Source organism: Peristeroidobacter soli, from assembly GCF_004138485.1.
Classification (GTDB): domain Bacteria; phylum Pseudomonadota; class Gammaproteobacteria; order Steroidobacterales; family Steroidobacteraceae; genus Steroidobacter; species Steroidobacter soli.
Genome location: NZ_RYEV01000008.1, coordinates 1 through 57,671, shown reverse-complemented (window position 1 = coordinate 57,671; position 57,671 = coordinate 1). Strand labels below are relative to the sequence as shown.

Here is a 57,671-nt window from a genome sequence, read left to right as displayed (position 1 = left end):
GGCTCTGATGGAACATCTCGATGAATGGCTGGCCCCGTGGCTCGACGACATGAGCCGTCGCGATCATCTGGCGCGTCTGGATTTGCATGACATATTGATGTCATTGCTCGACTGGAACGCGCAGCAGCGCCTGGAAACGTTCGCGCCCACGCATCTGCAGGTGCCGAGCGGCTCGCGCATTCCCATCGATTACACCGAAGAGTCACCGACTGTCGCCGTTCGGCTGCAGGAAGTCTTCGGCATGCACGAAACACCGACCGTCGCGGAAGGCCGCGTGCCGCTGACGCTCCACCTGCTCTCGCCCGCCCACCGCCCCGTTCAGGTGACGCGCGATCTGGTGAGCTTCTGGGCGCGCGGCTACCTGGATGTCAAAAAGGAGCTCAAAGGCCGCTATCCCAAGCATTATTGGCCGGACGATCCGCTCACCGCCCAGGCCACGGCCCGCGCCAAACCCCGGCCGCGCTGAGTCGGCCCCGAGCGGGTAGAATCGAGCCACCTCAGGAGGGATTTCCATGCTCGTCCGCACCCTGCCATTGCTGTTGCTGACCGTTGCCGCCGCGCACGCCGGGACCAAGCTGGAGACCGTGAGCCGCGACCTGTCGGGCGGCAAGGCCACCGCCATCAGCACCTGGGCGCAGGGCGGGATGATGCGGGTCGAGACCCAAAGCAAAGAACCGACCAGTGGGTCGACCATGATCTTCCGGGACGACACGATTTACGCGATCAGCCACAAGGACAAGAGCTACGTCGCCATGGACCGTGCCTCGATGAAGCGCATGGCCGAGCAGCTCAACCCGGCCTTGCAGATGCTCCAGGAGCGCATGAAAACCATGACGCCCGAGCAGCGCGCGCAGATGGAAAAGATGCTCGGCACCCGGATCCCCAACGGCGAGGCCCAGCCGGCGCCGGAAATCAAGCGCACCTCACGCAATGACAAGATCAACGGCTACGGCTGTACTTATGTCGAAGTGCGCGAAGCCGGTGTGCTCACCGATGAGCTGTGCGTGGTGCCGGCCAACGCCTTGAAGGGCTCGGCCGAGCTGATGGCGTCCGCCAGGAAAATGTCGCTCCTGGTGAACGACATGATGGCCAGCATGGATGCGCCGTGGCTGAAACAGATGGCGCAGAAACAGATCCAGAACTTCGAGGCGATCGGCGGCATCCCGGTGATCAGCCGGCATTTCGTGGACGGCAAGGCGCAGAACGAAACCAGCCTCAGCGACATCAGCACCGAGACGGTCGCGGCCTCGATGTTCGACATCCCGGCCGGATATACCAAAAAAGACATGATGGCGCCGCGCTAAGCTGCGCACGCGACGCTCAACGGAGAGACTCAGTGAATCAAGACATTCAACAGCACATCCTCACCCTGCACACCAGGCTGGAACAGCTCGACCGGGACGCGCTCGACTCGCGCACGCGCGATTCGCTCATGCTGCTGCTCAACGACCTGACGCGTCTGCTGGGCGCGGCTTCGCTCGACAACGAAGATCACCCGCTCACCGAACGGCTCGAGCAGCTGGCGGTGGGTTTCGAAGCCGAGCATCCGGCGGTCGGCACCGCCGTGCGCCAGCTCATCGACGCACTCGCCAAAGCCGGCATCTAGGAGGCGCGATGTACGACCAGAACAATGTGTTTGCGAAAATCCTGCGCGGCGAGATTCCGTCGTTCAAGGTTTACGAGGACGCGACGGCGCTGTCCTTCATGGACGCCATGCCGCAGTCGGACGGCCACACGCTGGTGATTCCGAAAGTCGAATCGCGCAATTTTTTCGACATCGCACCGGCCGCGCTCGCCGATCTGATCAAGGCCACTCAACACGTCGCGAAAGGCGTGCAGCAGGCGTTCCAGCCCGACGGCATGCGCATTATTCAATTCAACGAGCCGGCCGCCGGCCAGACCGTGTTCCATATTCATTTCCATATCCTGCCGTGTTACGACGGCAAGGAAATCCGCGGTCACAACCGGGACTGGGCCGACCAGGGCGTGCTGGCCCAGCACGCCGAAAAAATCCGTGCCGCATTAGCCAATCTGCCACCACGCCACTGAGTCGGCGGTTTCCATGAGCCAGAAAATATATAAAGTTCCCGAGGACTTCGCCGCGCTCGCGCATCTGCGGCTGGCCGACTATCAGCGCTTGTATCAGGAGTCGGTACGCGATCCGAACAGCTTCTGGGCGCGCATCGGTCGCCGCCTCGACTGGATCCAGCCGTACGCGAAGGTGAAGGACACCAGCTTCGACGAGCACGATTTCCGGATCCGCTGGTACTACGACGGCAAGCTCAACGTCTCGGCCAACTGCCTCGACCGGCATCTCACCAAGCGCGGCGACAAGACCGCCATCATTTGGGAAGGCGACGATCCGAAGCTGTCCGAGCGCATCACCTATCGTCAGTTGTACGAGCGCGTCTGTCAGTGCGCCAATGCGCTGAAGTCGCTCGGCGTGAAGAAGGGCGATCGGGTCACGATCTACATGCCGATGATTCCCGAAGCGGCGGTCGCGATGCTCGCCTGCACGCGCATCGGTGCGATTCATTCGGTGGTGTTCGGCGGCTTCTCCGCCGACTCGCTCGCGGGCCGCATCGCCGACTGCGGTTCGAGCGTCGTGATCACCGCGGACGAAGGCCTGCGCGGCGGCAAGCGCGTGCCGATGAAGACCAACGTCGATCTGGCGCTGACGATGCCGAACACCGAGTGCGTCAAGCATGTGTTGGTGGTGAGGCGCACGGGCATTCGCGTGCCGATGTATCAGGCGCGCGATCGTTGGTTCGACGATGTCGTCAATTCGCAGCCGAAGGAATGCGCACCGGAAGTGATGGATGCGGAAGATCCGCTATTCATTCTTTATACGTCCGGCTCGACCGGCAAGCCCAAGGGCGTGTTGCACACGACCGGCGGCTATCTGGTGTATGTGTCGATGACGCACGAACTGATCTTCGATCTGCGCGAAGACGACGTCTTCTGGTGTACCGCCGATGTGGGCTGGGTCACCGGTCACAGCTACGTCGTGTACGGCCCGCTCGCGAACGGCGCGACCACGGTGATGTTCGAAGGCGTGCCGAACTATCCGGACAGCGGACGCTTCTGGCAGTCCGTCGACAAGCACAAAGTCACCTTGTTCTATACCGCTCCGACTGCGATTCGCGCGCTCATGCGTGAAGGCGATGAACCGGTGAAGGAATGGTCGCGCAGCTCGATCCGCCTGCTCGGTACGGTGGGCGAGCCGATCAATCCGGAGGCGTGGGAGTGGTATCACCGCGTGGTCGGCGACGGCCGCTGCCCCATCGTCGATACGTGGTGGCAAACGGAAACCGGCGGCTCGTTGATTGCACCGTTGCCCGGCGCGATCGATCAGAAGCCGGGCTCGGCGACGCTGCCGTTCTTCGGTGTGAAGCCGGCCATCGTCGACAACGAAGGCAACACCATCGAAGGTGCGTGCGAGGGCAATCTGGTGCTCACCGACAGCTGGCCGGGCCAGATGCGCACGGTGTTCGGCGATCATCAGCGCTTCATCGACACCTATTTCAAAACGTTCCCGGGCCGTTATTTCACCGGCGACGGCGCACGGCGCGACGAAGACGGTTATTACTGGATCACGGGCCGCGTCGACGACGTGTTGAACATCGCCGGCCATCGCCTGGGCACGGCGGAAATCGAGAGCGCGCTGGTCGCGCATCACAAGGTCGCGGAAGCCGCGGCGGTGGGATATCCGCACGACATCAAAGGCCAGGGCATTTATGTCTATGTGACTTTGATCGCCGATGCTCAGCCGAGCGAGGCGCTGCGCACCGAGTTGCGCGACTGGGTGCGTAAAGAGATCTCTCCGATCGCGACGCCGGATTTGATTCAGTGGGCACCGGGATTGCCCAAGACCCGCTCGGGCAAGATCATGCGCCGGATCCTGCGCAAGATCGCGGCGAACGAGCACGATCAATTGGGCGATATCTCGACGCTGGCGGATCCGAGTGTGGTGGAGAGTTTGGTTCGTGAGCGCATGAATCGCCCCGCTGCCGAACTCGCCGCCGCTCAGCAGTCAGCGGCTGCGCCGGCTGCTGCCGAGGCAAAGGCGCCAGCTAAGAAGAAAAAGAAGAAGGCGGAATAACTCACCGCTCCGAAACAAGAGCGCCGCGCCGTCCAGGCGCGGTCGCTCTCGCCAACCAACTCTCGGATACAGCCGCGCGGCTGAGCCCGCCTCGCGGGCGGTGCCGGCAAAGCTCTCTCCGTGGCTGCGTTATGAGCCAGCCCGGCGCCGGATAGGCACGGCAGCCGTCGCCGACAAACTATTTATTGGCTGCGGTCTCAGAACAGCCGCCCCGCGCCGGCCAGGCGCGGGCGGTAGAAATCGTCGTCGAGCATTCGTAGCTCGACCGGTCGCCCCGTCTGGGGGGCGTGCACGAAGCGGCCTTCACCTGTGTAGATCGCCACGTGCGAGATGCGGCCTTTGATCCGGAAGAACAGCAGATCTCCCGGCTCGAGCTCATTCAGCGGGACCGGCGTCGCGGCGGAGTACTGTTCGGCCGCGGTTCGCGGCGCGAATATTCCCAGCTGGTCGTGGATGAATCGCACCAGCCCGCTGCAATCGAACGTAGTCGGTCCATTGCCACCCCACTCATACGGCGCCCCCAGCAGCGAGATCGCACGAATTGCCACTTCATTACCCACCGTGGTCGCGGGCGCGACCGGCGGGCGGACCGTCGAGTTGGTAGGCGTTGGCGACACGTAGGGCTGCGGCACGGCGCACCCTTGCAGTGTGAGGCTCGCTGCAGCCAGCGATAAACAGAGCGCCGGGAATGCAAGTCGAGCCGCAACGACCCGAGCACCCTCGGCGGCGATCACATGCGGGCGTGGCGCCCGAAGGATGGTCGATTTGAAGACTTGCATGCGGTTCATAACGATACCGCCTGAAGAATGCCTAAGCTCGACGCTAAGTGCCAGGCACTGAATAACGGATGAACCCGGGAGCGCCAGCGAAATCCTTGCGTCGGTGATACTGTTGCGCCCGTCGTCCCTTCTCACGAGACATCATGCGCGGATTGCCTGGAACGCTGCTGTTTTTCATCGCCGCCGGCTCGCTGCATGCGGCCGAGCGCGGCCCGTGGAGCGAGGTCCAGCCCGACGCCATTCGCAGTCACGTTGAATTTCTTGCCGCCGATTTGCTGGAGGGTCGCGCCACCGCTTCGCGCGGTTACGACATCGCCGCCGCGTATGTGACGTCGCAGTTCCGCCAGGCCGGCCTGCAGCCCGCTGGCGACGACAAGAGCTATCTGCAAAAGGTGCCGCTGCTGGAAGCGACGCCAGTGCTGCCGGGCTCCTCCGCCGAGCTGGTTCGCGGCAACGATACGTACACGTTCGAGTACGGCACCCATTATCTGCCGAGCGCCGACTTCTCCTCGGCCAGCTCCACCCTCAGTGCACCGATGATGTTCGCGGGCTTCGGCATCTCGGCGCCCGAGCTCGAGTACGACGACTTCGAGAACATCGACGTGAAAGGTCGCATCGCCGTGATCTTCAGCGGCGCACCGGCCAAATTCCCCAACGAGAAGCGCGCGTACTACTCATGGGAAGAACGCAAGCTTTCAACACTGGTGGACCGCGGCGCCGTCGGCGTGATCACCATCGACTCGAGCGCGGACACCAAGCGCACGCCTTGGGAACGTCGCGTCGCCATGAGCTGGATTCCTCAAATGCGCTGGCTCGATGAGACCGGCCAGCCGCAAAACGCCTTCCCGTCGCTGAAACTGCGCTTTCGTTTCAATCACGACGCGGCCGCGCAGCTGTTCGAGACAGCGCAGAGCAGTTTCCCCACCGCGCTGGCAGCGTCCGAAGAAGGCACGCCGCAAGGCTTCGAGTTGCCCGGCATGATGACGCTGTCGGCGACCACCGGCCTGCGCAAGACCGAGAGCGCGAACGTCGTCGGCATGCTGCCTGGCTCCGACCCGCAGCTGAAAAATGAATACGTCGTCATCACCGCGCATCTCGATCATCTCGGTCGCGGGACGGCGGTGAATGGCGACGCCGTCTACAACGGCGCGCATGACAACGCCGTTGGCATCGGCGTCATGCTGGAGATCGCACGCGCGCTGTACGCGTCGAACGCGAAGCCGCGGCGCTCAGTGATCTTCGCGGCCGTGACCGCCGAAGAGAAAGGCCTGCTCGGCTCCGACTTCTTCGCGCGCCAGGCACAGACCCAGGAAAAGAGACTGGTCGCGAACATCAACGTCGACATGCCGCTGACGTTTACGCCGGTGTTCGATTTCGTGGCGTTGGGCGCACAGCATTCGTCCATGGGAACGGCGGCGCGACAGGCCGTGGCCGCGCAGGGCTATCGACTGAGCGCCGACGCCGCCCCCGAGCAGGTCAAATTCATCCGCAGCGATCAGTTCTCGTTCATTCGTCGCGGCATTCCGGCACTGGTGCTGAGCGCCGGTTATCAACCGAAGAACCCGAGTGTCGATTTGGATGAACTGCGCCGGCAGTATCTGTCCACGCACTATCACCAGCCCAGCGACGATCTGATGTTACCGATTGATTACCCGACCGCCGCCGACCTGGCCCGCGTCGATTTGCGGATCGCCTTGAGCGTGGCGAACGCGGCTGGCGCGCCTCGCTGGGCGAATGGCGATTTCTTTGCGGAGAAATTTTACACGGTGAAGTAAGATCGCGCGCGCTCGACAACCCACACGCAGTTAAGGATGAACGCGCCATGGCCGATCTGGATCGGATCAAAGACGTCGACGTGGATGCCGAGGACCTCGGCCCGCTGAAACAAAGCTTCGACGCCTGCGACACCAATAGCGACGGCTGGATCGTGAATCAGGAATTCAGCGTACTGTTACGCGCGCTGGATCAGGATCTGTCCGAAGATGAATGCCTGCTGGCATTCGAGCTCACCGACACCGACGGCGACGGCTCGATCAGCTTCGAGGAATTCATGGGCTGGTGGACCGATTCGCGATAATTAGCGCGACAACGAATATTGTCAAAACCGCCCGGCCCGCGATCTGTGACCTCGCTCACATGCGCGGCCTGCCCGCCACGTGACGTAATGCTCAATCCCCGCACGAATTGGGGACTTACTGCTTTCCCCTAGTCGAACATCAACATCGATGCCCCTACCCTACTGCACTGCTCGTGCCGATAGCGGTGAGTAAGGAGACATCATGAGCAGTGAGATGAGCGAGACGATGCGCAACAGCTTGCGTATCGGCGATCCGGTCCGACTCAAGGACAGCGACGTGGATTTGCGAGGCGACGTGTGGCAGTTGCGCACGGGGCGCTACGTCGTCGTGCGTTGGCAGGACGAATGTCGCAGCACTCATTCAGAGACGGCGGTCGAGTACGACTCCTCGCGCAGCCGCGCCGAGTGGAGCCGCAATATCAGCCACGAAGATCGCGACCGCTGAAGAAAAGAAGGCCGCGCTTTTTGGGGCGCGGCCTTTGAAGTGCGCAGCCGTCAGCATGGTGTCCGATGGGTTCTCAGCGGGTGCCCCCATCGTCCTGGGGAGGTCCATGTAACGAGTTGCGCAGGGTTCGATTCAGTTCAGTTGAGTCACAACGCACGAGCGCTCGCGCAGGATCCTGAGTATGTTCCGTGATTCAGCTGCGTAAATTTTCGGCGATTACGGATTTGCTCAGGCAGCGTCGATCTGCAACAGCACCTCTCTGACTTTGTGAAACTCCGAAGCCTTGTCGAAGAAATGATCGGCGCCGCACTCGCGGCTCGCAATCCGGTAATCATCGGATGGATGATTCGTAACTACGATGACAGCCTCGGGTCGACTAGCGCTGGCGCGTAGTTGCTTCAACACCTGGAAGCCGCTGCCGCCGCGCAACTGGATATCGAGTATCAGCACGCGCGGCTGCGACAACCGCATGCCTTCGAGCGCGGCAGCGACTGCATCGGCGCTGCCCACCACCTTGGCATTCGGAATGTCACCGACGGCTTCCACCAGCCGCTCCATGACCGCCGGCGAATCCTCGACGATATAGATCGTCAGCTCGGCCCCGGCAGTCATGATCCAACTGTCTCATTCCACCAGTTGGTTGCGGACGGCGTACGCCGCGATCTCGGCGTTACTGCGCATTCCCATCTTCTCCAGAATGCGCGCCCGATACGTGCTCACGGTCTTCACGCTCAGGCCCAGCTCGTTGGCCATGACCGCCGGCGAAACACCGCGCGCGATGCGCGTGAACACCTGCAGCTCGCGCTCCGACAGCCGGTTGTGCATCGGGCCCTCTTCATCGGCCGCGCACTCGGAGGCCAACAGCTCGGCCACCAGCGGCGTGATGTAGCGGCGCCCGGTGCCGACCGCTCGCACGGCCTTCACCAGCTCCTCAGGCACGATCATCTTCGGCACATAGCCATTCGCGCCGGCCCGCATCAAGCGGACCGCGAAGCTGCGTTCCGGGTGCATGCTCAGCACCAGGATCGCCAGCTCCGGCTGATCGCGTTTCAATTGCTTCAACAGATCGATGCCGCTCTGGCCCGGCAGCGTGATGTCGAGGACCACGACATCGACCTGCAAGCCATTGCGCAACTGTTGAAGCGCATCCTCGGCGGAGCCGGCTTCCGCAACGACCTGGAGATCCTGCTCCTCCGCCAGCATCTCGCGCACACCGGCGCGGAGGATGGCGTGATCGTCCACGATCAAGACGCGGATTGGCGTGTGCATCGCTTGCAACACGTCCCTGGCCTCGTTCTCCCGAGAGCCTAATTCGGTTGGATTCAACATCGCTGTGGTACCTCGGTCATTGCTTCACGGAGGTCGCCCCCCTGCAGGGTGGTGATGGCCACGTCCTGAGCGTCATTCAGGCCCTGATCCATGGCCAGGCCTTGCGCGCGGTATGCGTTGAGGCGGTTGTACAAAGTCTTCAGACTCACCCCCAGCAACGCCGCTGCGCGGGTCTTGTTTCCCCCGCATTTCTGCAGCGTCGCGAATATCATCCAGCGCTCCACGTCGGCCAGATTGGTGCCGACCGGGATGCGTAATGCCACAGGCGCCGGCGCTAGGTTGCGCTCGCTACCCACCCCTGATTCCTCGCCCGAATCCTGGTCATCGCCCGCGTAGTTGGCACGATGCTCGTTATGGGTCGCTCGTTCGACGTGATTCTCCATGCGCTCGCTCCTGACGGTCAGCTTTACACTCATTGGCCCGATGGATCACAACTGCCTCAGGGGAAGGAAAAGTTCCCAACAAAGTGAAGTTCGTACCGTCAGACGTTTCTTACGTATTGACATCCACCCGGAATGGCACCCCTTTGGGGCAAAAGCGCGCCTTCACGCCGACAGCGCCGTCGCATTGGTGGCTGGAATGAAGGCTTCGACGATGGTCCCGGTGCCTTCATCCGGCTTCCGGATCTGGAAGCGCCCTCCCATCAGACGCATTCGTTCCCGCATGCCCACGATGCCGTGCGACTTGGGCTTGCTCAGCGACTCCTCCGCGACCCCGACGCCGTCGTCGATGATTCGCAAACGGATGCCGCCGTCCTCGCGCGCCAGGATCACGCGCACCTTGCTTGCCTGCGCGTGCTTGGCAATGTTGGTCAGGGACTCCTGCGCGATCCGATAGAACGCGATCGACCAGGCCGGATCCAGGTCGTCGAAGTCCTCCTGCACGTCCAACTCGCACGGAATGCCGGTGCGACGGGTGAACTCGCGACAATGCGAGCGCATGGCGAAGGCGAGCCCCAGATTGTCCAGATGGCTCGGCCGCAGACCCTCGATGACCTCGTGCTTGAGCTCGACGGTCTCGCTCAACATCTTCAGCGCCCGTTGCAGACGTTCCTTCACCTCGCGCGCGGCTTCGGGCAAGCGGCGTTGCACCCAGTTCAAGTCCATATTGATCGCGGTGAGATTGCTGCCGAGCGTGTCATGCAGCTCGCGCGCGAGCTTGGCCTTCTCCTCTTCGGAGACGCGGATCAAGTGCTGGGACAGCTCGGTCAGCTCCGAGGTGCGCTGCTCGACCTGCTCGTTCAGGACCTGATTCGCCTCGAGCATGGCGTTCTCGGCGGTCTCGCGATCGCGCACATACTTACGAAGCAGCTTGTTCAGGCCAATCAGCACGGCGACCGTCACGACCGTCGTCAGTAACGCCAGCCCGCCCGCGACCAGCAAGTCGCGCAACACTTCACGACGCAACGCTTCGATGCGCGCGTCTTCCTCGGCCATCATGCGATCGACGATGCCTCGCACCCGATCCATCGTGGTAGTCGCGCGCTCGGTACCTGCAACGTCCGCCGTTCCGTTCGGGCCAGGTTGCGGACTGCTGCTGATTGTCGCCTTCAGGCGACTGACCGCCGCGGCGGTGAGATTCTCCAGGTCGGCAATATCTTTTTGCCGGGCGGCGTTATCGCCGGTCAGGGTGCGCAGCTTCTCCAGCTCGCTGCGCCAGCTGCGCATCGCTACGTAATATGGCTCGAGATATCCGGTCTGACCGGTCAGCAAATAGCCGCGCTGGCCCGATTCCGCCGCCGTGATCACCGATTGAAACGTGCTGAGCGAGCGCTTGATCTCGTACGAGCGCGCGTATTGAGCATGCGAATCGATGGTTGCGCCGACATTGATGACCAGCAAGGTGGCGTTGACCACCAGCAGCGCGATCGAGATCACGATCACGATGCGCACGTGCAGCGGCACGCCCCCGGTCGCGGCCGGCGGTGTGCTCAACGATGCATTCGGCGAATGAGTGACGTCGCCCATGAACTCCTGTGCGCTCAAAGCTGTGACCAGCAACGACTGTGAACATTTCTGGGTTCCTTCGTCAGCCGTGGCCGACGCACCCAGCCCTGCCCATGCTCACAATTGCAAACCGCCGCGGCCCGGCGGTGTGCGAGGAACCTTGCATTGCATCGGCACGTTATCGACGCGAATTCCACAACGAACCGGTCCTTCCGCAGGAGGATTCAGCCGGCCCGTGAGTGGTTACTTAGTCAACAGACCATGAGGTCACAGACGAGGATAGTGAGATGACCAAAACCAATATCTATTTCATGATCGCCGCAGCCGGCCTGGCGCTGGCGGGCTGCAACAAAGCAGAGTCGCCCGCTGAAGTTCAGCACGACGTTGCCGATGCGCGGGCAGAAGCGCAACGGGACGTGACCGACGCGCAGGCCGATGCGCAGGAGAAGATGGCGGATGCGCAGAAGGACGTGGCCGATGCACAGGCGGATCACGACCCGAACGATGTCGCCGATCAGGCCCGTGATGCCAGCGAGACTGCTGCGCAGGGCGATTTCAAAGTCGCTGTAGCGCGCGCCGAAGCCACGCACAAGATCGCTGTCGAGAAGTGCGAGGCCCTGCAAGGCAATGCCCAGAAGGACTGTAAGGACCGCGCCGATGCGGATCTGGACAACGCCAAGCGCGCGGCTGAAGCCCGTCGCGATGGCGCCGGTTAACAGCTAGAGTCACAACGAAACCAGAACTGAAGTCAGTTCAGGAGCGAGGGAATATGGCACGGCAATCCACGGCGGCACTGGTGTTGGCCGCAATCATGGCCTCGACCGTCGTCGCCTGCTCGTCGACCCCGACGCAGCAATCGACCGGCCAGGCAATCGACGACGGTGTCGTCACGGCGAAGGTCAAGGCCAAGCTCATCGAGGATCCGGTGACCAAGGCGCATCAGATCAACGTCGAGACGTTCAAGGGCACGGTGCAGCTGAGCGGCTTCGTCGAGAACGACCAGGCCCGGACGCGAGCGCTGCAACTGGCCCGGGACACCGACGGCGTGAAGAGCGTCAAGGACGCGCTGGAGATCCGCAAGGGCGGTTGACTCCACCGATCCGCGTAGCGGAAAACAGGGGCGGGTGCGCAATCACCCGCCCCTTTTTATTGCCGGTTCATGACAGCCGCGCCGGTGAATCCGATTGCCGGCCCACTGCGTATAATCCAGCGCTTCGCCTTCGAAGCGCACTTTTCCAGTGAGGAATGGCATCGATGACCCACGGCAAGAAATTCTCTACTCTGGCTCTGGCGACGGCGGCCGCTGTCATGTTCAGCACCGCGCCGCTGACCGCCGCCAACGCGGCGGATGAAGCCAAGGTGAAATGCGAAGGCGTGAACTCGTGCAAGGGCACGACCGCCTGTGCCACCTCGGCCAATTCCTGCGCCGGCAAGAATGCCTGCAAGGGCACGGGATTCCTGATGCTGAGCAAGGCCGACTGCGACGCCGCCAAGGCCAAGCTGAAGAAATAATTCAGCTCCAGGCCCGGTCTGATAGGGTCAGGGCGGCGCGGTCTTGCGTCGGCTCACCGCGCCGTTTCCTGATCAGCCCACGAGTGTTCAGTGCCCAAATCGTCCCCTCATCCGTCGCTCGGCTTCGGGCTCGGCGTCCGCCCGATTCACTACGACGCCCTGCTCGGCGAGCGCAAAGGCAGCGTCGGCTGGCTCGAAGCGCTGACCGAGAACTATCTGCTCCCCGGCGGCAAGCCGCTGCATTATCTGGAACGGCTGCGCACCGAGTACCCGATCGTGCTCCATGGCGTGTCGCTGTCCATCGGCAGCACCGACCCGCTCAATGAAACGTACCTGCGCGAGGTGAAAGCGCTGGCCGACCGCGTCGAGCCGGCCTGGATTTCCGATCATCTGTGCTGGACCGGCGTCGACGGCGTGAACCTGCACGACCTGATGCCGCTGCCCTTCACCGAGCCCACGCTGAACCACGTGGTTTCGCGCATCGCCGCCGTTCAGGAACGGCTCGGCCGCCGGCTGGTGCTGGAAAACGTGTCGAGCTACGTGAACTTCAGCCGCTCGGACCTGACCGAGTGGGAATTCCTGCGCGAAATCGCCGAGCGCGCCGATTGTCACCTGCTGCTCGATGTGAACAACGTCTACGTCAGCAGCGTGAATCACAATTTCGATCCGATGACGTATCTGCGCGGCATCCCGGTGGAGCGCGTTCAGCAGTTCCATCTCGCCGGCCATCGCAACATGGGCGACTATCTCATCGACACGCACGACGAACCGGTCTGCGAAGCGGTGTGGGAGTTGTTTCACGCTGCCGTCGAGCGCTTCGGCCCGGTATCGACCATGATCGAGCGCGACGACAACATTCCCGAGCTGGACGTGTTGCTGGCGGAGCTGGCCCGCGCGCGCGACATCACGACGTCAGCTCAGAAGTCGAAGTCCGCCGCATGAGTGCTCAATCCGACGCGCACTCGCTGGCCGAACTGCAGCGGGATTTTCAGCGCCACGTCATGCATGGTCACGACCGCATCGTCGATGCGGTCGATGGCTCAGCGGCCGTGCCCGCGACACTACGCCTGAGCATCTATTCCGAAGCGTATCGACTGCGCCTGACCGACGCGCTGGCGAGCACGCTGCCCCGCCTGCAACAGCTGCTCGGCGAAGAACAGTTCGCCGCGGTGGCGAGCGAGTACATCGAGCTGTGCCCGTCGAGCCATCCATCGATTCGCTGGTTCGGCGACCAGTTGCCGGCACTGCTGACGAAATTGTTTCCCGATCAACCCTGGCTGGCCGGGCTGGCCGCCTGGGAATGGGCCATCGCCGCCGCTTTCGATGGCGCAGATGCCCAAGCCGTTGGCATCGAGGCGCTGGCCGCCGTCGCACCCGAGCAATGGCCGTCGCTGACGTTTCAGTTTCATCCGACGGTGCAAGTGCTGGCGATGCACACCAACGCGCCGCTATTGTTCAAAGCGCTATCGGCGGATGAGCCGCCGCCCGAACCCGTCGCCCTCGAGCAGCCGCAGTCGTGGCTGATCTGGCGCGAACAGCTCAAGACTCAGTACCGCTCACTGTCGCCGGACGAGAGCGCGGCATTGGCAGTCATGCGTGGCGGCGGCTCGTTCGAAATGCTCTGCGACGTGCTGTGCAACTGGCACGACGCCGAGGCTGTGCCCGCGCAGGCCGCCGGCTTGCTCAAGCGCTGGGTGGTGGAGCAAATGATCGTCGGAGTATCCTAGCGGCCCGAAACTTTTCGGCTGCCAGCTATGTCCTTCGTTTTCCAGCCGCCGGCGCCCCCCGCCGTCGCCGTCGTCGGGCGCACCGAGCGCTTTCCCGTGCATCGCATTTATTGCGTGGGTCGCAACTACGCGGCGCACGCGCGGGAGATGGGCAAAGATCCGGAGCGTGAAGCACCGTTCTTCTTCACCAAGCCCGCCGACGCCATCGTCGAAAACGGCGCGCGCATCCCGTTCCCGTCGCGCACCTCCGATCTGCATCACGAGATCGAGCTGGTGGTCGCGATCGGCACCGGCGGCGCGAACATCGGCATCTCGCAAGCAATGTCGCATGTCTTCGGTTACGCCGTCGGCCTCGATCTGACGCGTCGTGACCTGCAGGCGGAAGCCAAGGACAAAGGTCGTCCGTGGGACACCGCCAAAGGCTTCGATCGTTCGGCGCCGATCACCGCCATCACGCCCGCCGGCGACGTGAAGCTCGATGACAGCAGGATCTGGCTCAAGGTGAACGGCGCATTGCGCCAGCAGGGCGCGATTGCCGACATGATCTGGAACGTGGCGGAAATCGTCGCCGAGCTGTCCACGCTGTTCGAGCTCGCGCCCGGCGATCTCATCTACACCGGCACTCCCGCGGGGGTCGCGGCTATCAAGTCGAACGACGCGCTGGAAGGCGGCGTCGACGGCCTGGAAACGCTCAAAGTGACTCTGGCATGAAGCTCTACAACTACTTTCGCAGCTCGGCGGCATTCCGGGTGCGCATCGCGCTGAATCTCAAGGGACTCACCTGCGACTACGTTTCCAAAGCGCTGATCAAGAATGAGCAACGCGCGGCCGACTATCTGGCCGTAAATCCGCAAGGCCTGATTCCGGCGCTCGAAGTCGACGGCACGGTGCTCTCACAATCGCTCGCCATCATTGAATACCTCAATGATCTGCATCCGCAGCCGCCGCTGCTGCCAGCCGATCCGCTGGCGCGCGCGCAGGTGCGATCGATGGCGCTCGCGATCGCCTGCGACATTCATCCACTGAACAACCTCCGCGTGCTGAACTACCTGCGACAGGATCTGGCACAGAACGACGACGGCGTGAATACCTGGTATCGACATTGGATCGGTGAGGGTTTCCGAGGGCTGGAGCTGCAGGTCGCGAAACATTCCAGCGCGCGTCGCCATTGCTTCGGTGACAGTCTGTCGCTGGCCGACGTGTGCCTGGTGCCGCAGATGTATAACGCGCGGCGTTTCAACTGCGACCTCACGCCGTTCCCGACCCTGGTCGCCATCGCCACGCACCTGGAATCGTTGCCCGCATTCGACAGCGCCCGGCCGGAAGTCCAGCCCGACGCAAAATAAACCTCAGAGCAACCCTCATGAAACCAGCAGGAAGTTTGGTGTGCGTCGGGATCGGCATGACCCTGGGAGCGCACCTCACTCCGCTGGCGCGCGATTACATTCAGAACGCCGACGTGGTGTTCACCGGGCTGTCCGACGGCATCATCGAGATGTGGATCGCACGCATGAACAGCGACGTGCGCAGCCTGCAGACGCTGTATCGCGAAGGGAAGTCGCGCATGGACACCTACCGCGAGATGGTGGACACCATGCTGACTGAAGTCCGCGCAGGCAAACGCGTATGCGCCGCTTTCTACGGTCATCCTGGCGTGTTCGCCTGGCCGACGCACAAGGCCATCGAGATCGCGCGCAGCGAGGGTTACTGCGCGCACATGGAGCCGGGCGTATCGGCGGCCGATTGCATGTATGCCGACCTGGGCTTCGATCCCGGCAAGTACGGCTGCCAGCATTACGAAGCCAGTCAGTTCATGTTCAACCGGCGGCGACTGGATACCGCCGCGTATCTGATTCTGTGGCAGGTGGGGCTGTCGGGCGATCAGTCGTTGACCCGTTTTTCCACCGGCGCCGCGTATCGACAGGTGCTGGTCGATGTTTTGAGTCGCGACTATCCCCTGGACCATGAAGTGATCCTGTATCAGGCGGCGACGTTGCCCACTTTCCGCCCCAGGATCATTCGCGTGCCGCTGGGCGAATTGCCCGCGGCCGAGGCGGACATGCACTTCACCTTGGTGATTCCGCCGGCACAACCATTGCAACCCGATCATCACACTCGCGAGCGTCTGTCCGCGCTCGATCGCGATCTGGGGCTGGCCGCTCAAGGCTGAGCGACGGCACCGTGCACGTATTTCCAGTCGAGACGGCCCGGCTGCGCATGCGCCCCATCGTCGCCGACGACGCGCCCCTGTATGAGCATCTGTATACGGACGCCGAGACCATGCGTTTCATTGGTGCGCCGCTCGCGCCCGAACGTGCCGCCCGAAGTTTTCGAAGCGCGCTCGCCGGTATGCAACGCCGGCCCATCGAGCGGCTGTTTCTTACCGTGGTGGAAAAGGCGTCACAAACGGATGTCGGAATTTGCAGCCTGCAAGACCTGGACGCCAGCGAGCGCAGCGTGCAGGCCGGCGTGATGTTCGTCGAGGCGGCGCGCGCCAAAGGCTATTCCAAGGAGGGCTTCACCGGGCTGATCCAGCAAGTGTTCGCACAGTTGCCGGTGGATGAATTATGGGTGCAGTTCGCCACCGACCATCTGGCTGTGCAGCGGGCTGTGCTTAGCGTAGGCTTTGCACGCCGTGGCCAGGCCGCGGATGGGCAAGGGAATGCCTGGTCGGTTCAGCGCGGATCGTGGTCGCCACCCTCCGCCTTTTGGAATGCGCGGTAGGACCGCGCCGACTCTCCCTTTCTGTCCGCCTCGTTGGCTTCGAAACAGGCATAATTCTGTTAAGTCGGGCTGTCACCGCCGGCGTCAGTTTTTCTGTGGATCGTTCGAGAGCCCGCCCGCGGCGATTGTCCTAGGCTTGTTACAACTCCTGCTGCACGGGGCAGCGGTCGTACCCAACAAACAATCGGGGAAAGGAGGAGCGCATCGTGTCCAATGTCGTGGATCTGTTGGAGAGAATGGGTCAGAGCTCGCGGCTGCAATCGCTGACCGGCGAGCAGTTGGCGCAGGAACTGGCACAGGCGGGCGTCGCGCCGGCCGTGCAGGCAGCCATCGTGCAGCAGCGCCCCCGTCAGCTCGAGGAGCTGCTCGGCGCCAGCCACAATGTCTGCTGCCTCGTCCACGCGCCCCAGGACGAGGAACCCGAGGAAGACGAGCCCGAGGATGACAAGCGTGTCCACTCGTCGGCCCTGGCAGGTGCCGATAACCGTGTCGCCCGGGCGAGCTGAGCAACGACGTGTCAGCAAGGATTCCGCCCGGCGTTGGCTGTTGGGCGGAATCGCCTCTCTTTGCCTGTTCGCGGGCGAGCCCCTGCTCGCGGCGGCCGATGCCGAAGAGGTTGCCGCCATGTTGCAACGGGCGGACGCGATCAAGAGCGTCGATCCCGTCGAATTCACCCGGCTGATCGATCAACTGCACGCGCAGCTCGGCGAGCTGTCGGCGCAACAGCGCGAACACCTGCAGTACCTGCAAGGCTGGCGCTTCGCTTATTCCGGCGACTACGCCAAAGCCATTCCCTTGCTGGAGTCGCTCGTCGACAGCGCGAGCGATCCGACATTGCAATTCCGTGCCGGGTCGACCGCCACGAATGTCCGCGCCTTGTCCACGCAGTACGAAGGCGCGTTCCTGCAACTCAACAAGCTGTTGAACAAATTGCCCGAGGTGACCGACAAGGACGCCCGCCTGCAGGGCATGTCCGTCGCCGCCGATCTCTATACGCTGGTGGGCGAGTACGATCTGGGCATTCACTACGCCCAGCTGGTCGTCAAGGAAAATGCGCGTGGCCGCGGCGTGTGCCGGGGCGAGCAGATCCGTCTCGACGCCATGTGCAAGAGCAAGCGGATCAAGGCGGACGATCCTTCGCTGCCGGCCGCCATCAACGCCTGTTTGCAACAGGGCGAATCGCTGGCCGCCAACGCCATCCGCACCACGCAGGCTCATCTGCTCCTTCGCGAGCAGCGTTACGACGACGCCATCGACGTGCTCGAGAAACACTATAGCGAGGTCGAGCAATCGCGCTATCCGCGCGGTATCTCGGAGTGGGAATCGTTGATGGCCCGCGCATATCAGCTGCGCGGTTCGGGAGTCAACGCGCAGCGCATGGCGCTGCGTGCCGTCGACCATGCCGTCAAGGATCAATTCACGCCGCCGCTGATCGGCGCTTATCGCGTGCTCTACGAAGAAGCGGAGAAACATGGCGACATTGCCAACGCCATCGCTTATTTGAAGAAATCCGCCGCCGCGGATAAGGCTTATCTCGACGACGTAACCGCGCGCCAGCTCGCCTACGAGCGCGTGAAATCGAACACGATGTCGACCAAGTCGCAGCTCGAAGCGCTCAATCAGGAAAACAAACTGCTGCAGCTGCAGCGCCAGCTCGACGGCAAGGCCGCCGAGACCAGCCGGCTGTATATCGCGCTGCTGATGCTGGTCGTGGTGTTCATCGCGCTGTGGGCTTATCGCACCAAGCGCTCGCAGCTGCATTTCATGAAGCTGTCGCAAGTGGACGGCTTGACCGGCATCTCCAACCGGCCGCGTTTCATCCAGCTCGCCGAAACCGTGCTCGAGACCGCGCGCAAGTCGCAACAGCAGGCCAGCGTGGTCCTGTGCGACCTGGATCATTTCAAAGCCATCAACGATCGGTTCGGTCATGCCGCCGGCGATCATGTGCTGCGCCAGGCGGTAATCGCCTGTCAGAGTCATTTGCGCGTCAGTGACATTTTCGGACGCGTCGGCGGTGAAGAGTTTGGCGTCGTGCTGCCGGGCTGCGGCCTGGAGGATGCGAAACAACGCGCCGAGCGACTGCGCGTGGCGTTGCATGCGATCGATCTGACTTACCAAGGCGAGCGCTGCCAGGTGTCCAGCAGTTTCGGAGTCACGTCGACCGAGGTGTCGGGTTACGAACTGCGGCAGCTATTGGCGCATGCCGACGCGGCGCTGTATCGAGCCAAGGCCGCCGGCCGCGATCGCGTCATGCCCTACGACGGCAAGACGATTCCCCAGGAGCGCCCGGATCCGCCCGTCAACGACGAACTGCGTAACGTCGGCCACGCCTGAATAAACCCAAATCAACTACTACCACCCCAGGTACATGGATGTACCCGCCGCCATGGGCGGCGGGCGAGAGGCAAAAGTCACGCCTTTTGCCGACTCGCCACGCGGGGCCGGGCAGGATGCCCGGATCACGCGTCATTAATAGTTACGCACTGTTGCGGCTCGCTCCGGCGCAACACTTGGTTACAATAATCGCGGGCGCGTTCAGCAGTCATTGGTCATGATGCGAATCGGGCCCCCGACGTGATCCCATGACCGACTCTCGCCATATCCTGATCGTCGACGACGATCGCGAAATACGCACGCTGCTGGGCGATTACCTGCAGAAGAACGGTTATCGCGCCACCGCGGTGGCCGATGGCAAAGCCATGCGCCGCGCGCTCGAGCAATCGCACGTCGACCTGATCGTGCTCGACCTGATGCTGCCGGGCGAAGACGGGCTGAAACTCACCCGCGAGCTGCGCGCCCAGTCCCAGATTCCGATTCTGATGCTCACCGCGCTGGGCGAGGAAATCGACCGGGTCGTGGGCCTGGAGGTCGGCGCCGACGATTACCTGTCGAAGCCGTTCAGTCCGCGCGAGCTGGTGGGAAGAATCAAAGCCATCCTGCGACGGACGGCGCACATGCCGCGCGATCCCGTGCAGAGCACGGTGAACATCTATCGCTTCGGCGACTGGCAACTCGATGTCACTGCCCGTTCCCTCACGCATGTCGACGGCTCTCAGCACGCGCTCAGCGGCGCCGAGTTTCGCCTGCTCTCCATTCTGCTGGCACATCCCACGAGAGTGCTGTCGCGCTCGCAGCTGATGGAACTGCTGCGTGGCCGTGACATCGATCCCTTCGATCGCAGCGTCGACGTACGCATCAGCCGGCTGCGTCAGGTCCTGCGCGACGACGCGCGCTCGCCAAAAATCATCAAGACGATCTACGGCGAAGGCTATGTGATGGGCGTGCCCGTCGAGCAGGAATAATGGCCCGTCCGCTGCTGCCGGACACGCTGTTTGGACGCCTGTTCCTGGCAACAGTGGCGGTGATCGGCGCCATGCTGATCGTGTTCATTCTGCTGATCGTGCGCGAGCGGCGCGAGTTGGCGCTGCTCGACAGCGGCGCTGGCAGCTCGGCGAACACCATCGCCGAAACGAGCCAGTACCTGGCGGGACTGTCGATGGAAGCGCGCGACGATGCGCGTCTGAAACTGCGCGAGCAGCGCATCTCACCCGACGACGTTCGCCCGCCTCCTCCACGCATGCAGGATGCAGAGCAGGCCGCGCTGGAACGTCAGTACGCCGCTCACCTGCAACGTCAGCTCGGCTCGCAATACAAAGTATCGACCGGTCCGCCGCGAGCCCGTCGCGGTGAAGTCATTCCGCTGTTCATCTTCCGTCAGAACGAGCCGCCGCCCGGTCCGCCGCCACCGAACATGATGCCGCGTCGTGATCGGGTCTTCGACGTCACCGTGACCTTGCCGGATGGCGACAAAGCGGTCTTTCGCACCATCGCGCCTCGCCTGGGCCCTCGTTTGCCGCGACAGATTTTCTTCGAGCTCGGCTTCCTCGCTCTGGCGCTGGGCATCGTGCTCTATGCAGTGGCTCGCACGATCACTCGTCCGCTCGGCGATCTCGCTCGCGCTGCCGACGCCGTCGGCCGTGGCGCGACCGGAACGCCATTGAAGGAAAGCGGCGCACGAGAAATTCGTCGTGCCACGAGAGCATTCAACGCCATGCAGGAGCGCTTGCGGCGCTATCTCGACAGCCGCACTCGAGTGCTGGCCGCGATGTCACATGACTTGCGCACGCCGCTGACTCGACTGCGACTGCGTGTCGAATCCATCGACGACGATCAGCTGCGCCAACATCTGGTGGAAGATCTGGATGAGATGTCGAACATGATCCGGGGCGCGCTCGGCGTGTTTCGCGGGCTGAACGACGACGAAGCGGCAGTACCCGTCGACATCAATGCGCTCGCGCTGGAACTGCAGCGGCAATATCAGGAACTGGGCGGCGAAGTCACCGTCGTCGGCACGGCACGAGCGCCCTACGTCGCCAAACCGCTCGCGTTGAAGCGCTGTCTGAGCAATCTGGTACAGAACGCGATCCGTCACGGCGTGCGCGCCACCATCGAAATCGATGACGGTCCAAAGCTCGTGCTGCGCGTCCAGGACGAAGGCCCGGGCATTCCCGAGGACATGCTGGAGAAAGTGTTCGAGCCCTTCTTTCGTCTCGAACAATCGCGCAACCGGGACACCGGCGGCACCGGTCTGGGCCTGAGCATCGCGCGGGACATCGCCCAGGCGCATGGCGGTTCACTCTCTCTCCACAATCGTCAGGAGGGCGGCCTGGAGGCCCGGCTGATACTGCCCCGCGAAGCCACAAGTCACTGATCAAGCGAGGATTTATACCCTTCACAGTTGGTAACTATTGATTACCGCGCTGGCGTTCCGGGCGACTTATTCTGCAAGCGTGTTCTCAGGTCTCGAGCCGAAAGGACACAACTTCACCCCTAACGGAGAGACTGTGATGAAAACCAAAGTCACCCTGCTTGCGCTTGCCTGGCTTGCCAGCGGCGTGGCATTTGCCGCCGACACGACGACGGCGACCACTCCCGCGCCCGCGCGGGTCGCCCCGGGTCCGGACATGGACCGGCTGGCGCTGCTGCTCGACCTGAACGCGTATCAGAAGACCGAAGTCGAGAAGATCCTGAAGGAACAGCACGAACAGATGCGCTCTGAATTCGAAGCTGCGCGTGCCGCCGGCACCGCCCGCCCATCGCGCGATGAGATGAAGGCCAAGCGTGAGCAGGCGAAACAGGAACTGCACACCAAGCTCAGTGCGGTGCTGGATGAAACGCAGCTCAAGAAATTCGACGCCCTGCACGAGCGTGGCCCCGGTTTCGGCCCGGGCCCCGGTCGTGGCTTCGGCAAACATGACCGCGGCGGTAAAGACGCCCCGGCCACCGACAGCTCGAGCAACTGACGAGCGATGCGACGGCGGTGACTGTCACCGCCGTCGCTGCCGAAGTGATAACTTTACTTGACTGAAGTCTGACCCACCGCCAGGCCGCTCACACCGGCCGGCAACGCGCCCAGATCCGTGGCGCGACCATTACTCAGATCGATCGAATACAAGCGCGTCCCGGCGCCCACCGTCAGGGCCGCAAAGCCCAAGCCCGTCGCCGGCGATGCGGAAGTCGCCACTCGCACGTTTGCGGGAATGTCGAAGCCATTCGCTTCGGTGAAGTCCAGCGTGGCGCCATTCAAGGTGATGGCCTGCGCCGCTGTCAGCGTGCCATTGTTCGGCGGATTCTGGATGAACAGCGAGTTGCTGACCGCGTCGATCACATACTGCGTCGTCACGCCACCCGTGAGCGACTGACCGAAGCTGTTCGTATAAGCGGCCGCGGTCACACCCGTCGAGCCCGCCGGCTGTCCATTGATCGAACCGTCGGGATTGGTGCCGGCGGCGGTGGTGTCGCTGTCCACTCCCGCGCCGGTGCCCGGATTGAGCCGGAAGTTCAACCCGGTACCAGTGACGATGCGAATGCGATCGACCGTGGGATTGAAGTCGAACCCATAGCCCGCGCTGACCGGCGGCAGATCGACAGGCACACCCGCGGTCGTGACGAACGCAACCGAGCCTGCCATTCCGACCACACTCGCCGCACCGGTTTGCGGATCGATGATGTAGACGGTGCCGGTATCCGCCATGGCATTCACGCCAAACGAGAACAACTGTCCGGTTTGCGGACGGTAGTCGATGCCGACCAATGTTTCTCCGGGCGTGATGCCTGAGATCGTCACGGTCACGGGGGAGCCCAATGCCGCGCCTGAAATCCGGAACAGCTGCGTGCCGTCGGCGGAGAGCGCGACCATCGGCGGTATCGCCGCGGTATTCTGGATCGCGACGCCGATGATGCCGGTCGGAGTGACCGGACCTAGCGTCGTCAACGCACCCGTCGAGAGATTGACGTTGACCAGCTCATCCTGCATACGACCCGAGGCACGCACCACAGCCGTGCCCAGGCCAGTTGCCGCTGTGTTCGAGGCAGCCACTGTCACCGACGACGGAATATCGAAGCCTTGCACCGTTTCGACCGGCACCGATAGCGGCAGACACATGGTCTGCGTGCCATTGTTCGGCGGATTCTGAATGCACAGCGCGTCGATCGTTTGATCGACCGTGTACTGCGTGGTCACAGTGGCGTTCTGCGCGCTGTTTGTATACGCCGTTTCCTGCACGCTCATGGTCGGGCCGTTGATGGCGCCGTCCATTTGCACGCCCGCGGTGACCGCATCGAAGTCCACCAGCGCACCGTTGTTGGGATTGATGCGGAAATTCTGACCGGCGCTGTTCACGACGCGCACACGATCGACGGTCGGATTGAAGTCCATGCCAAAGACCGTGGTCGCGTTGGCGCCGATGCGGACCGGCGTCGCGCCATCGGCAGCAACGAAGCCGGTGCCGATTGCTCCGACCGCCGTGGCCATCGCGGTCTGCGAGGAGATGCTGTAAAGCTGAACGGTGCCATTGGTCGCGTTGTAACCGAGGCCATACAGGAAGCCGTTCTGTGGGCGCCGATCGATGCTGACCAGGACGTCGCCTGGGGTCAGGCCGGCAATTGTGACGGGTGTATCGAAGCCCGCCGCCGATCCGGAGGGAAATGCCGCAAGCATGTTGTTCGACAACAATGCATTGCTGTCGATCGGTGGCGCGCCGACGACTTGCGTGTAGGGGCGGCTGGCCACACCGAAGTTATTGGTGGCAGCAATCGTAAATGAGAAAGACCCCGCGGTCGTCGGCGTGCCGGCATATGCACCCGTCGTGGCATTCAGTGCCAGGCCCGGCGGCAATGAGCCCGAGGCCACGCTCCACATCACCGTGTCGCCGGACGCAACGAACGTCGAAGAGAAAGCGACGCCCACCGTCGCCATGGTCAATGGCGAGTCCGGCGAGGAGATCGCTGGGCGCCGTCGTTCGTCATTACCATTGTCGCTGCAGGCGGTCAGCAAGGACGCGCAGATCAGGACTGCGACCGAGCCCAACTTCATCACTCTCATGGGAGAATCCCTTGTGGTTTGCATCGCACGTGCGACGCCGGAGGCGCGCACGACCGGTCCGTGATCGTTCAGCTCACGGTTGAATCTGCAGCGTTATTCGAGAACCGGCGGCTGCGCGGATGCAGAATTGTCGCGGAATACAGTGTCTGGCGCGGGCGACATCCGCCTCGACGCAATTGTCCGCCTGAGCTAAATTGCCGGAATCGACTGGAAGGAATGCTCTTGAATTGGCTGGCCCATGTTTTTCTGTCCGAGCCCGACGTCGAATTTCGTCTCGGCAATCTGCTGGCCGATATCGTCAGAGGAGAAGAGTTGCGCCGGATGAGCGCCACCTTCCAGCGCGGCGTGCAGAAACATAAGCAGATCGACGCATTCACCGATTCGCATCCGCTGGTGAAGCTCAGCCGCTCGCGAGTGAGCGCCGGGTTCCGTCGCTTCAGCGGCGTGCTGGTGGATGTTTTTTACGATCACTTGCTGGCCACCAGTTGGGATCGTTACTCACCCATCGTGCTCGACGCCTTCACCGCGAAGTTCTACGCCGACATCGAGTCCAGCAAGATCGAGTTGCCGTCGTCGGCGCGCGTGACCGTCGATCGAATCATTCGTCACGATTTGCTCGGCTCGTATCGACACCACGAAGGCGTGGAGCGCTCGCTGCGGCGCCTGTCCGCGTATCTGTCCTCGCGCTGGCAGCGGGAGTTTGCGCTGGAGCAAGGCGTGGCCGATCTGATTGCACAGCGCGCCGGCTTCGATGCCGACTTCGCCGAGTTCTTTCCGCAGCTGCAAGCCAATGCGATGGAGCGCCGCTAGCCCACCGTTTGCCTACGTCGGAAAAAACGACACTCGCGACCTCCACCTCGGAAGTTCCGTACATTAGGACTTCCGACCACTGACACCACATTTTTATTGGATTACGTTGGCCTGCAGAGCGAGCCCGCTTTGCGCTGTGGCGCAGCAGGGCCGCCATCCCCGGGGAGTAGCGCATGGCCACCGATTCTGCGCGAGTACAACTGGAACTGGCGTCCGGACGAAATGAAATCACCGCGCCGTTCTACCAGACCGCCCAACGCAGGCGGAGCGAACGAATCGAATCAGACACAGTAGTGGCAAGCGCGCCGACCACGGCACCGACCATCGTCGATGTGCCGCTCGCCGCTCATCCACCCACTGTGGTTTCGCCAAGCGCCGTTCCGGAAATAAATCACGAGCAACGCGGCGGCCGCACTCCATGGATTGCATTCGCCATCGCCATCGTAGCGGTGGCCTTCGCGGTATGGTGGGTGACGGCTCAGCGCATTCCCGACATCGACCCGCGAGACGTGATCGCTCGCAATCTCAACGAAGCCCGTACCGCGATGGCCGACGGCCGCTACACCGATCCGCCCGAGCGCAGCGCCTTTCATTATTACAGCACCGTGCTCGCACTCGATCCCGACAATCACGATGCGATCGCCGGCATCGACGCCATCGCCGATCGCCATCTCACCAACGCGCGAGTGCTGCTGGCTCAGCACCGGATTGCCGAAGCCGGTGTCGCGCTGGAAAAAGCACGGCGAGTGCAGCCGGATCACAATGGCCTTGCGCTGTTGGATGTGCAGTGGCGGGTACAGTTGAAGCGGCTCCTGGCCGCCGCGGCCAAGGTCGTAAAGCCCAACACTGACGCGTTTTTAAAAACCGAGCCCGCGAAGATTGTTGAAACCGCCACCTCGCGCCCTGCATTGGCAGCCGCGCTGAAAACTGCACCACCAGCGCCAACAGCAAACGTTGGCGGCGCGGGGCCTGAAGTGAAAACCACATCGGCGCCACTGGCCAAAGTCGCTGACCCGGCTCCGCTCGCGGCATCGCTGGCGGCCAATGAACCGGCAGCGTCATTGCAAACAATGGCGCCAGCGCTTCCCGAAGTGCAGCCTGCTCCTGCAGAGGTAGAAACTCAGGCGGCAGTTGCGATGCCAGCCGTTGTATCGGCGCCGGCGGCGGAGCCCAAGCTCATCCGAATGGTTCAACCTCAATATCCTCAAGAAGCGCTGATGCGCGGCATCGAGGGTTGGGTCGATGTGAGCCTGCAGATTTCCGCCGCGGGCGATGTAGTCGAACCGCGCATCGAGGACACGAGTCGCGGGCGAATATTCAATCGTGCAGCACTCGCTGCCGTCGAACAGTGGAAATACCAACCGCGCAGCGATGGATCGGGCAGTGAACGCGTACGGGTCCGCCTGAAGTTCCAGCAATCGAAATGACGCACCGTACCCTCCCCTCAAGGCGCTACTTTGCACTCCTCATCCGATAGACTCTCCCGTTCGAGCCCGGCGTCTCGGATGACCGAGGCGTAGCGCTGCTTCTGACGCAGCTTCGCATCCAGCACGATGCGTTCCTGATGCGGGTCCAGTGGCGCAACATTGCCGATTCCGCGGGTGTACTCGGCCAGGTGATGTTGTTCGAGATCGGAATTCTTCAGCGTCTGATAGTAGGCAAAGCGTTCCGCAGGCAGGATCTTGCCAATGCCCGCGTCGATGCGATCGCGCGAGCGCAGATCCATTTCCGACTCCCGCTCCAGCAGCCGTCGCCGCAACTCATCGACGTGCTCATCATCGACTTCCGAAATCAGGAACCGATATTTGTGCTCGACCTGCGCGAGGAATGCGCAGTCGAATTCATCGTCGGTTGCCGCAAGAGCGCGCGACTGTTCCGGCACCAGAGGTGAAACCAGCGGTCGCCCCGACGCTTGCGTGAGCGCCGATTCGGCCACGATCGCGGCCCGGTCCTGCTCGCGTTGTTTCGAGACGAAACTCGCGGCGAGCGCAATGGCCGCCGCGATCACGATGCTCGAGACAATGTTTCTGTCCTTGAAATCGATCATACCGTCCCTGTTCCTCCCAGAGCGGCCGGAAGCACTCGCTCCCGGCCAACCGTCCATCCCCTGGTCCAATCAATAGCTGGTGTTGCCCGATTGTGTCGTAGCCTTCGATGTTGCTCACCTTAGTCGTGCCTGAGGACTTGATGGTCATCGCATCCTCGCCGACCTTCATCCAGTGGATATTACCGAGGTTCGCGCCGTTGTACGTGTGTATACCGTCGGCGCCGCTGGTCGAGCACGAAGAGCCAGTGATCGAGAAGGTCGACCGTGCAAGAACGCGGTGGGATCGGGTCATTGTGTCGGCCGGCGACGATCGCTGACCCGTTTGGCCTTGCCCATGGAGCGTTCCAGCGAGCTGGAGGAATGAACGACGACGGTCGTCGTGACGCCGATGTATGACTTGATCGAGCGAGCCAGCTCGCCCGCGACGCCGTCACGCCGCGCTTGATGATCTTCGACGCCCGCCTGCAATTCCACGTTGACCGTGAGCGAGTCGAGGTGGCCCTCGCGGAATATTTCCAAATGATAGTGAGGCGCCAGTGCCGCCTGTCTCAGAATCAGTTCTTCGATCTGAGTTGGAAACACATTCACGCCACGGATGATCAACATGTCGTCGGTGCGACCGGAGATTCGATCCATGCGCCGCATGGTTCGTGCCGTCGGTGGTAACAATCGGGTGCGATCGCGGGTGCGATAACGAATCACCGGCAGCGCTTCTTTGGTCAGCGAGGTCAGCACCAGCTCGCCCTCTTCGCCTTCGGGCAACACGCGCCCGGTCTCGGGATCGATGATCTCGGGATAGAAATGATCTTCCCACAGCACCGGCCCATCCTTGGTCGAGATGCACTCCATCGCGACGCCCGGCCCCATCACTTCCGACAATCCATAAATATCGAGCGCGTCGATGCCCAGGCGCGATTCGATCTGCGCACGCAGGGCATTGGTCCAGGGTTCCGCACCGAAGATGCCGATGCGCAGCGAACATGAGGCCGGATCGACTCCCTGACGCGCAAACTCTTCGCTGATCGCCAGCATGTACGATGGCGTCACCATGATGATGCGAGGTTCGAGATCGCGAATGAGCTGCACTTGTTTCTCGGTCTGCCCGCCCGACATGGGCACGACAGTACAACCGAGTCTTTCGGCACCGTAGTGCGCGCCGAGACCGCCGGTGAACAAACCGTAGCCATAGGCGATGTGGACGAGATCCCCGGGCCGGCCGCCACCGGCGAAGATGGATCTCGCCATCAGCTCAGCCCAAACATCGATGTCGTTGCGCGTGTATGCGACGACCGTGGGCTTGCCGGTGGTGCCACTGGATGCGTGCAAGCGAACCGCTTGCTCCCGAGGGACGGCGAGCAAACCGAAAGGATAGTGATCGCGAAAGTCCTGCTTCACCAGAAACGGGAAGCGACTCAGATCTTCGAGCGCCCGCAGGTCGTTGGGATGGGCGCCCGCGGCGTCGAATGCCTTCTTGTAGTGAGGCACGTTGTCGTAGGCGTGCCGCAGCGACCATTTCAATCGCTGCAGCTGTAATGCCCTCAGCTCATCGACACTGCTGCGCTCGATGACCTGGTACGTTTCTTTGTCGAGCGACATGCTCTCCTCCTGCAACGCTGCATTCGAGAGTGTGCTGAAAGGCTAAGGTTCGCGAACCTGATGCGAGCGGCCGCGGAACAGCGCAATCGTCTCGCCGCGCTGATTGGCGACCGTTACTTCATATACACCGTTGCGTTTGGATCGCCAACGCTCGACTGCGGTAGCGATCAACTCGTCGCCGCCCTGCGCGGGTGCCAGGAAATCGATCGATGCAGCGGCAGCGACCACCACCCCGCCGTGGGAATTGCACGAGAACGCGAAGGCGCTGTCCGCCAAGGAAAAAATGAAGCCGCCGTGACACGACGAGTGGCCGTTCAACATGTCCTCGCGCACCAGCATCGCGAGCCTCGCGTAGCCGGGACGAGTTTCGAGGACGCGCATGCCCAGGCCTTGCGAGGCCCGGTCATTGGCATACATCGCCGCAGCGGAGCGCTCGGCAAGCAATTGAGCAGGATCGGAGGACACGCGCGACTCCGCGACCAAAGGTGCGTCGTAAAATGACACACCATTTTGCGCAGCTCAACCGTTGATGTGTCAGGTTGCCCGAGGCGTGCCGGACGGGTCGGCTTGATCGACGAGCGCGGCTGGCTCGGGTTCGGCCGCGTGAGGGGCGGCTTCCTGATGCTGGCCGCGACGCCAGCGCGCTTTGAGACGCTCGGTGAAGCCGTAAATGTAGGTGTAAAGCACCGGCACGATGAGCAGCGTCAGCAGCGTCGACGTAATCACGCCACCGATCACCGCGCGACCCATCGGCGCGAGCAACTCACCGCCCGCCCCGACGCCGATGGCCATCGGCAACATGCCGAAGATCATCGCGAGCGTCGTCATCAGAATCGGGCGCAGACGTACCTGGCCCGCCTCGAAGATCGCCTCACGCAGCGGCACGCCATTGCGGATCGCCTGATTGGTGAAGTCCACGAGCAGAATGGCGTTCTTGGTCACCAGGCCCATCAACATGATGAAGCCGATGATGGAGAAGATGTTCAACGTCGTGCCGGTCATCGCCAGCGCGAGCAACACACCGATCAGCGACAACGGCAGCGACGCCATGATCGCCACCGGCTGCAGGAAGCTGCCGAACTGCGACGCCAGCACCAGATAGATGAAGATGACCGCGAGGCCGAGCGCGGCGCCGGCGGCAGCGGACGTTTCATTCATCTCCTGCTGCGCGCCGCTCACGTCGAAGCGATAGCCCGCCGGCAGTTGCATGGCCTTGACGATCTTCTCGGCGTCGGTGCCCACGTCGCCCGACGGCCGCCCCTGCGCGTTGCCGTAGATGGTGATCCGTCGTTGCAAGTTGAGTCGCTTGATCTGTTGCGGACTGGTGGTCTCGACGAAGTCCGCGATCTGGCGAATCGGCACCAGCATCGGATTGCCGTTTGCATCGACACGCGTGCTGCTCACATAGAGATCGCCGAGATCCGTGACGATTTCGCGACGCTGCTTGGGTAACTGCACGATCACATCGTAGTCCTGACCGTCCGGGCCGAGCCAGGTGCTGATCTGATCGCCCGCGATCAACGGACGCAGCGCGTTACCGATGCTCTGCGTCGTCAGGCCGAGATCGCTGGCGAGCTCGTTCTTGATTCGCACGGCGATGGTCGGATTGGCGCCGCGCTCGCTGCTCTCCAGATCGGCGATGCCGGGAATGGTCGACAGCCGCTTCATCAGCTCCTGCGACAGCTCGGTCAGCTTGGCATTCTCGGGACCCAGGATGGAAATGACCACCGGCTGGTTCTGACCCTGCACCGTCAGGCTCAAGCCCGCCATGGTCGAGAGCCGCTTACGAATCTGTTCTTCGATCTCTTTCTGCGGCGGACGTTTGAACAGCACCTTGTCCTTCAGCAGGACGCGGACGCGCGCGTAGTTGCGCCCTTCGTCGGTACCGACGGTGGTGAGGATGCTGTCGACGCCTTCGATCTCGCGAATGGCGTCTTCGGCGTCGCGAATCTTCGCGTCGGTGTATTCGAGGCTCGAGCCGATGGGCGTGTTCATGCGCATGAACATGATGCCTTCGTCCTGCTGAGGCACGAACTCCGTGCCGACCAGCGGCACGATCGCGAAGCTGCCGAAGAAAGAGAAGCCGGCAATCACGAGCATCAACGCCCGCGGACTGATGCTTGCACGACGAGTGATGCCGTAGCGACGACCGCTCAGCGCCCAACGCAACAACTTGTCGTAGACCCGATGCGCGTAATCGATGACCGACTCGACGCGCTCCATCACCTTGCCCAGCCAGGGCACGCGACGGAACCGTCCTTCGCTCGGATCCGGCCACACGGATGACAGCATCGGGTCGAGCGTGAAGCTCACGAACAGCGACACCATCACCGCGACGGCCACGGTGATGCCGAATGGCAGGAAGAACTTGCCGATGATGCCGCTCATGAACGCCACCGGGATGAACACGGCCAGGATCGCGAACGTCGTCGCCATCACCGCCAGGCCGATTTCGCTGGTGCCTTCGAGCGCCGCCGTGCGGTGGTCCTTGCCCATGTCGGCATGGCGCACGATGTTCTCGCGCACCACGATGGCATCGTCGATCAGCAGACCGATACACAACGACAGTGCCATCAAGGTCATGAAGTTGAGGGAGAAGCCGAACGCATGCAGCGCCGTGAAACTCGCGATCACCGAGATCGGCAGGGTCAGACCCGTGATGACGGTGGAGCGCCACGAGTGCAGGAACAGGAACACGATCAGAATCGTCAGCAGCGCGCCTTCGATGATGGTTTCCTTCACCCGGTCCAGCGAGCCCTGGATGAACTTGGCATCGGACCACAACGTGCGGATGACGATGTCCGGTGGCAGACGCGAGGTGAGATCGGCGACCGCTTCGTCGACGCCTTTACCGACTTCGACCATGTTGGCGGCCTGGACCTTATAGACGTCCAACGACACGGACCGCAGGCCGTTCATGCGCGAGATGGATTGCTCTTCGGCCTCGCCGTCGACGATGTCGGCAACCTGATGCAGGTACACCGGCGCGCCACCCTGATTCGCGACGATGATGCGCTCGAAGTCGCGCGGGTTCTTCATCTTGCCTTCGACGCGAACCAGCTGTTCCGTCGGGCCGCGCGAGATCATGCCGGCGGGCAGGTCCTGATTCGCCGCGCGCACCGCTGCGACCACCTGGTCGACACCGACACGGAAACTCTGCAACTGCTCCGGCCGCAGGAAGATCTGCACCTGCCGCTCGACGGCACCACCGGTCGAGACGTTGCCCACGCCGTAGGAATTCTGCAGCCGCTTGACGATCTGTTGATCGACGATGGTCGAGACTTCGCGCAGGCTGCGCGTCGTCGAGTAAACAACCAGGCTCACGACCGGCTCGGTCGAGCTGTCGTTGGTGGCTCGTGAAATGGTCGGCTCGCGAACTTCGCGCGGCAGTGACGAACGGATCTGCGCCACTTTGTCGCGCACTTCCTGAGTGGCCGCGACGCTGTCGACTTCCATGCGGAAGTCGATCATCAGGAAAGCGTTACCCTCGCGCGCCGTGCCGTAGATGTTCTTGACGCCCTCGACGCTGTTGATGACGTTCTCGAGCGGCTTGATGACGTCGTTCTCGATGGCCTCGGGCGATGCACCGGGATAGGAGACCGAGACGAAGGCCTGCGGCACGTTGATCTCGGGCATCTGCTCGACCGGCAGCAGCCGGTACGAATAGAAGCCGAGCACGACCAGGGCCAGCATGACCATGGTCGCGAACACCGGCTGATTGATGCTGGTCTTGGTGATCCACATAAACTAACGAAGCGACTGCTGACTGATGACCGGTCAGAGGGTCGAAGCAACTTCGGTGGGGACTTTCGCGGTGGTTTCGGTCTTGCGCACGTGAGCGACGGCACCGGCCTTGTCGTCGCCGATGTCGGCAACGATGACCTGATCGCCGGCTTTCAGCCCGTCCTGAACTTCGACGAACGCTTCGCCTTCACTGCGCGGACCGACCTTCACCGGCGCGCGGACGATCTTGTCGTCGCGCAGGACGTAGACATAGGAAACACCCGCCTCGTCACGCACCGCTCGTTGCGACACTGCGAGCACCGGCTGCATCGAGCTCAACATCAACTGGCCCTGCGCGAACATGCCGCCCTTGAGCGCGCTGTCCGGATTGGGCACGGCGATGTAAATGGTGATGGCACGCGAGTTGTCGGCAGTCACCGGATTGATCCGCTGCACTTCGCCTTCGAACGTACGATCGCCGAAGCCACTGACACGGAAGCGCACTTTCTGGCCGACGCGCACCGACGGAATCTCCGCCGACGGCACAGCCGCTTCCAGCACCATCTGCTTCAGATCGACCAGCGTCACGATCGCCGAGTCCGGCGACACCTTCTCGCCCGGCTGTACCAGTCGCTTCGCGATGGTGCCGCTGAACGGCGCGCGAATGACGGCGTCATCCAGATTGATCCTGGCCACGCGCGCCTGCGCTTCGGCGAGCTTGAAGCTCGCGACGCTGCCATTGAACGCGCTCTCGGTCTGCTCGAACGTGTTCTGAGAAATGAATTTCTGTTCCAGCAGCTGACGATTCTTGTCGCGATTGAGCCGAGCCAGATCCAGATCGGCACGCGCCTTCTCGACCGCCGCCGCTTCACGATCGTACTGAGCTTGCAGATTGCGAGTGTCGACGCGGGCGATCACATCGCCTTCACGCACGTCCTGGCCCTCACGCAGCTTCAATTGCTCGACTTCACCGCCGACTTTGGATTTCAGCGTGGCCTGCACGAACGGCGCGATGCTGCCGGACAACGGCAGCGCGCGAGAAATGACACGCGCTTCGACGGATGCAACATCGACCGCCGCGAGTTCGACCGGTGCTGCGTTGGGCGCAGGTGCCGCAATTGCCGGTGTGGACGGAGTGCGCGTAGCAACCCATGCACCAACGCCGAGGACCGCGATCACCGCAGCCGCGATCAGCGCCTTCATGGGCTCGATCCGGGTGAAACCACCGCCCTGATGATGTTCATCAGTCGATCCCTCAGTGACCGCGGGCGCGACTTCCTGAACCGGAGCCGGCTGCCGGGATTCAACAGGACGCGTCGGAAAGGGTGTGACGGCCGCACCGGTTTCGTAACGCATGGAAGACGGATTTGCACTGCTTTTCATTGCTGGTTCCACGACCGGAGTCCTTCAGTCGGCGAGGTCAGGGTTAGAACACCGATCTCGTCCTTCAGTTGCACCCTCAAGCCTGCGCGGCGGGGAGTGCGGTTCCTTGCTTGGACGGGGCGAAATCCCAAAAGGTTACAGGGCGGCCAAAATTCTTTCTGCGAACGCCGTCCGACGTCACACCCGTTGCTGTTTCCAGCGCCCGCGCCTGAACAACACCAGGCTCCAGAGCGCCAGCACCGAAAAGCCGATGGGTATCGCAATGAATACACCCAACGGTCCGAGCTCGAGGAAATCCGCCAGCAACCACGCCAACGGAATCTGTCCAAGCCAGAAACAGAAGAAATTCAGGCGGGTGGGCGTCCAGGTATCGCCAGCGCCATTGAATGCCGCTTCGAGACACATGCCGGCTGCATACAATGGGAACGCCAGACTCACGATCCACAAAGCGCGGATGCCGTGCTCGAGCACCGGCGGATCGTCGGTAAACAACCGAACCAGTGGCCCCGATCCCAGCACGAAGGCCAGACCGACGATACCCAGAAAGATCACATTGAAACGGGTCGCGATCCAGATGGCTTGCTCGGCGCGCTCGGGTTTTCCGGCACCGAGGTTCTGACCTACCAGCGTCGCGCCCGCATTCGCCAGCCCCCACGCGGGCATCAACGCGAACATCACGATGCGCAGGGCGATGGTGTAGCCAGCCATGGCCGCGCTACCGAATGCCGCGAGGATCTTGAACAGACCGATCCAGCTCGTGGTACCGATCATGAGTTGCGCGATACCCGTGCTCGCCGTGCTCATGATGGCCTGCAAATCCGTCCAGGCAGGCTTCAAGTGACGCCACCGGACCTGCACCCGGCTGTGAAATCCTGCCAGGTGCCATAGTTGATAGAGCACACCGATGCCGCGACCGATGTTGGTCGCCACGGCCGCGCCGGTCACGCCCATTTCCGGAAACGGTCCCCAGCCGAAAATGAAAAATGGACCGAGCACAATGTTCAACGCATTCGCCAGCCACAACGTGCGCATGGCCAGCACCGCATCCCCGGCGCCGCGGAAGATGGCGTTGATCAGGAAGATCATGAACACCGTCACATTGCAGCCGAGCATCAGGCGTGCGAAGTCGGTGCCCATCGCCACGATGCTGTCGCTTGCGCCCATCAGCCGGAGAATGTCCGACGCGAAGTAACTCAGCACCAGACCCATTGCCGCCGACAGTGTCACGCCAAGCAGGAGAATTTGCCCCGCGGCCTGCGCGGCACGCTCCGCATCCTTTTCGCCGATGCGCCTTGCGACGATGGCAGTGGCCGCAAACGAAATGCCGATCGCGACCGCATAGATGAGGGTCATCACCGACTCGGTGAGCCCGACGACCGCAATCGCATCCGAGCCGAGTCGCGACACCCAGAACACGTCGACGACGGCAAACAGCGACTCCATGATCATTTCCAGCACCATGGGCACGGCCAGCAGCAGCACCGCTCGATTCAGCGGCACAGCCGTGTAATCGAGGTGCTGACCTCGCAACGACAGGCGCACGACCTGCCAGAACGAAAGATCGGGTTGCGCGGCGGCGGCTTCGGCGGAGCTGGACATGGGGGGCGCGATTGTACCGGCGTCGAAGCGTTTTGCCGCGCGCGACCACCGGCTCAACCAGGGAAAAACTCACATTCGCAACCGCTGCAAATGAGTTACCTTTGCGACCATCGAATCAACATGAACTAAAGGCACGATCTCCTGCGATGCGAACCCCTTTCCGCCTCCGCCCGTGGCTGTTCGCCGCTTCCACCCTGCTGCTCGCCCCCCTCTCCTGGTCCCAGCCGCTGCCCGCCGGCAAGCTGCAGATCAAGTCCGCGTCCGTGCTGATCATGGATGAGGGCGATGCGACGGTGCTGTATTCCAAGCAGCCGCAGAAGGTGATGCCGATTGCGTCGATCACCAAGCTGATGACCGCGCTGGTGGTGCTCGAAGACAAGCAGCCGCTGGACGAGGTGGTGACCATCCTGCAAGTCGACCGCGACAAGACCAAGGCGTCCGCCTCGCGCTTGACGGTCGGCACCAAGCTCACCCGGGGCGAGCTGCTCCATCTGGCGCTGATGTCGTCGGAGAATCGCGCTGCTCAGGCGGTCTGCCGTGCCCACACCGGCGGCCTGCCGGCCTGCATCAAGGCGATGAATGCCAAGGCGCGTGAGCTGGGCATGAAGAATTCGCGGTTCGCCGACCCCACCGGCCTGTCGGCCGAGAACGTCGCCACCGCCTCAGACCTGGCCAAGCTTGTCATGGCAGCGTCACATGAGCGATTGATCGAGAAGTACTCGACCAGCGAGCACCTGACCGTGCACGTGGGTCGTCAATTGCTCGAATTCCGCAACACCAATTCCCTGACCTCCAAGGACGATTGGGAGATTTCGGTCCAGAAGACCGGCTTCACTCAGGACGCGGGCCAGTGCCTGGTCATGCGGGCGACCATTCAGGAACGCCCCACCGTCATCGTGCTACTCAATTCGTTCGGTAAGCTCACCCGCGTCGCCGATGCCCGCCGCGTTCGCAAGTGGCTCGAAGGTGGCATCGGTACGAAGATGGCGCGCGCCGGCAAGTAAGTCTCCCCGCCTTCACGGCGCCGCCGGCGCCTGTGAACTGCATCACATTGCTTAAGGCCTTCTCTGATTCCGCGGTGTAAGGCCTCGATCCGATCTCAACTGTACTGCTGCCCGCCCCCATCGCGTCCGAATAAGGGCGCGAGGCGCATCGCTTCTCCCCTGCTTATCCGCATTCACCGGTAACCAGCTGTGGTTGACCGGCAGCTCGCTTTTTTTGCTGCTGCCGTTGCAACCCTATGAGAAGTGCTCGCGTCAGAAGCTACGAACACCGCAATAACGCGGGTGAGTAAGCAACCCAACCAGGAGAAATGTCATGTACGCCCTCAGCAATGCCACTCAGTCCACTCAGCGCGCCGTTTGCATGTTGGTGTCTGTCGCCATCGTCACCGTGTCGCTCGCCTTCGGTGCCTTTGGTGTCAAGTCGATGGAACACGTTGGTTACAGCGTGACTGTGACTCAGCTGCAGTAACAGGAGCGCTGAGTCATGCGCTCCCCTTCAGCATTGAGTTGGTCTTACGACCGGCGCCATCATCGAGCCCAGGGTAGTCGACATGCCCGGCTCGGGTTTATCGCCCAAGGTCAGACTCCGCGGCATGCCCGCATCGGCGGCAGCCGCGGAGCTCACCCGAGCCAGGTTTGATTCCCGCCTCTCTTCCAATCAAAGATCGACGAACACGCTGAAGCCGCCGTAACTCATGCGCTTCATGTCGAATGGCATCTCGCCACCGACCATTTCCGGCCCCAGTCGAGGATCCTTCATCACTTTCGCGTTGACCTTGTCGCGATGAGTGCGTGACTTGAACAGGATCCAGGAAAAGATCACGACTTCGTTGGGTTTGGGCTTGCAGAGTTTCGGGAACGGCGTACCGAACTTCACTTTCAGATCGTCGCCGACACACTCGCAGTACTCGAGCGCGCCATACTCCTTCCAGACCTTGCCGGCCTTCCTGGACATGGCCTCATAAGCTTTCAGGTTCTTTTTCGGAACGACGATGACGAATCCGTCGGCGTAGCGGGGCATCTCCATTCTCCTTGCTGCGTGGGATGAGCCGTGTATCAACTACGGCCGCTCCACTGTCAACAGACGGCGCTAAACTGCGCGTCCATAGCACCGAAGGAGACGCCGCCATGGCCGACATCACTTTCTTTCACAACCCGCAGAGCCGTGCCCGCATCGTGCATTGGATGCTCGAAGAGGTGGGCGCTCCTTACAAAACCCAGCTGCTGAGACTCGATCGAGCGGAGCACAAAACGCCGGAATTCCTGGCGGTGAACCCGATAGGCAAAGTCCCCGCCATCAAACATGGCGACACCGTCATCACGGAAGCCGCCGCGATCTGTGCTTATCTCGCCGACGCCTTCCCCGCCGCCAATCTCGCGCCACCCACCAACTCACCCGAACGTGGCACCTATTATCGTTGGATGTTCTTCGGTGCCGGCTGCGTCGAGCCGGCGATCGTGGATCACATGTTCAAGCGCCCCCAAGTAGATCGCCCCGGCGCGCTGGGCTATGGCAGCTACGCGGACACACTCAACGCATTGGAGAAAGCAGTCTCCACCCACCCTTTTATTCTGGGCGACCGCTTCAGTGCCGCCGACGTCTATGTCGGCTCGCAAATCGGCTGGGGGTTGATGACGAAGACACTGGAGCCTCGCAAGGCATTCACCGACTACGCGGGCCGTTGCGCCGCGCGGCCGGCGTTTCAACGCGCGGCCGCTCAAGATGAGAAATATATGAAGGAGCTGCAGTCGTAACGGAACGTCACACTCTCAGGAACACCGCGTACGCGACGGAACCGAGCAGCGCCCACTTGAGCACATAGTAGGCCGTTCGGTTCCACGCCTTGATCCGTTTGCCCACCAATCGAAACTGGTAGACGTAGCCGAACAGCTTATTCAGCACACCGACCTTCTCGCCCTCGACATTCTGCGTCGCCGCCGCGCGTACCATGCCGTGGCCGAGGGTTCGATTGATCCATCCCATCACCCGATTCGACAACGGTCGCTCGACATCGCAGAACAGAATGAGCCGCTGCTGATCGGTCTGATTCTCGGCGCGATGAATGTAAGTTTCATCGAACACCACCGGCTCGCCGTCCTTCCAGTAGTACAGCTGACCGTCGACGACGATTCGACACGCCTCTGAATTCGGCGTCGACAAGCCGAGGTGATAGCGCAACGAACCCGCGAACGGATCGCGGTGAGCGACCAGCCGCGCGCCCGGCGGCAGCAGCGCGAACATCGCCGCATTCACTGAAGGAATGCTCGCCAGCAATTTCGCCGTCTTGGGACACAGCGTTTCGGCGGACGGCAGAAAGTCGCCGTACCACTTGAGATAGAAACGCCTCCTGCCCGTGCGGAAAAAGGAATTGAAGCCGAGGTCGTTGTACTTCGCCGCCGCGCGGATATAACCCTCGTCGAACAGCCGCATCGCTTCGTCGCGAATCATCTCCCAGTTCTCTTGCAACGGCTGGAGCGCCGGGAAGTGCTTCATCTCGACGAACGGTTTGTTCGGCACTGCGGAGAACAAGTACATGAGCGCGTTGTACGGCGCCATGATGGTCGAGTGATCGAGCAACTGCCGCGACAGCTTATGCCGCACGCGCCCGCGGAAGTGAACGACTGCCCCGCTGGCGACGAAAGTGCATAGAACCAGGAATCTCGGCCAGTAATAGAGGTAGGACATGCATCCTCCTTTTCAAAATGGCCGGTCGCGCACGCTGGCAAGGTTGCGCCCGGCGGGAGCGCAACCTTAATTCACACACGCCAAATCTTTTTACAATTGTGGCTTCAGACAGTTTTTCCTTGCAGTCATCAATTGATGCACGCTCAGCCAAGACTCACGCGCTAGCGCGTCGCCACCACCGGCAAATCGATCTGACTCGTCTTGCCCGGCGCGCGCCAGATGCGATGCGTCGCTTTCACGTAGCTCTTCGGTTCGGCGAACATGATGTTCGGTACGAAGCTTTGAGGATTGCGGTCGTACAACGGGAACCAGCTCGACTGGATCTGCACCATGATGCGGTGACCGGGCCGGAACGTGTGACTCACCTGCGGCAACGGAATCTCATAATGCAGCGCTTCGTTCGCCGTCAGCGGCTGCGGGTCGGCGGGGTTGACGCGATAGCGGCCGCGAAAAATATCGGCCGACAACATTTGTTGATAGCCCCCCATGCCCGGCTTCGACGGCACTTCATCCGGCCACACGTCGATGATCTTCACGACCCAATCCGCATCCGTGCCGCTGGTGGAAGCAAACAAACGCGCGATCGGCTGACCGGCCACGCGCATCGGGGCAGTCAACGGTTCGGTTTCATACACGAGCACGTCGGTGCGCGAGCCCGCATGACGCTGGTCATCGACCAACCATTCACCCCAACCTGAGTCGGCGGCACCCGCCGGCAGATTCGGACGCGGACGATACGGCACGGGCTTCGCCGGATCGGAAATGTACTCGTCGTAAGTTCCCGTGGCCGGCGCCTCGAAGTCGAGACGACCACCCGACAACAGATACAGCGAGCGCGACTTTTCCACACATGCGACAGCGCAAGAACGCGGCCAATGATCGTACTGACGCCACTCGTCGGCGCCCGTTTCATACACCAGCACGCGCGGCGTCTTCGGCATCGATGCGTCTTTCAGATAATGATCGAGGAACGGCTGCATCACCTTGTTGCGAAACCAACCGGCCGTGTCGCCATTGAACTCGAGCGCGCCCAATGCGCGACCCTCACGACGACCCTGACCGTGATTCCACGGCCCCATCACCAGGTGAATCAACTGACCCGTCGGATCTTTCGGTGCGAGCGCCTTGTAGAGCGCCGGACTGCCGTAAATGTCCTCCTGATCGAACAGGCCGCCGACGATCATCATCGGCACTTTGAGCACCGGCTGCTGAGCCAGCAGCTTGTCGACCGCTTGCTCCTGCCACCACGAGTCGTAGCTCGGATGTTCGGAGATCGCACGCCAGAAGCCGAGCTGTTCCAGACCGCGCGACTTCGCGACCGCGCCCGCCGAGCCCGCGCGCAGGTAGGTGTCGTAGAGATCGTATTCGCCCGACCACCATTTGAAGGCACCGCTGCGGGTGGACTGCTGGCCATAGATGAATTCGAGTGCAGCGCCCTGGCGGAACGCACCGTTATGGAACCAGTCGTCGCCCATCCAGCCGTCGATCATCGGCGCGAACGGCACGGCGACCTTCAATGCCGGATGCGGATTCACCGTCGACATCACGGTGGTGTAACCCTCGTACGAGCCGCCGATGGTGCCGACCCGGCCGTTGCTCTCCGGCACGTTCTTTACCAGCCAGTCGATGGTGTCGTACGCGTCGGTCGCGTGATCGACCTTGGTGGGATTCACCGGGCCCGACAGCGGACGCGTCATCACATAGTCGCCATCGGAGCCGAATTTCCCGCGCACGTCCTGATAGACGACGATGTAGCCGGCCTCGACCGTCGTGTCATTCATCTGCGGCACGGCCGCCAGCAGGCGCGGGCTGTTGAAACGCATGATTCGTCCGCCCGCGTTATAGGGCGTGCGAGTCATGATGATGGGTGCCTTGGCGTCCTTGGTGGCGCGCTTGGGAATCAGGATGAAGGTCTTGAGCTTCACGCCGTCGCGCATCGGGATCATGACTTCGCGCCGGGTGTAGTCGAAGCTCTCGAGGTTGGGCTCGAACTTCTCCGGCGTCTCGCTCGGCAAGGTCTTGACCAGTTGCGACGCGCCGGCCGACACGCCGAGGCTCAAAGCGAGCACGCACGCGAGTCCACGGATGATTCGTTGGGACACCTTTTTCTCCCTATGCACGGAAACGATGCAGCGTGCGAGCTTAGAGGTTCGTGTCATACACGCAAGTGACCGTGGATCTGAATAGCGACACTCGCTATGATCGTCAAACGTCTCCCCCGTACGCCTAGCCCGGATGCCGCAACTAGAATTACCGCGCGCGCTCGAGGATTACTTTGCGTTCGCTGAAACCGAGCCGACTCGCAACGGCCGTCGGTTCTCGATCACGTTGCCGTATCTGGATGGCGAGCGGATGGACCGGCTGCAGTGGTGGTATCACGTCTCCCCGGCGCAGGAGCAGATGTACGAGGGCACGGGGCTGGTGTTCCATCGCAACCTCGCGATCGAACGCTTCCGCCGGCACATCGAGCGCTGGCTGGAAATCACCGCCCAACGCTTTCACGGCGACGAGCCCATTCCACGCCTGGGCCTGCGACAGGAACAGATCAAACAAGCGCCGCCCGTCGAGCTCGCCCCCGTCGATAAAGTCGCGAACGGCTGAGCGCCGGCGATACAGGGAATCCCCGAACGGCCGCTGACTCAGGCCGAGTAGACCTTCAGGAACGCCTGCCGGAACCGCTGCATGTCGGTGTCGTTGCCGATGGTCACGCGAAGCATGGTGGTGAGCGGCGGGAACGGACGGCCCACGGCCACCCCCTCCCGATACATCGCGTTGCTGAAGCCGCGCACGTCGCGCTTCACGTCGATCATCAGAAAGTTGGCCTGCGAGGGCAGGTAACGGACTTTGTTTTGATCCAGCCACTGGCACAGCTCGCCGCGAATCCGTGCATTGTTCTTGCGGCGCTCGGGGATGAGCGTGGATTTTTCCTGCAAGGCCGCCATCGCGGCCCGCACGCCCAGGTAGGGAATGACGTTGTCCATGAAGGGATTCATGGCCGAGATCAGATCCGGACGGGCGCAGCCGAAGCCGGCGCGCACGCCCGCCATGCCGAAGATCTTTGAGAACGTGCGGGCCACGATCACGCTCTTGTCCTCACGCACGTACTTGATCGCGCTCTCGACCTTGGCCGGATCGGCAAACTCCAGGTAGGCCTCATCGACGAACAGCACCGTGTCCTGCGGCAGGTTGGCCAGCAGCCAGCGCACGTCCTCGACGGGGGTGATCGAGCCGGTGGGGTTGTTCGGGTTGCACAGATAGATCAAGCCGCCGCCCGCCTTCTTCGCCTCCTCCACCAGTTGCTTCACCGGGTAGGACCACTGCGGCGTCAAAGGAATCTCGACCACGGCTTTGCCCATCGCGCGCGCCAGCTGCACGATGATGTCGTAGGTCGGCAAGGCGGTGACCATCGGCTTCGTGTCGCTGGTGAATGCGCAGATCGCCGAAGCAATCACCTCGCTCGACCCCACACCGAACAGCACCTGCTGCGGGGAGATCTGCTCGCTCGCCGCGATGGCCTGCGACAGCGCGCCGAACTCGTCGAAGTGATATCGCCAGGTGTGAGGTGCGCTCTGCACCATGGCATCGATGGCCGAGCGCGGCGGCCCGGCGGAATTCTCGTTGGCGTCCAGCCAGACCCGGGAGGACGGCCTGGCTGCGGCGTCGGCAGCCTCAGCGGTCGCGGCGAGCAACGTCTCGCCGAAGTAAACGCCGGCGGCGCCCGCCACACCCAGTTGCCGCATGAAGGAACGACGCGTCACCATATTCCTTCCTCCCCTGCCATCCTGGCCGCTTGCACGATCCGGGATCAGCGATAGAAGCGATCCCGCCGTTTCAGCTCGACCTTGGGCCCGAAGTGATACACCACGTTGAAGTTGATGGTGCCGATCTCCTGGTCCCGATCGATCACCGAATAGCCCAGCGCCACGCCGAGCGAGTTGCCCATGAACTCAGGCTGATGCTCGATCTCGATGCCGTAGGTGTCCTGATCGTACAGATCGCCGCCGGACAGCGTGACTTTCAAATTCTCGATCGGATACCAGCTGGCCTTGAAAATATCCGACTCCAGCTTCGAGCCGTCTTCCGGCTCGGTGGAGGTGTGCACGGCGCCGAGCGTGAAGTTCCACAGATACGCTTCGGCAGCGACACGGTAATAGTCGATACCCATGCTGTCGTCGCCGGTGGACACGAACACCGAGTCGTCGCCGCAATCGGAAGTCACATTGCCCTTGCCGTACGACGCGGCAATCCGGCCGAGCGTCGGCTTGCGCGCAAACACACTGACCGCCGCGTCGCTGTTGTTGAACCGGCAGGTCTGGCGGGACGAATTCTGAGACGCCACGTCGAACAGCACGTCGCTGGTTCTTGCCGTGGTTCGCGAATAATTGCCTTCCACGGACGCGCCGAACAGACTGCCGATCGGCAGCGTGGCGATGCCTTTGATACCGAAAGTGCCGTTCGATGTGCTGTCTTTGGTGTCGCTATCGCTCGCGACCAGACCGAGCGACCAGTTGGTCGTTTGCACGGCACGCGGCGCAGGTTCAGCGGCCGCGGCGACGTTAGTCGCCAATTGCAGGGCCGCCAGCAGGGAAGCAGTGAGACAAAGTTTTTGTGAGTTCATGATTGTGCTCACAGAGCCGGCGCCGGCTGCACGACGATGCGCAGGCTGCCACCAACGAACAAAGTGCCGCCATCGGGCGTAATGATCATCTGCAATCCCGTGCCCGGATCGGCCGCGAGCGGCGTGACCGCACCCAGCGCGGTGTAAGCAGCCTCGTCACGATCGACGCTGATGTCATAAACGAGAATGCCACCCGCGGCTGAATCGTAGGCATAAGCGCGATTGCCATCGGGCCTCAGCACGACCGCGGTCGTGGTGTCCGGCAGCGTGCCCAGCAGTGAGAAGTTGCCGTCGTAAACCTTGGTGCCATTCAGCACGACGCGGCTGAAGGAACGATTCACCGCCGGCGCGACGGTGTTCTGACGCAACGTCGGAGTGCCGGTGGACGAGAAGGCGTGGCCCGCCGACGAATACACATAAGTGGCCACGTCGCTCGTCAGGGTGGGATCGCCCTGCACGACCATGGCACCCGCACCGTTGGCGGCCATCACCGGCGTGGCGTTGTTCAACGAAGTGCCGTTCAACCCCACGGTGCCGCCGACCGGGTCGTAGAGATAGCCCTGAGTCGAGCCGCTGGTGGTGAGGCTGGTCGTGATCAGCGCCAGATTGTCATAGCCCACCACGATGTTCTTCAGAGCCGAGTTGGTGACCAGCGAAGGCGCGGCGACGGCGGTGCCCAACGCCAGCGTCACTGGATCCACCGGCACCACCGAGCTGCCGTTGATAGCAAACAACTGCGTACCCGTGGAGGACAAGGCAACATCGAGAAACCCATTGGCCGCCTGGGTCGGCGCACCCCAAGCTCCGTTGGCGTACTGATAACGAACGATCGGATTGCTCGGCGCCGTATCGGTCACCGACAGCAACGCCTGTCTCTCGGCGTCATAAACCAGCCGGCGCACGCCGGTGGTCGACGCCGGATGATCGAGCGTCGTGGCCGCGAATGCGACCGGATCGACCACTAGCAACGCGACGTTCGAGGGAATCTCGCCGGCATGATTGGCCGCCTCGAGGTGCACGGTATAGCTGCCGGCGGCCAGCGCCGGATACGTGGCGCTCAACTCGGTGCCGGCGGTGTTGATGGTGACGGCCGTAGCCGCCGTGTCGCCGAACCTCACATTCAAGCTGCTGAAGGCCCGGAAGCCCGCGCCGCGAATGATGACGGCGTCGCTCGCACCCGAGGTAGTCACGTAGGGCGTGACGCTCGAGACGATCGGCGAGATCTGGTAATTGACCATCACCGTCGCCGAGCTGCCCGCCGCCATGCGGCTGCAGGTCGTGTCGGCGCAGGTGTAACCCGTCACCGCCACCGCGCCTTGGAACAGGCCCGGGCCGATGCTCGAGGGCGTCGACGGCGTGATGGTGATGGTGGCGCTCCGGCCGCTTTGAACCGAAGAGGTGGAAGCGATCGCGTCGCCGCTGTGGACCACCGACAGCTGCACGACGTCCTTGCCGAAAGTCGCCGTAAAGGTCTGCGCGGCAGGCGCTGCGGCACTCGGGCTCGTAGCGCTGAAAGCAATCGCATTGGTGGAGATTTGGACCGGGGCGGCATCGTCGCCCCCACCGCCGCCGCCACAACCGGCCAGCAATCCGAACAACAACAAGCCTGCTACGCGGCGGGCACCGGGTAGATAGTGCACTTTTTCTTCCTGCGACATGCGAAGGGGCGATTGTCGCAGGATACTGGCCCTGACGCACGCTCGGGCCACGCAGGACACTGTAATTGAGCATCCTTCGCAGCCCGCCGACGCCGGAGGGTCAGCGACCCTCCATTCAGGAACGCGCGCGCGGTCGTCTCACAAGCTCTGATCCTTGGTCTCCCTCAGGAACAGCGTGCCGATAATGGCCGTCATGACCGCCACCACGATGGGGTACCACAGGCCGTTATAGATGTTGCCGGTGGCGGCCACGATGGCGAACGAGGTGACCGGCAGGAAGCCGCCGAACCAGCCATTGCCGATGTGATAAGGCAGGGACATGGAGGTGTAGCGGATACGGGTCGGGAACAGCTCCACCAGCCACGCCGCGATCGGCCCGTAGACCATGGTCACCAGGATGACCAGGTACGTGCACAGCGCGATCACCATCGGGTAATTCACTTCGTCCATGTTGGCCTTGGCCGGGTAGCCCGCCTTGCTCAGCGCGCCCTTCAGCTGCCCGGTGAAGCTGTCGTTGGCGGTCTTGAATTCAGGCTTGGCCAGCGTGCTGCCCGGGAACGAGTCGATCATCACGGCGCCATCGCCAGTGCCGATGCGCACGCGCGCCACCGATCCGGCCGGCGCCGCTTCATTTGTATACGGCACGCCGGTCTTCGCCAGCACCGACTTCGCCACGTCGCACGACTGCGTGAACGCCTTCTTGCCAACCGGATCGAACTGGAACGAGCAATCCGCGGGATCGGCGACTACCGTCACCGGCGCGCTCGCGACCGCGCGTTCCAGCGCCGGGTTGGCGAAATGCGTGAGCCCCTTGAACACGGGGAAATAAGTCAGGGCGGCGAGGATGCAGCCGGCCATGATGATGCTCTTGCGACCGATGCGATCCGACAGTCCGCCGAAGACCACGAAGAATGGCGTGCCGATCAACAGCGCCGCGGCGATGATCAGATTCGCGGCCTTGGCATCGACCTGCAGGATCTTTTCCAGGAAGAACAGCGCGTAGAACTGTCCGCCGTACCACACCACCGCCTGGCCGGCGGTCGCGCCGAACAGCGCCAGCAACACGATCTTCAGATTCTTCCAGTTGCCGAACGCTTCGGTGAGCGGCGCGGTCGACAGCTTGCCTTCGTTCTTGATCTCGAGGAACGCCGGCGACTCCTGCAACTGCAGGCGGATGTACACCGAAATGCCGAGCAGCACGATCGAGATCAGGAACGGAATGCGCCAGCCCCACACCTCGAACTGATCGCCGAGCGTGACGCGACAGATCAGGATCACCAGCAGCGAAAGAAACAAACCCATGGTCGCCGTGGTCTGAATCCAGCTCGTGTACAGACCGCGCCTGCCGTCGGGCGCATGCTCGGCGACATACGTGGCCGCGCCACCGTACTCGCCGCCAAGCGCGAGGCCTTGTAACAAACGCAGCAGGATCAGAATGACCGGGGCCGCGACGCCGATGGCCGCGTAACTCGGCAACATGCCGACGATGGCGGTCGACGCGCCCATGATCACGATGGTGATCAGGAAGGTGTGCTTGCGACCGATCAGGTCGCCGAGCCGGCCGAACACCAGCGCGCCGAACGGCCGCACGAAAAAGCCCGCCGCGAATGCCAGCAACGCGAAAATGAAACCGGTGGTCTCATTCACGCCCGAAAAGAACTGTTTGGAAATGATGGCCGACAGCGAGCCATATAAATAGAAGTCGTACCATTCGAACACCGTGCCGAGCGAGGACGCGAAGATCACGCGCCGATGCGACTTGTCGATGCCGCCCGCGGTGGGATGCGACAGCGTCTGAGGTGTGGTGGCCATGGTTATCCCCTGTCGAACATTAGAATGAGTATTTGGCGACCGCTTGCACGCGCCGCATCGAGCCGCTCGCGCCGCTTTCGATCTCCCGCTCGGCGATGCGCAGCTCGATGCCGAGATCGAGCTTGGCCAGCGGCGAATAAAACGTATTGAAAGCCCAGGACCAGCTCGACTTGTTGGCACTGCCGCCCGTCAAGAGCACGTCATTGTCGTAATCCGACGCCGACAGCATCAAGGTGCTGCGCACCCGGTCATTCCACACATGCCGATAGGCGGCAAACGCCGCCCAACCCGAAATCGCTTCCAACTCGCCGTTGGCGGTCAGCACCGCATCGTTGGCGAAATTGACGCCCACATAACGTCCGAGCCCGTCACCGCCCGTGATCGCAAAGCGCAGATCGTCCTTGCCGAAGTTGATCTTGCCCGCCAGCGACAACGCCGCGCCCTGCGTCGAGTCGTTCACTGCCGTCGCACCGGTCGTTTCATATTTCAACTGACGCAACAGCCCCGCCGCGCGCAGGAAGCCATGACTGCCGAGCTTCCAAGTGTAGGCCGCCGTGAAATCGGGAATATTGTTGTCATCCGAAGCGATGCGCGTGCCGCCGCCGAACGGCGTGATGGTCGTCTCGGGATTTTCCGCCGAGAACGACCAGTTGCCGAGCGTGTATCGAACCATCGGCTCGCGCACGAACACGGTGCCGTCGGTGGGACCGATGAAGTCCGCGGTCTCCGGCAGCGTGGTCGCGTCCATGAAATTCGTCCACGTCTGACCGACCAGCCAATGACCATATTGAATGTATGCGTGCCGGACCTGCACGCCGTAGGTGTTGGTGGCGCGCTCGTCGCCGAGCGAGGAGCCGTACAAGTCCACTTCCAGTCGGGTCGACAACAGCTGGCCACCGGCCACATCCGTGTCGGTACCGAAGATGAAGCGCGACTGTTTGACATGAGAATCGAAGTCCACGCCTTCACTGGCACCGCCGACTGGAATGGTCGAGGGCACATAGAAATCCCGACCGATGGTGCCGTCGGCGATTTCGCCATCCTCATAGTCCGACCACAGGCCGTCGAGCTTGATGAAGCCGCTGTACAGGAAGCGCGTGCCTGACGTGGCGTTCGGAGTGATGGGCTTGGTCTGAATACCAGGCACATCGGCCGGCGAGGCGGCTTTTGCGACAGTGGCTGGCGGCGCGGGCGCCCCCGACATCTTTTGAGTTAGCTCGCGCAGTTGTCGCTCCAGTTCTTCGACCCGCGCTTCCAGTTTGCGCTGCTGTTCATCTGGCGCGGTATCCGCGGCCAATGCCGTCAGCGGCCCGCCGACCATGCCGGTGCTGGCAATAGCCGCCACGATCAGAACCTTCCGTAGCTTGATCATTGTCCATCCCCCGATGACAAGTCGGCGCGAGCATGCGCGCACGGCTCGTGGACCGGCCATTCATCTTTGGTCGAAGCCGGCGGCGGCGCCATTCGACCAAAGTCGAATAGTGAGCGGCGCGTCCTGGCTGCAGGCTTGGCACGTCGGGAATCATCAGTCTTGCGCAATGGAGTTGCCGCAAGTGACACAAGCATGGAGTATTGCGCGCGCAATGAAGCGCGCCGTTCTGATCGCCGACGACCACCCCCTGTTTCGTGACGCCTTGAAGCTCGCGGTGGCCCAGGCCGTTCCCGGCGCTCAAATCGTCGAGGCCGACACCGTGCACTCCCTGTTCGCGGCGCTCGATGCCCATCCCGATCCCGAGCTATTGCTGCTGGACCTGAACATGCCGGGCGCGCAAGGCTTCAACGCGCTGGTCCAGGCCCGGGCGAATTTTCCGACCGTGCCCATCGTGGTGATCTCAGCCCGCGAGGACCGACGCATCATGCAGCGTGCCCTGGGACATGGCGCCGCCGCGTTCGTGCCCAAGTCGGCTTCCATCGACGTCATCGTCACCGCATTACGCACGGTGCTCGGTGGCGACACCTGGCTGCCCGCGTCAGCGATGACAGGTAGCGATCCAACGCCGCTGGATCAGCAAGAGATCGACGCAACCGCCTTGCTCGCCACGCTCACGCCGCAGCAGTTTCGGGTGCTGTCGATGCTGTCATCAGGTCTGCTGAACAAGCAGATCGCGGTGGAATTGGATGTGTCCGAAGCGACGGTGAAGGCACACGTGAGCGCGGTAATGCAGAAGCTCGGCGTCAGCAATCGGACGCAAGCCGTGCTGCTGGCACAGCGACTCTCGCTGGATCAGCAGTAAGCGCGACGATCAGCGCCCGCAAAGCCGCGGGGCGCAGCGGTTTACGCAAAACCTGGAATCCCAGCGCACTCGCGCGTTGAGCCAGAGCAGCTGTGCCATCGGCAGTGACCAACGCACCGGTGCGCATTCGCGCGGCTTCTCTCGGGACCAGCTCATCCAGCACGTCCAGGCCCATCGGCTCGCCGCCGAGGTGATAGTCGGCGAGCACCAGATCCATCGGCTGTGTCTTCAAGATCTCTCGCGCCTGCTCGGCCGTGGCGACACAGAGCACTTCGATGCCCCAGCGCGTCAGCAACTCACGCATGGCGTCGAGAATGTTGGGATCGTCCTCGACACACAAAACGCGCAGGCCGCGCAATCCTGCGCCGCTCGGGATGGGTGCGGACGCCGTCACTGGCTCGCGAGTGATGCCCCTGCCACGCGCCACGCGGACGCTGAATGCGCTGCCTTTGCCTGGAATCGAGCGCAAGATGAGTCGGGTCTGCAGAATGTGAACGATACGATCGCAGATGGACAAGCCCAGGCCGAGACCGCGCTCTCCCCAAGGCGACTGCTGGTCGAGCCGTCGGAACTCTTCGAAGATCACACTCTGACTTTCAGCGGCGATGCCCGGGCCCGTATCCATCACTTGAAACTCGACTTGCCCATCTGCCCGGCGACGAACGCCGACGACGACCCGCCCGCTGCGTGTGTAACGCAAAGCGTTGCTGATCAAGTTCTGTAACACCCGACGCAGCATCCGCTGATCGGTGAACACCTGCACGCGGGTCGAATGCACTCGCAATTCGAGATTCCGCTGCGCGGCTACCGGTGCGAATTGTTCTCTCAGCGAGTCCAACAACGTACCGGCGGAGAAATCACACAGCTCCGGCTGAATCGCGCCCGAGTCCAGCCGCGAGATATCGAGCAGACCGTCGAGCAACTCTTCGGCTGCGTGCAGCGAGTTCTCCACTCGATCGGCCAACTGCACGACCTGCGGGTGCGCCAACTGATTCGCCTGACCGCGCAGGGCCGCGTTGAACAGGCGCGCGGCATTCAACGGTTGTAACAAGTCATGGCTGGCCGCCGCCAGGAAACGCGTCTTGCCCAGGTTGGCCTTCTCCGCCACCGCCGTCGCTTCGGCCAATTGCTGGGTTCGTTCGACGACGCGTTGTTCCAATGTTTCGTTGATTTCGCGCAGCTCGTCTTCGACGTGTTTGTAAGTCGTCACGTCGTTGAAGGTGCTGACGTAACCGCCGTCAGGCAGCGGCTGCCCACGCACTTCGATCACACGACCGTCGCCGCGCCGTCGTTCGGACAGATGGGGTGAGCCCGCGCGCATGTGAGCCAGCCGCTTCTCGACATGCGTCTCAGCATCGCCCGGCCCGTACCAGCCACGCGCGGCGTTGTATCTCATCAGATCGGCAATGGGCCGACCGGCCCGCATCAGCTCCGGCGGATAGTCGAGCAACTCGACGTAGCGACGATTCCAAGCCACCAGGCGCATTTCCGCGTCGACGACGCTGATCCCCTGCGGCATGTTCTCCATCATGGCTTCGAGCATTTCGCGGTTGAAGCGCAGCTTCTGCGACGCCTCGTCGAACAGCGTGACGACTTCGCTGAATTGCAGGCCGGCGCCTCGAAGTGCGCTGGTCAACACCATGCGCGCGGACGCTGCGCCGAGCGCACCCGCGAGCTCACGCTCCAGGCCTTGTAACAATCCAACATCGGCGCGCTGAGTCGGCGAGTAGTCGCGCTCGTGTTCCTGTTTATAACGCTCGAACCAGGAGCGTGCCGCGACCGGTCCGAGCAGCCGCTCGGCGAGCATTTGCAGGTCGGCAATCGTCGCCGAACCTGGCAACAACTTCGCTCGACGCGCATCGGCGCCCGCGATACGCGGCGCAAGCTGCAATCGCTCGCCGATGGCCGGCGGCGAGTACAACGACACCCCCACCAGCGTCGCAATGTTCACGAGCAGCGACCAGAACACGCCGTGAGTGAGCGCGTCGGGTCCGGCGAATCCCAATAAGGAATGAGGCGCGAGCACGCCGATGCCGAACGGCCCGGCCGTGATCCACGAGGGCATCATGCCGTCCGCACCTGCGAAGGTCGGCAACAACAGCGTGTAGACCCAAATCAAAAATCCTCCGCACAGCCCGGCAAGCACTCCGGCTCGACTCGCGCCCGACCAATACACGGCACTGACGACGGCGGGCGCGAACTGCGCGACGGCTGCGAATGCCAGCAAGCCGATGGACGCGAGACTCGAACCATTCGGCACCACCCGGAAAAACGCGAAAGCGACCAGCAGGATGACCAGAATGGCGGCGCGCCGGATCCAAAGAATGCCGCCCGACGCCAGGCTGCGATCGCCCAGCGACGGCGGCCGCCAGCGCCAGATCACTGGCAGCACCAGATCGTTGCTGACCATTGTGGCCAGCGCGACGGTCGCGACGATGACCATGCCGGTCGCCGCCGAGAAGCCGCCGAGATACGCGAGCAACGCCAGCCAATCGTGTCCGGCACTGAGCGGCAGCCACAGCAAGAACGAATCCGGCGCGACCGAACCCCCGGCCGCGATGGCCGCCGCGGCGATGGGCACGACCACCACGCTGATCAGCACCAGGTACATCGAGAACCACCAGCGCGCGTGTCGAACGTCCTCGACATCGGCGCACTCCACCACGCCGATCTGAAACTGCCGGGGCAAACAAAAAATGGCCGTCAGCGACAACAGCGTCTGGGTGATGAAGGAAATGGAATGGTCCACGCCTGCCGGCATCTGTCGCACCGTTTCGATCAACGGCGCGACGCCATCGAGCTGCGTGAGCGCGAACACCGCGACACACAGCAATGCCACCAACTTCACCAACGACTCCGCGGCCACCGCCAGCACCATGCCGGGGTGATGCTCGGTCGCATCGACCTGTCGCGCGCCGAACAGACTCGAAAACAAGGCCAGCATCAACGCGACCAGCAACGCGCTATCTCGATACCAGGCCACGCTCTGCGCCGGCGCGCCGGCCGACAGCACCTCGATGCTCATCGAGATGGCCTTCAATTGCAGGGCGATGTAGGGGATCGCGGCCGTCAGCGCGATCAGCGTGACCGCAACCGCGATCTGCGGTGAACGGCCGAAACGGGCGGCGAGCAGGTCGGAGATGGAGGTGGCGTTCTGCTGCTTGGCCATGCGCACCAGCCGCTCGAAGAACGGCAGCAGGAACAGGAACACCAGCATGGGCCCGATATAGATGGGCAGATACCCCAGACCGTCGCGCACGGCGCTGCCGACCGCGCCATAGAAGGTCCAGCTCGAACAGTAAACCGCCAGCGCCAGGCTGTAGATCAGCGGCCGCAGCCGCGCGTTATCGGGATAGAAACGACGGCGGTCGCCCCACCACGCAATGAAGAACAGGCCACATACGTAGGCCAGTGAAGCGACCAGGAGCCCCCATCCCGAGATCATGGCCGCATAATACGCAAGTGATCACCTATAACGTATTCCTGGATCGCGCCCGCCTGCCGGCCGCCGCCGACTGGGCTCGTGCGATTCACGAAGCCGGCTTCAAGGTGGAGCTGAACCCGGACTTCGAGCCGGCCGCGTACAGCGGTTATCTGCCCTGCCCCGACGACCGGACGGGCTTCGAGTACTACCTGGAGTCGTTCACCGAGCCGACCTTCGAAATCGGCGACGCCGGTGCGAAGGCCATTGGCCCACGCAACACGGTCGCGAGTCTGCGCTTCAGCGGTCGCTCATCAGATCGGGACGCCGCGACCGCGGCCGCCGCCACCTTGACTGCCATGACCGACGGTGTGTTGTTCGATACCGAGCCGGGGCATTTCATCGCCGCCGACGCGGCATTGGCCTGGGCACGCAACGAGCGTTACCAGCCCATCGCGACCTATCACCGCCGCGCGCTGCGCCGTAAAGCCCGCCTGACGCCGCCGATCATTCTGCGGCTGTTGATCATTCTGTTCCTGGTGTTCGCGATCTACTGGCTCAGGAGGTAGCGGCCCGTTGCACCGGCGGCTCCTGCGCTTCTGGCGCGCGATCATGGAACGCCACCACGCAATTGCGCCCTTCCTGCTTCGCCCGGTACAGCGCCGAGTCGGCCGCCTCGAACAGCTTCTCGGCGTTCTCGAAGTCGCCGCGCGACAGGCATGCATAGCCGACGCTGATGGTGATCGCCAGATCGCCGTGCAATGTTTCTTCCACCGTCCGACGCAACCGTTCGCTCATCACCGAGGCGGTGCTGCAATCGATGCCGGGCAGAATCACGGTGAACTCTTCGCCGCCATAACGACAGGCCACGAACGGCTTGCGGCCGAACTTACGCAACGCATTCGCGACCGCTTTGATGGCCTGATCGCCGCGAGCGTGGCCGTGACGGTCGTTGTAGCCCTTGAAGTGATCGACATCGAGCACCAGCAACGACAGCGGCTTCTGCTCCTCGCGCGCCAGCGCGAATTCCTGTGGAAGCTTGTCGTCGAACAGACGGCGATTGCCGAGCAGCGTGAGCGGATCGGTCCGGCTCTGGTGCTGCAGCTCGTTCATGCGCGTGCTCAAGGTCATCGACAGCAGGATCATTTCCAGCAGCGAGCCGATCTGCCAGCCGTTCTGAGTGAAGAACGTGTGCGGCAACACGCCGAACGTCTTCAACAGGAAGACCACCGAACCGCACAGGAATGAGCTCCATGCAATGACGTAGAAGCGCGCCGGCCGCGAGCCCAGCAGCATGGCCGCCGTGCCCATGACCAGCATGAAGATCACCCCGATCAGCACCAGCCCAGCGACCGGCGCAATGATGGCCGAATAGGGGACGAACGGCGCCGCCAGCAACAACGCAGCCGCGACTGCCTGGAGCCCGCGCGCCGCCAGATCCAGACGTGGCGTGACTTCCTTCGCGCGCAGAATCATCCGCGAGAACTGCAACCCCGCGAACAACGCGATGTTGATGAAGGCGACCAGACTCGTGTTGCCCCAACGCGGGCTCTCCGGCCACAGGTACTGATACGCGAGCCCGTTGTGGATGAGCATGTACAAGCCGAACGTGCCCACGTAAGCGAAGTAGGCCAGGAAAGCCCGGTCGCGCACGGCGATGAACACCAAACTGCTCCACACCAGCAGCATGATCACGCAACCGTAGTAGATACCGTAAGCCAGCTGCTCACGACTGAGCGATTCCAAGAGCTCGGGTGAACTGAACAACGACAGGCTGATGTCGATCGGGCCCTGCGACTGATAGCGCAGGTACACCACGCGCTCGCCTTGCGCGGGTACATGGATCGGAAACACGAAGTCGCGATGGGCGATGTCGCGGGCCGCGAAAGGCCGGCGGTCGCCGGTCTCGTGGCTGCGCCATTGCTCAGGTCCCAGCTGCTCGTAGACGTCCAGGTAATCGATCAACGGGTAGGTCTGGCGCAGGAAGATCTCGCGCTCGCGCGGGCCGGAGTTGCGAAATGTGACGCGCGCCCACCAGACCGAACTGGTGAAGCCGATGTTGGCCGCCTTCAGACTGCCCGGCGCAAAGCTCGAATGGACCACCCGGTCGAGCGACAGCTTGCCCTGCGGGTCTTCGAGCAGGTCGACATGGCGACTGAACTCCTCGAGGTAGATGCGTTCGGCCGCGGGCAGCTCGAACACGGTCGAGCCGGCATCGGCGGCATGCGCGCTTACGCTCAGCAGCAGCGCCAGCAACAGGCGCCCAGCGAAAACGGCAACTCGAAGCGGCGACATCGGCACTATCTCCTCCCTATCCGGTGTGCCCCGACAAACCGGCGCGAAGTATGCGACACCGCGATCAAAGCCGCGACCTCGCCGGCCATGAAATATTGGAATTGTGATGTCGTCTGCGGGCATGGTGCGGGCCTGTCGGTAACTTTCGCGCGGGCTGATGTGAAACGAATTTCAAGAACACAACAGGGAGCGAACGATGCGACGGCTGTTTCGATGGGTGCTCGCGCTGCTGCTGATCGGCGGCGTGGCGGCGGTGGCGGGGTTCCTTTGGTTCGTGCTGTGGCCGGTCCACACCATCCCCGCGCTGGAGCCTGTTGACGAGTACGTGTGGCTGGATCAGCACTGGGGCGAAGGCCAGAACACCGAGCAGCGCCAGACCTACTACTACACGGCGCAGGGCACTTCGATGCCGCAGGGCGCCTCCACCGGCGCGATGCGTTACGACTGGTTCGTGCATCTGGAGCTGCCGTTCTCGAGCGAGCGCTTCGCCAACCCCGATCACATGCGCAAGTACCGGTTCCTGGTCGACCCGGCGCCGAGCGAGGCCAATCCGGACCAGCTGCCCATCGGCTTCACCAAGCACTTCGATCCCTCGATCGGCGAGTACGTGCTCGACGTCACGTGCGCCGCCTGCCACACCGGCGAGATCCACTACACCAAGGACGATCGCACCATCGCGATGCGCATCGACGGCGGTCAGGCCATGCACGCCTTCACCGACATGTCTCGCGGCAGCTTCGCCCCGGTATTGCTTGCGTCACTGGTCGATACCGTCGTGAAGCCGTGGAAGTTCGATCGTTTCGCGCAGCGGGTGCTCGGCCCGGGCTATCCGAAAGCCAAGCCGGAATTGAAGTCGGCGCTGTGGGACACGATCAAAGCCATGCTCGGCAGCGGCCAGAACAATCCGCTGCGCAAACTGTATCCGGTGCACGAGGGCTTCGGCCGCACCGATGCGCTGGGCCGCATCGGCAACACGGCGTTCGGCGATCACCTGGCGCCCGGCAATTACCAGGTCGGCGACGCGCCGGTCAGCTATCCCTATCTGTGGAACATCTGGAAGTTCGACTGGGTGCAGTACAACGGCTCGGTCGCGCAGCCGCTGGCAAGAAATATTGGCGAAGCGCTGGGCGTCGGCGCCATCTCGCCGCTGCGAAGTGCGATGAATGAGCCGCTGCCGGCCGATCATCGATTCCGCAGCAGTGTCAACATCGCCGGCCTGCAACGTATCGAACACACTCTGCAACAGCTCGCACCGCCGACGTGGCCGGAGCACATCCTTGGTGCGATCGACACCGCCAAGGCCGAGCAAGGCTCCAGGCTGTTCGAACAATACTGCCGCGGCTGCCACGGCCCGCACGTATCCGATGCCGCTCGTCAGCAGGCGAGCGCGCCGCTCAAGCCGTTCCCCGAAGTGGAATGGCGCATCGAAGTGATTCCGCTGGAACACATCGGCACCGATCCGAACGCGGCCAAGGGTTTCATGGAGCGCCGTTACAATCTTTCGACGACGGGCCTGACGAACGCTCAACTCGCCGACGCGCTTCGGCCGTTGCTGGTTCGTTCCCTGGCTCGCGACGCTCGCTTCCGTCTGCGCGAGGTCGTTCGCTTGCGCGGCGAGCAACAATTGCCGCTGGGTGATCTGCCGGCGTTGCTCGAAAGCTATCCCGACCCCGACGCGAATGCCACGCCGAGCCTGCCGCATGAAAGCTTCGAGGCCATCGACGCGGCGTTGGAAACATTGCTGTCGCCGATGCCGGTGGTATCGACCACTCAACCGGACGACGGACTCGACTGCGGACTCGATTGCCACACGCTCAATCTGCTTTGGGACGTGCGCAACGGCTCGGGCAATATCGAGCAGACGGTCGGCGGTCTGGATGTCAGCAAGCTGAGCGAAGGGCTGGCTTTGAATCTGGTCGGTATTCTGATCAAGAACCGCTTCTATGCGGATTACGGCATCGACTACGCGACTCAGCAATGTCTGGAAGGCTTCGGCGCGTTGGACCTGCCGCAACAGATCTCAGGCTACAAGCCGCGACCGCTGCAGGGCGTGTGGGCCACGCCGCCGTTCCTGCACAACGGTTCGGTGCCATCGCTGTATCAAATGCTGTTGCCGCCGTCGAAGAGAGATCAGAAGTTCTTTGTCGGTCGTCGTGACTTCGATCCGGTGCACGTCGGTTATATGACCGAGCCGGATGCGGAGGGCGACGGTGACGGTTTCTGGCTGGACACGAGCATTCCGGGCAATCGGAACATCGGCCACGGCTTCGCCGCGGACGCGGCGACCTGGAGCAAACATTTGCAGGATCCGAAGGCGAACCCACTACCGAGTGGCGTCATTGGCCCGGAATTCACGGATGAGCAACGGTTCGCGCTGGTCGAGTATTTGAAGATTCATCGCGACCCGCCGACACCGGAGGGATTCAAACCGCCGCAATGTCAGTTGTTTGGAAGATCGCTTTAACGGAGCGTCAGTAACAACGATCGAGCTCAACTCAAACGCCAACCCCGGAGCGGCCGCGCCCAAACGCGGCCGCAACGCCGGTTCTACAACGAGCCAACGCGAAGGCACGCACCAAGGGTTGCAGGGTCGGAGCAGAGTCACGCGCGAATGCGCAGTGACATCGCGGCGTCGGCGGGAGTGACCTACCTCGTCCCGGCAGCTTTGCGGCACAGGGACGGGGCCGCAACAGCAGGGCTCACCATGGACGTGCGCCAAGGAGCGCACTGCGCGACGGGCGGCGCCCGGTGCCGGGACGA

General features: G+C 62.7%; 52 protein-coding genes and 2 pseudogenes (1 of these 54 running past the window's edge). 31 read left to right on the top strand and 23 right to left on the bottom strand.

Annotated features, from left to right (window positions below):
• The 5 genes and pseudogenes from hrpB to acs form a co-directional block, all read left to right on the top strand.
• A protein-coding gene (gene hrpB / locus EKO19_RS31520) for an ATP-dependent helicase HrpB (RefSeq protein ID WP_246039005.1) crosses the window boundary here: on the top strand, positions 1–466 show its 3' end. It extends 2,102 nt beyond the left edge of the window; only the last 466 of its 2,568 coding nucleotides appear in the window; the start codon falls outside the window, past its left edge; it ends in the stop codon at positions 464–466.
• Positions 467–512: 46 nt separating this feature from the next.
• The gene (locus EKO19_RS38500; protein WP_157995530.1) at positions 513–1,304 is read left to right on the top strand and encodes a DUF4412 domain-containing protein; all 792 of its coding nucleotides are present in this window, start codon (positions 513–515) and stop codon (positions 1,302–1,304) included.
• A 32-nt stretch (positions 1,305–1,336) separates the two neighbouring features.
• Positions 1,337–1,606, top strand: a complete 270-nt coding sequence (locus EKO19_RS38495) for a DUF4404 family protein (RefSeq protein WP_157995529.1) — start codon at positions 1,337–1,339, stop codon at positions 1,604–1,606.
• 8 nt (positions 1,607–1,614) lie between these two features.
• Positions 1,615–2,049: an HIT family protein gene (locus EKO19_RS31510; protein ID WP_129781400.1), complete on the top strand. Its 435-nt coding sequence runs from the start codon at positions 1,615–1,617 to the stop codon at positions 2,047–2,049.
• Positions 2,030–4,003: pseudogene (gene acs, locus EKO19_RS31505) on the top strand (acetate--CoA ligase); the annotation flags it as partial. The gene EKO19_RS31510 and the pseudogene acs, both read left to right, overlap by 20 nt.
• A gap of 296 nt (positions 4,004–4,299) precedes the next feature.
• On the opposite strand, the gene EKO19_RS31500 reads toward acs, so the two are convergent.
• A complete protein-coding gene (locus EKO19_RS31500; protein ID WP_157995528.1) occupies positions 4,300–4,881 on the bottom strand; it encodes a C40 family peptidase in 582 nt (193 codons plus the stop codon).
• A gap of 143 nt (positions 4,882–5,024) precedes the next feature.
• Here EKO19_RS31500 and EKO19_RS31495 point away from each other — a divergent pair, with 143 nt between their 5' ends.
• The 3 genes from EKO19_RS31495 (at position 5,025) to EKO19_RS31485 (ending at position 7,403) form a co-directional block, all read left to right on the top strand.
• Positions 5,025–6,656: a M28 family metallopeptidase gene (locus tag EKO19_RS31495; RefSeq protein ID WP_129781397.1), complete on the top strand. Its 1,632-nt coding sequence runs from the start codon at positions 5,025–5,027 to the stop codon at positions 6,654–6,656.
• Between the two features lie 47 nt (positions 6,657–6,703).
• Positions 6,704–6,958, top strand: a complete 255-nt coding sequence (locus tag EKO19_RS31490; protein ID WP_129781396.1) for an EF-hand domain-containing protein — start codon at positions 6,704–6,706, stop codon at positions 6,956–6,958.
• Positions 6,959–7,160: 202 nt separating this feature from the next.
• Positions 7,161–7,403: a hypothetical protein gene (locus EKO19_RS31485; RefSeq protein ID WP_129781395.1), complete on the top strand. Its 243-nt coding sequence runs from the start codon at positions 7,161–7,163 to the stop codon at positions 7,401–7,403.
• A gap of 228 nt (positions 7,404–7,631) precedes the next feature.
• Here the strand turns inward: EKO19_RS31485 and EKO19_RS31480 are convergent, their stop codons facing one another.
• The 4 genes from EKO19_RS31480 to EKO19_RS31465 form a co-directional block, all read right to left on the bottom strand.
• Entirely contained in the window at positions 7,632–8,015 is a 384-nt protein-coding gene (locus EKO19_RS31480) for a LytR/AlgR family response regulator transcription factor (protein ID WP_129781394.1), read from the bottom strand.
• Between the two features lie 12 nt (positions 8,016–8,027).
• Complete coding sequence (locus EKO19_RS31475) at positions 8,028–8,672, bottom strand: response regulator (RefSeq protein ID WP_116807151.1); 645 nt, start codon at positions 8,670–8,672, stop codon at positions 8,028–8,030.
• Between the two features lie 53 nt (positions 8,673–8,725).
• Positions 8,726–9,115: a helix-turn-helix domain-containing protein gene (locus EKO19_RS31470; protein ID WP_217705739.1), complete on the bottom strand. Its 390-nt coding sequence runs from the start codon at positions 9,113–9,115 to the stop codon at positions 8,726–8,728.
• Between the two features lie 162 nt (positions 9,116–9,277).
• Positions 9,278–10,699 (bottom strand): CHASE3 domain-containing protein, encoded by a 1,422-nt coding sequence (locus EKO19_RS31465; RefSeq protein WP_129781392.1) that lies wholly within the window; start codon positions 10,697–10,699, stop codon positions 9,278–9,280.
• 266 nt (positions 10,700–10,965) lie between these two features.
• On the opposite strand from EKO19_RS31465, the gene EKO19_RS31460 reads away from it, so the two are divergent.
• The 14 genes from EKO19_RS31460 (at position 10,966) to EKO19_RS31400 (ending at position 21,944) form a co-directional block, all read left to right on the top strand.
• Positions 10,966–11,394, top strand: a complete 429-nt coding sequence (locus tag EKO19_RS31460) for a hypothetical protein (RefSeq protein ID WP_129781391.1) — start codon at positions 10,966–10,968, stop codon at positions 11,392–11,394.
• A gap of 53 nt (positions 11,395–11,447) precedes the next feature.
• Positions 11,448–11,768 (top strand): BON domain-containing protein, encoded by a 321-nt coding sequence (locus EKO19_RS31455; RefSeq protein ID WP_129781390.1) that lies wholly within the window; start codon positions 11,448–11,450, stop codon positions 11,766–11,768.
• A 164-nt stretch (positions 11,769–11,932) separates the two neighbouring features.
• The gene (gene bufA2 / locus EKO19_RS31450) at positions 11,933–12,190 is read left to right on the top strand and encodes a BufA2 family periplasmic bufferin-type metallophore (RefSeq protein WP_129781668.1); all 258 of its coding nucleotides are present in this window, start codon (positions 11,933–11,935) and stop codon (positions 12,188–12,190) included.
• 90 nt (positions 12,191–12,280) lie between these two features.
• The gene (bufB, locus tag EKO19_RS31445; RefSeq protein WP_129781389.1) at positions 12,281–13,132 is read left to right on the top strand and encodes an MNIO family bufferin maturase; all 852 of its coding nucleotides are present in this window, start codon (positions 12,281–12,283) and stop codon (positions 13,130–13,132) included.
• Positions 13,129–13,917: an HvfC/BufC N-terminal domain-containing protein gene (locus EKO19_RS31440; RefSeq protein WP_129781388.1), complete on the top strand. Its 789-nt coding sequence runs from the start codon at positions 13,129–13,131 to the stop codon at positions 13,915–13,917. Before bufB ends, EKO19_RS31440 begins: the two co-directional genes overlap by 4 nt.
• A 27-nt stretch (positions 13,918–13,944) precedes the next feature.
• Positions 13,945–14,628 (top strand): fumarylacetoacetate hydrolase family protein, encoded by a 684-nt coding sequence (locus EKO19_RS31435; protein WP_129781387.1) that lies wholly within the window; start codon positions 13,945–13,947, stop codon positions 14,626–14,628.
• Positions 14,625–15,263: a maleylacetoacetate isomerase gene (maiA, locus tag EKO19_RS31430; protein ID WP_129781386.1), complete on the top strand. Its 639-nt coding sequence runs from the start codon at positions 14,625–14,627 to the stop codon at positions 15,261–15,263. Before EKO19_RS31435 ends, maiA begins: the two co-directional genes overlap by 4 nt.
• A gap of 17 nt (positions 15,264–15,280) precedes the next feature.
• Positions 15,281–16,087 carry an SAM-dependent methyltransferase gene (locus tag EKO19_RS31425; protein WP_129781385.1) on the top strand — a complete coding sequence of 269 codons (807 nt, stop codon included), beginning with the start codon at positions 15,281–15,283 and terminating at the stop codon, positions 16,085–16,087.
• 11 nt (positions 16,088–16,098) lie between these two features.
• Positions 16,099–16,641: a GNAT family N-acetyltransferase gene (locus EKO19_RS31420; RefSeq protein ID WP_129781384.1), complete on the top strand. Its 543-nt coding sequence runs from the start codon at positions 16,099–16,101 to the stop codon at positions 16,639–16,641.
• A gap of 206 nt (positions 16,642–16,847) precedes the next feature.
• Complete coding sequence (locus EKO19_RS38490; protein WP_157995527.1) at positions 16,848–17,147, top strand: hypothetical protein; 300 nt, start codon at positions 16,848–16,850, stop codon at positions 17,145–17,147.
• Complete coding sequence (locus EKO19_RS31415) at positions 17,092–18,975, top strand: GGDEF domain-containing protein (protein WP_157995526.1); 1,884 nt, start codon at positions 17,092–17,094, stop codon at positions 18,973–18,975. Before EKO19_RS38490 ends, EKO19_RS31415 begins: the two co-directional genes overlap by 56 nt.
• Positions 18,976–19,223: 248 nt before the next feature.
• The gene (locus EKO19_RS31410; RefSeq protein ID WP_129781382.1) at positions 19,224–19,943 is read left to right on the top strand and encodes a response regulator; all 720 of its coding nucleotides are present in this window, start codon (positions 19,224–19,226) and stop codon (positions 19,941–19,943) included.
• Positions 19,943–21,352, top strand: coding sequence for an ATP-binding protein (locus EKO19_RS31405; protein WP_129781381.1), 1,410 nt, complete (start codon positions 19,943–19,945; stop codon positions 21,350–21,352). Before EKO19_RS31410 ends, EKO19_RS31405 begins: the two co-directional genes overlap by 1 nt.
• Positions 21,353–21,488: 136 nt before the next feature.
• Positions 21,489–21,944, top strand: a complete 456-nt coding sequence (locus tag EKO19_RS31400; RefSeq protein ID WP_129781380.1) for a hypothetical protein — start codon at positions 21,489–21,491, stop codon at positions 21,942–21,944.
• Between the two features lie 53 nt (positions 21,945–21,997).
• Here the strand turns inward: EKO19_RS31400 and EKO19_RS31395 are convergent, their stop codons facing one another.
• Entirely contained in the window at positions 21,998–24,025 is a 2,028-nt protein-coding gene (locus EKO19_RS31395) for a DUF4394 domain-containing protein (protein WP_175597257.1), read from the bottom strand.
• Positions 24,026–24,247: 222 nt separating this feature from the next.
• Here EKO19_RS31395 and EKO19_RS31390 point away from each other — a divergent pair, with 222 nt between their 5' ends.
• Together EKO19_RS31390 and EKO19_RS31385 are read left to right on the top strand one after the other, a co-directional pair.
• Entirely contained in the window at positions 24,248–24,835 is a 588-nt protein-coding gene (locus EKO19_RS31390; protein WP_157995525.1) for an acyl carrier protein phosphodiesterase, read from the top strand.
• Positions 24,836–25,380: 545 nt separating this feature from the next.
• The gene (locus tag EKO19_RS31385) at positions 25,381–26,262 is read left to right on the top strand and encodes an energy transducer TonB (protein ID WP_157995524.1); all 882 of its coding nucleotides are present in this window, start codon (positions 25,381–25,383) and stop codon (positions 26,260–26,262) included.
• A 17-nt stretch (positions 26,263–26,279) separates the two neighbouring features.
• Here EKO19_RS31385 and EKO19_RS31380 read toward each other — a convergent pair whose 3' ends face one another.
• The 7 genes and pseudogenes from EKO19_RS31380 to EKO19_RS31350 all read right to left on the bottom strand — a co-directional run bounded on the left by EKO19_RS31380 (position 26,280) and on the right by EKO19_RS31350 (position 35,183).
• Positions 26,280–26,882 (bottom strand): hypothetical protein, encoded by a 603-nt coding sequence (locus tag EKO19_RS31380; RefSeq protein WP_246039004.1) that lies wholly within the window; start codon positions 26,880–26,882, stop codon positions 26,280–26,282.
• Between the two features lie 118 nt (positions 26,883–27,000).
• Positions 27,001–27,174, bottom strand: a pseudogene (locus EKO19_RS40065) (pectate lyase); the annotation flags it as partial.
• Positions 27,171–28,478, bottom strand: coding sequence for a phenylacetate--CoA ligase PaaK (gene paaK, locus EKO19_RS31370; RefSeq protein ID WP_129781374.1), 1,308 nt, complete (start codon positions 28,476–28,478; stop codon positions 27,171–27,173). The gene paaK and the pseudogene EKO19_RS40065, both read right to left, overlap by 4 nt.
• A gap of 42 nt (positions 28,479–28,520) precedes the next feature.
• Positions 28,521–28,895 (bottom strand): hydroxyphenylacetyl-CoA thioesterase PaaI, encoded by a 375-nt coding sequence (paaI, locus tag EKO19_RS31365; RefSeq protein WP_129781667.1) that lies wholly within the window; start codon positions 28,893–28,895, stop codon positions 28,521–28,523.
• Positions 28,896–29,012: 117 nt separating this feature from the next.
• A complete protein-coding gene (locus EKO19_RS31360; protein ID WP_129781373.1) occupies positions 29,013–32,222 on the bottom strand; it encodes an efflux RND transporter permease subunit in 3,210 nt (1,069 codons plus the stop codon).
• Positions 32,223–32,255: 33 nt separating this feature from the next.
• Positions 32,256–33,584 (bottom strand): efflux RND transporter periplasmic adaptor subunit, encoded by a 1,329-nt coding sequence (locus EKO19_RS31355; RefSeq protein WP_129781372.1) that lies wholly within the window; start codon positions 33,582–33,584, stop codon positions 32,256–32,258.
• A gap of 177 nt (positions 33,585–33,761) precedes the next feature.
• Positions 33,762–35,183, bottom strand: a complete 1,422-nt coding sequence (locus EKO19_RS31350) for an MATE family efflux transporter (protein ID WP_129781371.1) — start codon at positions 35,181–35,183, stop codon at positions 33,762–33,764.
• 146 nt (positions 35,184–35,329) lie between these two features.
• Here EKO19_RS31350 and pbpG point away from each other — a divergent pair, with 146 nt between their 5' ends.
• Both pbpG and EKO19_RS38485 read left to right on the top strand, forming a co-directional pair.
• Positions 35,330–36,187 (top strand): D-alanyl-D-alanine endopeptidase, encoded by an 858-nt coding sequence (gene pbpG / locus EKO19_RS31345; protein ID WP_129781370.1) that lies wholly within the window; start codon positions 35,330–35,332, stop codon positions 36,185–36,187.
• Between the two features lie 313 nt (positions 36,188–36,500).
• Positions 36,501–36,656: a hypothetical protein gene (locus EKO19_RS38485; RefSeq protein ID WP_157995523.1), complete on the top strand. Its 156-nt coding sequence runs from the start codon at positions 36,501–36,503 to the stop codon at positions 36,654–36,656.
• Positions 36,657–36,845: 189 nt separating this feature from the next.
• Here EKO19_RS38485 and EKO19_RS31340 read toward each other — a convergent pair whose 3' ends face one another.
• Positions 36,846–37,208 (bottom strand): DUF1428 domain-containing protein, encoded by a 363-nt coding sequence (locus tag EKO19_RS31340; RefSeq protein WP_129781369.1) that lies wholly within the window; start codon positions 37,206–37,208, stop codon positions 36,846–36,848.
• Positions 37,209–37,315: 107 nt separating this feature from the next.
• Between EKO19_RS31340 and EKO19_RS31335 the strand changes: the two genes are divergently transcribed.
• Positions 37,316–37,942 carry a glutathione S-transferase family protein gene (locus EKO19_RS31335; protein ID WP_129781368.1) on the top strand — a complete coding sequence of 209 codons (627 nt, stop codon included), beginning with the start codon at positions 37,316–37,318 and terminating at the stop codon, positions 37,940–37,942.
• Positions 37,943–37,949: 7 nt separating this feature from the next.
• On the opposite strand, the gene EKO19_RS31330 is transcribed toward EKO19_RS31335, so the two are convergent.
• Complete coding sequence (locus EKO19_RS31330) at positions 37,950–38,873, bottom strand: aspartyl/asparaginyl beta-hydroxylase domain-containing protein (protein ID WP_129781367.1); 924 nt, start codon at positions 38,871–38,873, stop codon at positions 37,950–37,952.
• Positions 38,874–39,034: 161 nt separating this feature from the next.
• Positions 39,035–40,975 (bottom strand): CocE/NonD family hydrolase, encoded by a 1,941-nt coding sequence (locus tag EKO19_RS31325; protein WP_217705736.1) that lies wholly within the window; start codon positions 40,973–40,975, stop codon positions 39,035–39,037.
• Positions 40,976–41,108: 133 nt separating this feature from the next.
• Here EKO19_RS31325 and EKO19_RS31320 point away from each other — a divergent pair, with 133 nt between their 5' ends.
• Complete coding sequence (locus tag EKO19_RS31320; RefSeq protein WP_129781366.1) at positions 41,109–41,474, top strand: hypothetical protein; 366 nt, start codon at positions 41,109–41,111, stop codon at positions 41,472–41,474.
• A gap of 38 nt (positions 41,475–41,512) precedes the next feature.
• Here the strand turns inward: EKO19_RS31320 and EKO19_RS31315 are convergent, their stop codons facing one another.
• The 5 genes from EKO19_RS31315 to EKO19_RS31295 form a co-directional block, all read right to left on the bottom strand.
• Entirely contained in the window at positions 41,513–42,634 is a 1,122-nt protein-coding gene (locus EKO19_RS31315; RefSeq protein ID WP_129781665.1) for an aminotransferase class I/II-fold pyridoxal phosphate-dependent enzyme, read from the bottom strand.
• A gap of 44 nt (positions 42,635–42,678) precedes the next feature.
• The gene (locus EKO19_RS31310) at positions 42,679–43,491 is read right to left on the bottom strand and encodes a hypothetical protein (RefSeq protein WP_129781365.1); all 813 of its coding nucleotides are present in this window, start codon (positions 43,489–43,491) and stop codon (positions 42,679–42,681) included.
• Positions 43,492–43,499: 8 nt separating this feature from the next.
• Positions 43,500–45,149: an IPT/TIG domain-containing protein gene (locus EKO19_RS31305; RefSeq protein ID WP_129781364.1), complete on the bottom strand. Its 1,650-nt coding sequence runs from the start codon at positions 45,147–45,149 to the stop codon at positions 43,500–43,502.
• 138 nt (positions 45,150–45,287) lie between these two features.
• Positions 45,288–46,961 (bottom strand): MFS transporter, encoded by a 1,674-nt coding sequence (locus EKO19_RS31300; protein ID WP_129781363.1) that lies wholly within the window; start codon positions 46,959–46,961, stop codon positions 45,288–45,290.
• 19 nt (positions 46,962–46,980) lie between these two features.
• Positions 46,981–48,333, bottom strand: coding sequence for a DcaP family trimeric outer membrane transporter (locus tag EKO19_RS31295; protein WP_129781362.1), 1,353 nt, complete (start codon positions 48,331–48,333; stop codon positions 46,981–46,983).
• Between the two features lie 211 nt (positions 48,334–48,544).
• Here EKO19_RS31295 and EKO19_RS31290 point away from each other — a divergent pair, with 211 nt between their 5' ends.
• Entirely contained in the window at positions 48,545–49,195 is a 651-nt protein-coding gene (locus EKO19_RS31290; protein WP_129781361.1) for a LuxR C-terminal-related transcriptional regulator, read from the top strand.
• Here the strand turns inward: EKO19_RS31290 and EKO19_RS31285 are convergent.
• Positions 49,137–52,640, bottom strand: coding sequence for a PAS domain-containing hybrid sensor histidine kinase/response regulator (locus EKO19_RS31285; protein ID WP_129781360.1), 3,504 nt, complete (start codon positions 52,638–52,640; stop codon positions 49,137–49,139). The genes EKO19_RS31290 and EKO19_RS31285 overlap by 59 nt on opposite strands.
• A 17-nt stretch (positions 52,641–52,657) precedes the next feature.
• Between EKO19_RS31285 and EKO19_RS31280 the strand changes: the two genes are divergently transcribed.
• The gene (locus tag EKO19_RS31280; RefSeq protein ID WP_129781359.1) at positions 52,658–53,185 is read left to right on the top strand and encodes a hypothetical protein; all 528 of its coding nucleotides are present in this window, start codon (positions 52,658–52,660) and stop codon (positions 53,183–53,185) included.
• On the opposite strand, the gene EKO19_RS31275 is transcribed toward EKO19_RS31280, so the two are convergent.
• Entirely contained in the window at positions 53,175–54,911 is a 1,737-nt protein-coding gene (locus tag EKO19_RS31275) for a sensor domain-containing diguanylate cyclase (RefSeq protein WP_175597255.1), read from the bottom strand. The two genes, EKO19_RS31280 and EKO19_RS31275, sit on opposite strands and share 11 nt — an antisense overlap.
• A 196-nt stretch (positions 54,912–55,107) precedes the next feature.
• On the opposite strand from EKO19_RS31275, the gene EKO19_RS31270 reads away from it, so the two are divergent.
• Positions 55,108–57,375, top strand: coding sequence for a di-heme-cytochrome C peroxidase (locus tag EKO19_RS31270; protein ID WP_217705735.1), 2,268 nt, complete (start codon positions 55,108–55,110; stop codon positions 57,373–57,375).
• The last annotated feature ends 296 nt before the right edge of the window (positions 57,376–57,671 follow it).

Bases quoted from the DNA above. Each gene is read 5' to 3' on its own strand.
- EKO19_RS31435 (WP_129781387.1), top strand. From the start codon at position 13,945: ATGTCCTTCGTTTTCCAGCCGCCGGCGCCCCCCGCCGTCGCCGTCGTC.
- EKO19_RS38500 (WP_157995530.1), top strand. From the start codon at position 513: ATGCTCGTCCGCACCCTGCCATTGCTGTTGCTGACCGTTGCCGCCGCG.
- EKO19_RS31330 (WP_129781367.1), bottom strand. From the start codon at position 38,873: ATGTCCTACCTCTATTACTGGCCGAGATTCCTGGTTCTATGCACTTTC.
- EKO19_RS31360 (WP_129781373.1), bottom strand. From the start codon at position 32,222: ATGTGGATCACCAAGACCAGCATCAATCAGCCGGTGTTCGCGACCATG.
- EKO19_RS31290 (WP_129781361.1), top strand. From the start codon at position 48,545: ATGAAGCGCGCCGTTCTGATCGCCGACGACCACCCCCTGTTTCGTGAC.
- EKO19_RS31270 (WP_217705735.1), top strand. From the start codon at position 55,108: ATGCGACGGCTGTTTCGATGGGTGCTCGCGCTGCTGCTGATCGGCGGC.
- EKO19_RS31455 (WP_129781390.1), top strand. From the start codon at position 11,448: ATGGCACGGCAATCCACGGCGGCACTGGTGTTGGCCGCAATCATGGCC.
- EKO19_RS31440 (WP_129781388.1), top strand. From the start codon at position 13,129: ATGAGTGCTCAATCCGACGCGCACTCGCTGGCCGAACTGCAGCGGGAT.
- EKO19_RS31385 (WP_157995524.1), top strand. From the start codon at position 25,381: ATGGCCGACGGCCGCTACACCGATCCGCCCGAGCGCAGCGCCTTTCAT.
- EKO19_RS31380 (WP_246039004.1), bottom strand. From the start codon at position 26,882: ATGATCGATTTCAAGGACAGAAACATTGTCTCGAGCATCGTGATCGCG.
- EKO19_RS31400 (WP_129781380.1), top strand. From the start codon at position 21,489: ATGAAAACCAAAGTCACCCTGCTTGCGCTTGCCTGGCTTGCCAGCGGC.
- EKO19_RS38485 (WP_157995523.1), top strand. From the start codon at position 36,501: ATGTACGCCCTCAGCAATGCCACTCAGTCCACTCAGCGCGCCGTTTGC.
- EKO19_RS31475 (WP_116807151.1), bottom strand. From the start codon at position 8,672: ATGCACACGCCAATCCGCGTCTTGATCGTGGACGATCACGCCATCCTC.
- EKO19_RS31315 (WP_129781665.1), bottom strand. From the start codon at position 42,634: ATGGTGACGCGTCGTTCCTTCATGCGGCAACTGGGTGTGGCGGGCGCC.
- EKO19_RS31485 (WP_129781395.1), top strand. From the start codon at position 7,161: ATGAGCAGTGAGATGAGCGAGACGATGCGCAACAGCTTGCGTATCGGC.
- paaK (WP_129781374.1), bottom strand. From the start codon at position 28,478: ATGTCGCTCGACAAAGAAACGTACCAGGTCATCGAGCGCAGCAGTGTC.
- maiA (WP_129781386.1), top strand. From the start codon at position 14,625: ATGAAGCTCTACAACTACTTTCGCAGCTCGGCGGCATTCCGGGTGCGC.
- EKO19_RS31340 (WP_129781369.1), bottom strand. From the start codon at position 37,208: ATGCCCCGCTACGCCGACGGATTCGTCATCGTCGTTCCGAAAAAGAAC.
- EKO19_RS31285 (WP_129781360.1), bottom strand. From the start codon at position 52,640: ATGATCTCGGGATGGGGGCTCCTGGTCGCTTCACTGGCCTACGTATGT.
- EKO19_RS31300 (WP_129781363.1), bottom strand. From the start codon at position 46,961: ATGGCCACCACACCTCAGACGCTGTCGCATCCCACCGCGGGCGGCATC.
- EKO19_RS31310 (WP_129781365.1), bottom strand. From the start codon at position 43,491: ATGAACTCACAAAAACTTTGTCTCACTGCTTCCCTGCTGGCGGCCCTG.
- EKO19_RS31320 (WP_129781366.1), top strand. From the start codon at position 41,109: ATGCCGCAACTAGAATTACCGCGCGCGCTCGAGGATTACTTTGCGTTC.
- paaI (WP_129781667.1), bottom strand. From the start codon at position 28,895: ATGTATGCCAATGACCGGGCCTCGCAAGGCCTGGGCATGCGCGTCCTC.
- EKO19_RS31510 (WP_129781400.1), top strand. From the start codon at position 1,615: ATGTACGACCAGAACAATGTGTTTGCGAAAATCCTGCGCGGCGAGATT.
- bufA2 (WP_129781668.1), top strand. From the start codon at position 11,933: ATGACCCACGGCAAGAAATTCTCTACTCTGGCTCTGGCGACGGCGGCC.
- pbpG (WP_129781370.1), top strand. From the start codon at position 35,330: ATGCGAACCCCTTTCCGCCTCCGCCCGTGGCTGTTCGCCGCTTCCACC.
- EKO19_RS31480 (WP_129781394.1), bottom strand. From the start codon at position 8,015: ATGACTGCCGGGGCCGAGCTGACGATCTATATCGTCGAGGATTCGCCG.
- EKO19_RS31410 (WP_129781382.1), top strand. From the start codon at position 19,224: ATGACCGACTCTCGCCATATCCTGATCGTCGACGACGATCGCGAAATA.
- EKO19_RS31465 (WP_129781392.1), bottom strand. From the start codon at position 10,699: ATGGGCGACGTCACTCATTCGCCGAATGCATCGTTGAGCACACCGCCG.
- EKO19_RS31305 (WP_129781364.1), bottom strand. From the start codon at position 45,149: ATGTCGCAGGAAGAAAAAGTGCACTATCTACCCGGTGCCCGCCGCGTA.
- EKO19_RS31350 (WP_129781371.1), bottom strand. From the start codon at position 35,183: ATGTCCAGCTCCGCCGAAGCCGCCGCCGCGCAACCCGATCTTTCGTTC.
- EKO19_RS31335 (WP_129781368.1), top strand. From the start codon at position 37,316: ATGGCCGACATCACTTTCTTTCACAACCCGCAGAGCCGTGCCCGCATC.
- EKO19_RS31490 (WP_129781396.1), top strand. From the start codon at position 6,704: ATGGCCGATCTGGATCGGATCAAAGACGTCGACGTGGATGCCGAGGAC.
- EKO19_RS31495 (WP_129781397.1), top strand. From the start codon at position 5,025: ATGCGCGGATTGCCTGGAACGCTGCTGTTTTTCATCGCCGCCGGCTCG.
- EKO19_RS31295 (WP_129781362.1), bottom strand. From the start codon at position 48,333: ATGATCAAGCTACGGAAGGTTCTGATCGTGGCGGCTATTGCCAGCACC.
- EKO19_RS31275 (WP_175597255.1), bottom strand. From the start codon at position 54,911: ATGTCGCCGCTTCGAGTTGCCGTTTTCGCTGGGCGCCTGTTGCTGGCG.
- EKO19_RS31425 (WP_129781385.1), top strand. From the start codon at position 15,281: ATGAAACCAGCAGGAAGTTTGGTGTGCGTCGGGATCGGCATGACCCTG.
- EKO19_RS31500 (WP_157995528.1), bottom strand. From the start codon at position 4,881: ATGCAAGTCTTCAAATCGACCATCCTTCGGGCGCCACGCCCGCATGTG.
- EKO19_RS31460 (WP_129781391.1), top strand. From the start codon at position 10,966: ATGACCAAAACCAATATCTATTTCATGATCGCCGCAGCCGGCCTGGCG.
- EKO19_RS31405 (WP_129781381.1), top strand. From the start codon at position 19,943: ATGGCCCGTCCGCTGCTGCCGGACACGCTGTTTGGACGCCTGTTCCTG.
- EKO19_RS31470 (WP_217705739.1), bottom strand. From the start codon at position 9,115: ATGGAGAATCACGTCGAACGAGCGACCCATAACGAGCATCGTGCCAAC.
- EKO19_RS31355 (WP_129781372.1), bottom strand. From the start codon at position 33,584: ATGAAAAGCAGTGCAAATCCGTCTTCCATGCGTTACGAAACCGGTGCG.
- EKO19_RS31395 (WP_175597257.1), bottom strand. From the start codon at position 24,025: ATGAGAGTGATGAAGTTGGGCTCGGTCGCAGTCCTGATCTGCGCGTCC.